This is a genomic window from Micromonospora sp. S-DT3-3-22 (assembly GCF_015354745.1).
Taxonomy (GTDB): Bacteria; Actinomycetota; Actinomycetes; order Mycobacteriales; family Micromonosporaceae; genus Micromonospora; species Micromonospora wenchangensis.
In genome coordinates, this window is sequence record NZ_JACGMO010000043.1 from 1 (window position 1) to 51,671 (window position 51,671).

The following is a 51,671-nucleotide window of genomic DNA, read 5'->3' on the forward strand; positions in this document are numbered from 1 at the left end:
CTCCGACGGGACCGGGAACACCGGCACGGGTGACACGGCCGGGTCCGGGGCGAAGATCGGTCGGCGGCGGCGGGTGCCGTTCGCGCACGCCGTCCGGCTGCCGCCGCCCCGGCAGGCGGTGGGGGCCGCGACCCGGGCCACCCGGGCCTGGTCGCGCCGCCCCAGCGGCCGGTTGACCCTTCCCGGCCTGTTCCTGTTCGCGCTGGTCGCGGCGACCGCCGCGGTGGGTGCGGTGGTGGTGCCGAGCGCGGTCCGGGCACCCCGACCGGTGGCCGTGGACGACAGCGCCTCCGCCGGTCCCGAGGTCCCGTCGGCCGGGCCGACCACCGGGGTGCCGGTGTTCCCGGGCGCCACCCCCACCCTGCCGCTGGGCAGCTTCCCGTCGGCCGGGGCCGTGCCGAGCGGGCCGGTCGTACCGCCCGCCGCCGGCCGGCCCGCCGACGCGCTGGGCGACTGGGCCCGGGTCACCGGCAGCAAGGTGGGCGTCTCCCCGACCGCCATGCAGGCGTACGGCTACGCCGAGCTGGTGCTCGCCCAGACGAACCGGAGCTGCCAGCTGAGCTGGACCACGCTCGCCGCGATCGGCTACGTGGAGTCCCGGCACGGGCAGGCCAACGGCGCGACCCTCGGGGCGGACGGCCGGGCCGTACCGGAGATCATCGGTGATCCGCTCGACGGCAAGGGCGGGCGGTCCCTGATCCGGGACACCGACGGCGGGCTGTTCGACCGGGACACCGTCTACGACCGGGCGATCGGGCCGATGCAGTTCATCCCGACCACCTGGGAGCAGGTCGGCGCGGACGCCGACAACGACGGTCGCAAGGACCCGCACGACCTGGACGACGCGGCCCTCGCCGCCGGGAACTACCTGTGCCAGGGCGGCCGGAACATGACCATCCCCGGCGACTGGTGGGGCGCCATCCTCTCCTACAACGACGTGCGCCGCTACGCGCAGGACGTCTTCGACAAGGCCCAGGAGTACGGGCGCGCAAGCCGTACGTGAGGTGATCGTTCGCATACATTGGCGGACCGGACACTTCCCCCGAAGAGCCGTTGACGGCAAGCTAGACGCGTGATGGTGCGCGAATGGGACCCCCGAACCGCGTCGTCCGCCGAGATCGGCTCCGTGCTGGACACGCTGAACGCGGTTCTCGCGGCCGACCTCCCGCAGGACCCGCCGTGGCGGGAGGATTCGCTGCGGGAGTACCTCTCCGAGGTGATGCCCGGCGAACGACGCATCTCCTGGGTGGCCCACGCCGACCCGCCGGCCGACGGGGGTCCCGCCCCGATCCTCGGGCACGTGCACGTGCTGCTGCTCGGTGACATCGGCGTACTGGAGGTGCTGGTGCACCCGGCGGTACGCCGCAGCGGGCTGGGCCGTGAGCTGGTGCTGACCGCCGCCCGCCGGGTCTACCAGGAGGGCTTCCGGTCGATCGGCGTCGAGGTGGTCGGCGACACCCCGGCGATCGGTTTCTACTCGTCGCTGGGCTTCACCCGGGAGTACGTCGAGACCCGCAGCGTGCTCGACCTCGGCACGGTCGACTGGACGGCGCTGACCGAGATGGCCGTCGCCGTCGACCCGGGCTACCACCTGGAGTTCTACCCGGGCGGGCCGTCCGACGACCTGATCGAGGCGTACGCGCGGGCGAAGGCCGAGGTCCGCGACGTCGAGGACGGCGAACTGCGCCCCAGTTCGTACGATCCGCAGCGGCTGCGGGACAGCCTCGACACGCTGCACCGGCGGGGCATGAAGCCGTACATCGTGCTCGCCCTGCACGAGCGCACCGGCGCGGTGGCCGGCCTGACCGAGGTGGTGGTGCCGGTCCAGCACCCCACCCGCGCCGACCAGTACGACACCATCGTGGTGCGTGACCACCAGGGCTACGGCATCGACCGGGCGATCAAGGCGCGGATGCTGCTGGAGCTGCGGTCCGCCGAGCCGGAGCTGACCGAGGTGCAGACCTGGAACGCGCAGGCCAACGAGACGATGCTCAAGGTCAACGCCGAGCTGGGCTACCAGCCCGACCGGGACTGGTGCGAGTACAGCGTGGACGTCGCCGAACTGGTGCACCGCCTCGACGCCCACCGCTGAGCAGGGCCTTGCGGCGGCACCCGCTCGGGGGCGTTGGGCAGCACTGTCGCGAATTCACCACATCGCCGCCCGGGGGATGGACGGCGGACAGCGGCGCACCTTAACGTGCGTTGGTTCCCGTCCACCCATCGTGGAGGCCCCATGCGCCTGCGCCGCAGATTCGCCGCGCTCGCCACCGTCGCCGTCGTCGCCGTACCGGTGCTCGGCGTCGCTCCCACCGCGGCCACCGCCGCGCCCACCGACCTGTTCATCTCCGAGTACGTCGAAGGCTCGTCCAACAACAAGGCGATCGAGCTGTTCAACGGCACCGGCGCACCGGTCGACCTGACCGCCGGCGGCTACCAGCTCCAGCTCTATTTCAACGGGTCCACCACGGCCACCACGATCGCCCTCACCGGCACCGTCGCCACCGGGGACGTCTTCGTCTTCGCCGCCGCGTCGGCCGGCCCGGCGATCCTCGCCCAGGCCGACCAGACCACCGGCGCCAGCCTGTTCAACGGCGACGACGCGATCGTGCTGCGTCGGGGTGCCGTCGTGCTCGACGCGATCGGGCAGGTCGGCGTCGACCCGGGCACCGAGTGGGGCAGCGGGCTGACCAGCACCGCGGACAACACGCTGCGCCGGCTGCCGTCCGTGTCCAGCGGGGACACCGACCCGTCCGACGCGTTCGACCCGGCCACCCAGTGGGCCGGCTACCCCACCGACACCTTCGACGGGCTGGGCGCGCACACCCTCGACGGCGGCGGCCCGGTCGACCAGCCGGCCGTACTGACCTGCGGCGGCACGTTGACCGTCGAGGCCGGCGGGACCGGCACCCGGCAGGTCACCGGCACCGACCCGGACGACACGATCGTCGACCTGGCGGTCACCTCGGTCAGCCCGGTCCCGGCGGGCGGCACGATCAGCCGTACCGCGTTCACCCCGGCGACCGCGCCGGGTGGCACGGCGACCGCGACGGTCACCGCCACCGGCCTGCCCGCCGGCACCTACACGGTCACCGTGACCGCGACGGACGCCGACGGCGGCACCGCCACCTGCCCGCTCACCGTGCAGGCCAACGGGGTGCTGTCGGTGGGCCAGGTGCAGGGCCCGACCCGGGACGACGAGAACCCGCGCACCGACCGGTCGCCGCTCGCCCCGCCCTCCGGCACCGGCACCAGCCCGCTGCTGTACGACGTCCGGGGCGTGATCACCCAGAAGTCGCTGACCCGCACCTCAGCCGGTGCCGACCAGTACGGCTTCTACCTGCAGAGCCGCACCGGCACCGAGGACGGCGACCCGCTCAGCTCGGACGGCATCTTCGTCTTCATGGGCGCGTTCACCACGCTGATCGGCGGCTACGCGCCGACCGTCGGCGACGAGGTGGTGCTGCGCGGCCGGGTGTCGGAGTATTTCGACCAGACCCAGCTCTCCGGTGCCTCGCTGGTCCGCCGGCTCGACACCGGGCTCGACGTGAACACCGCCGTGACCGTGGACGACGCGGTCCCGCCTGCCGACGCGACGGCGGCCGACCGGTTCTGGGAGCGGCACGAGGGGGCCCGGCTGCGGGTCCGCAGCGGCTCCGGCGTCACCGGCCCCCGGGACGTCTTCGGCTCCACCGCCGACTCCGAGGTGTGGGTGGTGGACCGGGCGGACCCGCTGCTGAAGCGCGCCGACCCGTACGCCCGCCGGGTGTTCCGGGACACCCACCCGCTGGACGACGTGCCGGGGCAGCTGTTCGACAACGGCAACGGGCAGCGCATTCTGCTCGGCGGCGGCGGCGTGAAGGCCACCGCCGGTGACTCGACGGCGCTGCTCCCGCCGGCGCGCACCTTCGACACCCTCACCGCCGACGCGTTCGGCGCGGTGTCGTACGGCTTCAGCAAGTTCAGCGTGCAGCCGGAGTCGCTGGCCCTGACCGCCGGGGCGGACCCGGCGGCGAACAACCCGCCGCGCCCGGCGGACCGGGCCCGGGAGGTCGCCGTGGCGACCTACAACGTGGAGAACCTGTACGACTTCCGCGACGACCCGTTCGACGGCTGCGACTTCACCGGCAACGCGGGCTGCCCGGGGGTGTCCCCGCCGTTCGACTACGTGCCGGCGGGCGAGGCCGACTACCGGGAGCACCTGACCGAGCTGGCCGCCCAGATCCGCACCGACCTGCACGCGCCGGATCTGATCCTGGTGCAGGAGGCCGAGGACCAGGACATCTGCTCGGTCTCCGGCGGCAGCCTGGTCTGCGGCACCACCGACAACGCCGACGGTGCCCCGGACACCCTCCAGGACCTGGCGCTGGCGATCCGGGCCGCCGGTGGTCCCGCCTACGCGGCGACGTACGACCGGACCGGCGCGGACGCCCGGGGGATCACCTCGGCGTTCCTCTACCGCACCGACCGGTTGTCGCTGGCTCCGGCGACCGCCACCGATCCGCTGCTCGGTTCCGCGCCCACCGTGCAGTACCGGTCGGCGGGGCTGGCGTCCAACGCGGACGTGCAGAACCCGAAGGCGCTCAACGCGGTGCTGCCTGCCGACACCGACACCTCGACCGGCAAGGACGGCAACAACGTCTTCACCCGGGCCCCGCAGCTCGGCAAGTTCGTGGTGAAGGCGACGCCCGGCGGGTCGGAGTCCTACCTGCTGTACGCGCTGAGCAACCACTACTCGTCGGGGCCGGACACCCGGGTCGGGCAGCGCACCGAGCAGGCCGCGTACGGTGCCGCGATCGTCACCGCGATCGAGGCGGCCGACCCGGACGCCCGGGTGGTGTACGGCGGGGACCTGAACGTCTTCCCCCGCCCGGACGACCCGATCGCGACCGGGGCGAACCCGACCCCGTCGGACCAGCTCGGCCCGCTCTACCGGGCCGGCCTGCGTAACCTCTGGGACGACCTGGTGGCCGACGTGCCGTCGGCGGCGTACTCGTACAGCTTCCAGGGGTCGGCGCAGACGCTGGACAACCTGTTCGTCAACGACACGCTGCACGCCGACCTGGTGCAGATCCGGGCGGCGCACGTCAACGCGGACTGGCCGGCGGAGTTCACCGGCGACGGCACCCGGGGGGCCAGCGACCACGACCCGCAGGTGGCCCGGTTCCGCAGCCAGCCGTCGCTGCGGGTGGCCGACGCCAGCGTGGTGGAGGGCGACCGGGGCACCAGCACGATGACGTTCCAGGTCACCGTGTCCCGTCCGCTGTCCCAGCCGACCACGCTCTGCGCCGCCACGGTGGGGCTGACCGCGACGGTCGTGCTGGACTTCGAGCCGTACGTCGGCTGCCGGACCCTGCCCGCCGGGCAGACCTCGCTGGCGTTCCCGGTGACCGTCCGTGGTGACCGCAAGCGGGAGGCGGACGAGAAGATCGCGTTCGCGGTGGCCGGTCCGCTGAACCTGCGGTTCGCCGACCTGCTGGCGACCGGCACCATCACCGACGACGACTGAGCGTCGCGCACCTCCGACGGCCCGTCGGTCCGGCTTCCCGCCGGATCGGCGGGCCGTCACCGTTGCGGGCGCACCACCCGGGGCGGCGGTGGCACGTTGCGGTACTTCGCCACCCGCACCTCCCACTGGCTGCGGCGGCGCATCGCGTCCCGGACGGCCCGGTTGCGGTGGAACGTCTCCGGCGGTCGGGCCAGCCCGTAGACGTCCGCCCACCACTCACCCGGTTCCGGGTCGAGAATCGTGTCCAGGTGCGACGGGTAGCGGCGGTCCGCACCGTCCCGGGCGTCGTCGCGGTCCCGCATCGGGGTGAGCACCCGGCCGAACTCGTCGACCACGGCCAGCCGGAAGCCGGCCGCCGCGATGATCCGACGCAGCAGCGCGATGCTCGGGGTGAGCGCGCCCGCCTCGATCCGCCCCACCGTGCCGTGGTGCACCCCCGCCCAGTGCGCCAGTTCCCGCTGACTCGCGTCGGCGCGCCGCCGGACCGCCCGCACGATGCCGGCCGCCGGCCAGGGCAGGTCGTACGGCTTGCTGAGGAACGTCGGCGGCTCATCCTCTGACCGCCGCTCTGTGCCACCCGGGGCGGGGTCGGAGATCGAAGCCGGACCGGCGCCCGGCGTGGGCTCGGGCGTGGAGGCCGGACCGGTGCCCTGGGCGGGATGGGGCGCGGAAGCCAGACCGGTGCCCTGGTCGGGGTGGGCAGCAGACTCGGGCGGCAGCGCAAGGTCGGTCATGCCGCCACCGTCGCGCCCGTCCGGCCACCGTCGCAACCCCCGTCCTCACCACCTGTGGACAACGCCGCCGCCTGTGGAAAACTCCGCCCTTACGGCAGCCCTTCTCAGTCACACTGAGTTATTCCACCGCTCCAGACATGTGGATTACGGAGAGTAATCCAAGCCGTGGCCGTGCCACCACCACCAAGATCCACCAAATCCGCCTGAACTGCAAAAACTCCCATCCCGCCGCCACCTCACCCCACCCCCATACCGAGGCTTTGCTCTGCTGCCCCATCCGCGACGGACACCCACAGCAAGCGTCGCGTAGAAGGCAGCAGAGCAAAGCGTGCGAATGAGGATAAGGGTGGGAGGCAGGAAAGTGCGGAGAGTAATCGCCTGGAGTGGTCCAGCGGGCGGGTGGCGCACGCCGATGAGTGCCAACCCAACCGGCGGCGACCGGTCACCACTGGCGAGGGCCGGCGCGAGGCGGCGGGGACGCGGGGGCGGGACACAGCGGGGACAGCAGGGGGGCGGGGCAGGGGGCAGGCCAGGGGGCAGGGGCAGGCGGCGCGGGGCACCAGGGTGGGGTGCGAGGGGTGGTCAAAGCGGGCGGGTGACGCGGACGAGGGCGGGCGACAGCGCGGCTCAGGACACGGAGGCCAGCCCCGGGCTCAGTAGCGCTGGCGCAGCAGAGCGGCGGCCTCGACCGCCCAGTAGGTGAGGATGACCTGTGCGCCGGCCCGGCGGATCGAGGTGAGCGTCTCCAGCATCACCCGCTCGCGGTCGATCCAGCCGTTCGCGGCAGCCGCCTCGACAGTCGCGTACTCGCCGGAGACCTGGTAGGCGGCGACCGGGACGTCCACGGCGGCCCGGACCGCCGCCACGACGTCGAGGTAGGGCAGGGCCGGCTTCACCATCACCAGGTCGGCGCCCTCGGCCACGTCCAGCTCGACCTCACGCAGCGACTCCCGCAGGTTCGCCGGGTCCTGCTGGTAGGTGCGCCGGTCGCCGTCGAGCGCCGATTCGACGGCGTCGCGGAACGGGCCGTAGAAGGCGGAGGCGTACTTCGCCGCGTACGCCAGCACCGCCACGTCGGCGTGCCCGGCGGCGTCGAGGGCCCGGCGGACGACGCCCACCTGGCCGTCCATCATCCCGGACGGGCCGACCATGCCGACCCCGGCGTCCGCCTGGGCCACCGCCATCTCGGCGTACGCGGCGAGGGTCGCGTCGTTGTCCACCCCGCCGTCGGGGGTGAGCAGCCCGCAGTGCCCGTGCGAGGTGAACTCGTCGAGACACAGGTCACTCATGACCACGGTGGCGTCGCCGACCTCGGCCACCACGTCGCGGATGGCGACGTTGAGGATGCCGGCCGGGTCGATGCCGCCGGAGCCGGTCGGGTCCCGCCGCTCGGGCACCCCGAACAGCATGATCCCGCCGACCCCGGCCTGGACCGCCTCCACGGCCGCCTTGCGCAGCGAGTCCCGGGAGTGCTGGAGCACCCCCGGGAGCGACGCGATGGCCCGTGGCTCGGTCAGCCCCTCCTTGACGAACATCGGCACGACCAGCTCGGCCGGGTCGACGCGGGTCTCGGAGACCAGCCGCCGCACGGCCGCGTTGCGACGCAGCCGGCGGGGCCGGATCTCGGGGTACGGCATGAGGGGCCTCCCAGTACGGCTAGCGGAACCTGAGCGCGGTCGGCCCCTGCACCTTCGAACCCCGACGCTGCTTCGCCGGCATGGCGGCGAGCTTCTCCCGCAGTTCGACGGCGTAGGCGGCGAGCGCCTCGACCAGGTCGGGCACCGAGGCGTGCGGCGGCTGCACGTCGACCCGCAGGCCGAACTCCGTCGCGGTCTCCGCCGTCTTGGGCCCGATGACGGCAACCACGGTACGCGCGTGCGGCTTCCCGGCGATACCGACGAGGTTACGCACCGTCGAGGAGGACGTGAAGAGCACCGCGTCGAACCCGCCCGACTTGATCGCGTCGCGGATCTCGGCGGGCGGCGGGGCGGCCCGGACCGTCCGGTACGCGGTCACGTCGTCGACCTCCCAGCCGCGCTCGGTGAGCCCGGCGGCGAGCGTCTCGGTGGCGATGTCGGCGCGGGGCAGCAGCACCCGGCCGACCGGGTCGAGGATCTCGTCGTGCGGGGAGAACTCGGCCAGCAGCCCCTCGGAGGACTGCTCCCCGGCGGGCACCAGCTCCGGCTGGATGCCGAAGGCGCGCACCGCGTCGGCGGTGGCCTCACCGATACAGGCGATCTTGACGCCGCCGAAGTGCCGGGCGTCCAGGCCGTGCTCGGCGAACTTCTCCCAGACCGCCCGGACCGCGTTGACCGAGGTGAAGATCACCCAGGCGTACCGGCCGTCGACCAGCCCCTTGACCGCCCGCTCCATCTGGGCCGGGGTACGCGGCGGCTCGACCGCGATGGTCGGCACCTCGCACGGGATCGCCCCGTACGCGCGCAGCCGGGCGCTCATCGCGCCGGCCTGCTCCTTGGTCCGGGGGACGAGCACCTTCCAGCCGTACAGCGGGCGGTTCTCCCACCAGCTCAGCCTGTCCCGCTGGCCGACGCCCTCGCCGACGGTGAGCACCACCCGGCCGGTGAAGCCGAGCGCCGCCGCGACGAACGAGTCCACGCTCGACGTGGTGGTGTACTGCGTCTCGCCGGTGCCGTCGCCGGTCACCCCGACCCCGGTCGCGCCGTCCACCCCGGCGGCCAGCAGGCCGTCCCGCACGGCGGCCAGGTCACCGGCGTCGACCGCCAGGGCCAGCGACCCCCGGGCGACGGCGGCGGCGAGCGCGTCGAAGTCCAGCGTGCCGACGTCCTCGACGTCGGCGGCGGTGCGTACCCCGGGCAGCGGCACCCCGGCGTAGGTGGCGACGCCCTCGGCCTGGCCGACGCCCGGCACCACCTCGAAGTGCGCGGCGGTACGCGCGACCGCCTGCACCTCCTTGACCACCGAGTCGTGGCCGAACGGGTCACCGGCGACCAGGTGCACCGCGTTGAGCCCGGAGCGGGCCGCGCTGATGAGCATCTTCGCCACGTCGCCCGGCACGCCCTCGGCGGGGCTGAACTGGGCGTCGGACCGGGCCTGGGCCCGGACCACGTCGAGCAGCGTCTCGGGGACTCCCCGGTCGTACACCACCTGGTCGGCGTCGACCAGGGCGTCGTGGGCCCGGCGGGTCAGCAGGCCCGGGTCACCGGGTCCGGCACCGACGAACGCGATGCGGCCGACGGGCTTACGGGTGCGGGTCATTCTGTGCTCCCAAATTGCTGGGTCCCCGGGCCGGTGCTTCCTTCGTGGCCGAGGATCGAGTCGGCGCCGAGTTCGAGGAGTTCGGCGGCGAGTGCCTTGCCGATCTCCGCCGCGTCGGCGGGCGTTCCGGTGCGGGACAGCCGGAGGTCTCGGGAACCGTCCGGGCTGATCACCGCCCCGCGCAGGTAGATCTCATCACCGGCGTCGCCTTCGGCGAGTTCGGCGTAGGCGGCGACCGGGGCGGAGCACCCGGCCTCCAGGGTGGCCAGCAACGCCCGTTCCGCGACGACCGCGGCCCGCGACGGTGCGTGGTCGAGCACGGCGAGCAGCTCGACCAGGTCGGAGTCGTCGGCCCGGCACTCCACGGCCAGCGCACCCTGGGCGGGCGCGGGCAGCATCAGCATCGGGTCGAGCGTTTCGGTGATCACGTCGGTGCGGCCGAGCCGGGCCAGCCCGGCCCGCGCCACGACGACGGCGTCGAGGTCGGCGTCCGGGCCGAGCACCCGGGCGAGCCGGCTGTCGACGTTGCCCCGGATCGGGGTGACCTCCAGGTGCAGGCCGAGGGCGTGCAACTGGGCGATGCGGCGCAGCGCGCCGGTGCCCACCACGGCCCCCGGCGGCAGCTCGGCGAGGGTACGGCCACCGGTGGCGACCAGCGCGTCGCGCGGGTCCTGCCGGGGTGGCACGGCCGCGACGTGCAGCCCGCTCGCCCCGGCGGTGGGCAGGTCCTTGTAGGAGTGCACGGCCAGGTCGATGGTGCCGGCGGTCAACGCGTCGCGCAGCGCCGAGACGAAGACGCCGACGCCGAGGCGCTGCACCGGCGCGGACGACCGGTCCCCGGCGGTGACCACCTCGACCAGCTCGACGGCGCGGCCGGTCGCCGCGGTGATCGCCTCGGCGACGTGCCCGGACTGGGCCATCGCCAGGGCGCTGCCCCGGGTGCCGAGGCGCAGGGGGGTACTCATCGCTCACCTCCGGTGGGCGGCTGGTCGGTGTCGGTCACCGGCACGTCGGCGACCCCGAAGGAACCACGGCCGTCGACGGTCTCGACCACGTCGGGCACCGCGTCGACCCCGGCGGTCTGCGGCACCTCCAGGTCGAACAGTTCCCGCAGCAGCGCGGCGTACTGGTCGCCGCCCGGTTCGGCGGCGAGCTGGCGGACCTTGACGGTGGGCTGGTGCAGCAGCCGTTGCACCACCCGGTGCACCGTCCGGGCCACCTCGGCGCGCTGGTCGTCGCTGAAGTCGGGGCGACGCTGGGCGAGCCGGCGCAGTTCGGCGGTGACCACGTCGTCGGCGCGGCCGCGCAGGGCGGCCACGGTGGGCGCCACGTCGGCCCCGCGCAGCCAGCTCAGGAACGCCTCGACCTCGGCGGTCACGATCCGGCCGACCTCGGCGGCGTCGGCGGCGGCCGGGCCGTCGGCGAGCAGGGTGGCCATCCGGTCGATGTCGATCACCTCGACGCCGGGCAACCCGGCCACCTCGGGGTCGACGTCGCGGGGCACGGCGAGGTCGAGCAGGACCAGCGGCCCGCGGGCGGGGTCGCGGCGGTCGAGCGCCCGGGTCACCACGTCGACGGTGAGGACCGGTTCGGTGGCCGCGGTGGCGGCCACTACGATGTCCACTGTGGAGAGCGCGGGGACGAGTCCGGCGATCGGGACGGCGTTCGCCCCGTACGACTCGGCCAGCCGGACGGCCCGGTCGGCACCCCGGTTCGTGACGGTGAGCGGCCCGGCGGCCCGGCGGGACAGCGTCGCCACGCTCAGCGCACCCATCGCGCCCGCCCCGACCACCAGGGCCGGCCGGCCGGCGAGGTCGCCGTCGAGCAGTTCGGCGGTGAGGTCCAGGGCGGCGGTGACGACGCTCTGGCCGGCCCGGTCGATGCCGGTCTCGGCGTGGGCCCGCTTGCCGACCCGCAGTGCCTGCTGCATCAGCTCGTGCAGCAGCCGCCCGGCGGTGTCCGCGCCGGAGGCCCAGTGGTAGGCGTCGCGGAGCTGGCCGAGGATCTGCGCCTCGCCGACCACCATGGAGTCCAGCCCGGCGGCGACCCGGAAGACGTGGTCGACGGCGGCCGAGTCGTAGTGCACGTAGAGGTGGTTGGCGAACGCGGCGGGCGGCGCGCCGGCCTGCTCGGCGAGGACGGCGCAGACGTCGCCGAGACCGCCGTGGAAACCGGACACGGCGGCGTACACCTCCACCCGGTTGCAGGTGGAGACGAGCACCGCCTCGGCGACGTACGGCTGGGCGACCAGGCGGTCCAGGGTGCGGGTGAGGTCGGCGGGGGCGACCGCCAACCGCTCCAGCGTGGCCACGGGAGCGGTGCGGTAGGACGCGCCGACGACGAGCAGCTTCACGTGCCGATCGCCTCCTGGGTGTCGGGGGTCGCGAGCCCGCCGGGCAGGGCGGTGAGGGCGGAGCCGCCGGCGGCGGGCAGCGCGGTCAACGATGCCTTGCGGTGCTCGTGGAAGGACAGGATCTGAAGCTCGATGGCGAGATCGACCTTGCGCACGTCGACCCCGTCCGGCACCGAGAGTACGCACGGCGCGAAGTTGAGGATGCTCGTGACGCCGACGGCGACCAACTGCTCGGCCACCGCCTGGGCGGCCGGCGCGGGGGTGGCGATCACGCCGATCGAGATCGCCTCCTCGGCGGCGACCCGGGGCAGTTCGTCGACGTGCCGGACGACCAACCCGTTGATCATCTCGCCGACCCGGGACGCGTCCGCGTCGAACAGGGCCGCGATCCGGAAACCCCGGCTGGCGAAGCCGTCGTATCCGGCCAGGGCGTGACCGAGATTACCCACCCCGACCAGGGCGACCGCCCGGCGCTGGGTGAGCCCGAGCACGAACTCGATCTGGTCGATCAGCAGGGCGACGTCGTAGCCGACCCCCCGGGTGCCGTACGAGCCGAGGTGGGAGAGGTCCTTGCGGAGCTTGGCCGAGTTGACCCCGGCCGCCCCGGCCAGCCCCTCGCTGGAGACCGTCTCGTGGCCGGCGTCGGCGAGGTTGTGCAGGGCGCGGAGATACTCGGGGAGCCGCGCGACGGTCGCCTCCGGGAGGTCCGGGAGCGCCGGTACGGCACCGGCGCGGCCGGGCGCGCCAGGGTGACGGTGCTGACTCATGAGACTCCGTGCGGTGCGATCCTCGGCCGGCTCCGGTGCCCGCCCGTTGGGGGACCCCCGCCGGTGGCCGGGCGAGCCGGCCGTGCTAGCAGGGCGCGTCGAAACTACAGAGTAGGCGCTTGTGAAGACGTGCACAAATCGCGATCTTGCTGAATCGCGGCCCCCCTGCACCTGCTCCCCCATCCCACAAGATCGATCGGGCACGCCAGCGGTGCCGCCGCGCGATTATTGCGCAATCCCGACTTCTCTCACCAATCGCGCTCGCTCGATGACCCAGGGTGATCCGCGCCACCCTAGAGTTGGGGAGTGGTCAGGTCACGCAGCAACCGCTCCTCCTCCACCCGCCAGTAGCCGTGCTCCTTGCCGTCGAGCAGCACCACCGGCAGCCGGTCGCCGTACTCGCGCTCCAGCTCCACGTCGCCGGTGACGTCCTTCTCCACCCACCGGTCCCCGGTGACCGCCACCACCCGGTCCAGCGCGGCCTTGGCGTCCTCGCACAGGTGGCAACCGGGCCGGGTGATCAGGGCGAGCCGGGCGGCAGTGGACATCGGGACCTCCGGGTGAGGGCGGCCGGGCTCGGCCGCGACGGGGATGCGCGCGCTGGACGGACCGCTGCGCACCGGTGCCGGATGCCCGGCGGCGGGCCGGGCCCGTCCGCCCAGTCTCGCCCGTCCCCGGGTGCGGCACACCCGGGACGCCCGAGCCGGTCGCGCGGTGGCTGAGTCTGACACGCCGTCGGCCGCCCGGCCAGGCCCACACACCGAACGGTCACGCAGCGTCGACCGGACCACCCGAACGGGGCCGGCGCGACCGCCCGCAGGGGCGCGCCGGGCGGACCTGCGGACACCGGTCGCCGGGGCGGCCACGCGGGGTGCCGACGACCACCCAGAACCCCCCTGGGCTGCAATTTCCATCAGGGAACAAGTCGCGACGTGAAAGTCAACCGACCACGACGGACAACCGGTCCGCCAGGGGTCGGCGGGCCGGGCAAATACTTTGGCCCTGTGTAACGGACTTGGCACACGCGGGTGACGTTGGCCCTATCATCACTCGGGTCGGCTCACCCCATTTGCCGTGAGTCGACACCCCTCAGCCCGAGGAGGCCCCCGTGCCTGTGCGCGCATTGGACCAGCACCTCAAGGGGATCTGCCGCGCGTCGGCACCCCCCCACACGGCCCTGCCCGTCCGGGGTAGACCCGGCACGGCGGCCGCCCGCCGCCGTCCGGTCACCGTCGTGACCCGCTGCGGGGAGGCCCGGTGACCGCCTTCGGCTACCCGGATCGTTCCACCGGACTGACCGGGCCGACGCCCCGGGCGACGGTCAACGAACGGCTCGACCCGGCCCGCCCGGAGGCGACGCCCCGCCGGGTGCACCAGCGTCCGCACCCCAACGAGGCGGCGCCCCGGCCCGCCGCCCCCGGCGGCAACGCCACGCCGGCCGGCCGGGTGACCTCCCACTCCCGGCCCCCCATGCCGACGCAGACCCGACGGGTCGGTGAGCCACCCGCCGTCACCGACCCGGCCGGCGGGGAAACCGCCGTGATCCCGGTGGTGCCGGCCGACGACACCGCCGTCATCCCGGCCGTACCCGCCGACGACACCGCCCTGATCCCGGCCGTACCGGGCGGGCCGCCGACGGCTCCGGCCGCCGAACCGCCCGGCACCGCGGCGACGCCCGCCGGCACCCCCCCCACCGGCTTCCCGAGCCGGCCCGACCCGTCCGACCCGGCCACCGAGGTCTGGACGCTGGTGGAGCGGGCCCAGGCCGGCGAGGCCGAGGCGTTCGGCCTGATCTACGACCGGTACGTCGACACCGTCTTCCGGTTCGTCTACTTCCGGGTCGGCAACCGGCAACTGGCCGAGGACCTCACCTCGGACACCTTCCTGCGCGCCCTCAAGCGGATCGGCAGCTTCACCTGGCAGGGCCGCGACCTCGGCGCCTGGCTGGTCACCATCGCCCGCAACCTGGTCGCCGACCACTTCAAGTCCGGCCGCTACCGGCTGGAGGTGACCACCGGCGACGTGCTCGACGCCGACCGGGAGGACCGGGGGCCGGAGGGCAGCCCCGAGGCGGCGGTGGTCGAACACATCACCAACGTCGCGCTGCTCACCGCCGTCACCCGGCTCAACCCGGAGCAGCAGGAGTGCATCGTGCTCCGCTTCCTCCAGGGCCTCTCGGTGGCCGAGACCGCCCGCGCGATGGGCAAGAACGAGGGAGCGATCAAGGCGTTGCAGTACCGCGCGGTCCGCGCGCTGGCCCGTCTGCTTCCGGACGGTTTCCAGCCCTGACCCGCCGCGACGATCACTCTTCGTGATTTCGCTCCCGACCGCCCCGTAACCGGGGCCCGGCACGGAGCGTTTCTCCGGGTGCGGCCGGTGGTTGTCCGGCGCCCCCGGACCCGTCCCGGTCCGGAGCAGCGCCGCCGACCACGACCCTGGTACGACGGTGCACGCCGCCGCCGGTCGCGTGGAACCACCGCGGCCGACCGGCCGTGACCAGCGAGAGGGGGTGCCTGCGGTGGACAGCGACCTTTTCTCCCGTCGTCGGGCCGTACGCTTCGCCCAGCTTCTCGACGAGGCCAACGGCGGCCGACGCCACCACGTCCGGTCCCGCGCCGACGACCAGCTCACCAGGCTCGTGGCGGTCGGGCAGCGAATCGTCGCCGAACGACCCGACATCCAGGTGGACGTCGAGTTCCGCGCCGGCCTGCGGGCCATGCTGGTGGCCGCCGCCGAACGTGGGCACGCCGCCGAGCCGGTGACCGACGGCACGTCGCAGGCCACCGGCCGGGGCTCCCTGCTGGGCGGGGCGACCGCCCGACGGGCCCGGGCCCGGGGCGCCATCCTGGTCGGCATCGCGGCCGGGGCGGTCGCCGTCTCCGGCATCTCGGCCGCCAGCGAGAACGCGGTGCCGGGTGACGCCCTGTACGGCATGAAGCGCTCCACCGAACGCGCCCAGCTCGCCCTGGCCAGCTCGGACGTCAGCCGGGGGCAGCTCTTCCTCGACTTCGCCCGGACCCGGCTCGACGAGGCGGCCACGCTCCGCGACGACGCGACCGGCTTCGGCGCGGTCCTCGACGACATGGACGCCGACACCCGCCAGGGCGTACGACTGCTCACCGGCGGTGCGGTGCAGCACGGCGATCCGACGGCGCTGGACGCGGTGAACACCTTCGTCAGCGGGCAGCGCCGGGCGGTCGGCGGCCTGCTCGACGGGGCCGGCTCCGCCGAGCGGGACCGCACCCGGCAGTCCCTCGCCCTGCTCGACGCCATCCGCCGGCGCTCCGACGCGCTGCGCACCGCGCTCGCCTGCGCACTGCCCACCCCGGTCGGCAGCGACGCCCTCGGCCCGGTGCCCGGCACCTGCCCGACCGACCGCTGACCGGCGACGGAGCCGCACGCCACAGTTCCCGCGCCGGCCGGTCGGCCACGGTCCGCACCGGACTAGGCTCGATCATGCAGGGCCCGCTCGTCGGAGGGAGGCGCCATGGCCGGCACCCGCAGGGTCACGGTCAGCACCGACGCCCACGGACACACCACCGGCTGGGCCGAGGCGACGGCCACCGGGACCACGCCGACCCACTCCCGTGCCGCCGCGTTCTTCGACGTCGACAACACGATGATGCGCGGCGCGTCGATCTACTGGTTCGCCCGGGGGCTCGCCGCCCGCCGCTACTTCACCACCGGCGACCTGGCCCGGTTCGCCTGGCGGCAGGCCCGGTACCGGGTGCTGGCCACCGAGCACGCCGGTGACATGTCGCAGGCCCGGCAGGCCGCCCTCGCCTTCGTCGAGGGCTGGCGGGTCGGTGACGTCGAACGGCTCGCCGAGGAGATCTTCGACGAGTTGATGGCGCCCCGGATCTGGGCCGGCACGCGTCGGCTCGCCCAACGGCACCTCGACGCCGGGCAGCGGGTCTGGCTGGTCAGCGCCGCGCCCGTGGAGATCGGCCGGGTGATCGCCGCCCGGCTCGGCCTGACCGGCGCGATCGGCACCGTCGCCGAGGTGGTCGACGGGGCCTACACCGGGCGGCTGGTGGGCGAGCTGATGCACGGGCCGGCCAAGGCCGAGGCGGTCACCCAGCTCGCCACCGTCGAGGGGCTCGACCTTCCCCGCTGCACCGCCTACAGCGACTCCCGCAACGACCTGCCGATGCTCACCACGGTGGGACGCGCGGTGGCGGTCAACCCGGACGGCGCGTTGCTGCGGGTGGCCCGGGAACGGGGCTGGGAGGTGCGGGACTTCCGCACCGGTCGTCGGGCCGCGCGGATCGCCGTACCGTCGACCGCCGCGCTCGGGTTGCTGGCCGGCGCGGTCTCCGCCGGTCGGGCGCTGCACCGACGCCGCCGCCCGGCCTGACCCCGGCCACCGGCACCACCGCGCCGGGGCCGGGCGTCCGCAGCCGTGGGTTCAGGGGCCGAACGGGTCGGGCCGGCGTTCCAGCAGCTGGTGCAGGGTCTGCTGGATGGTTTCCCGGACCTGGTCGGCGAGGTTGAACACGACAAGCGGGTCGTCGGCCGAGTCGGTCAGGTGGGCGGTCGGGATCGGCGGGCAGAACTCGATCAACCACTTGCTCGGCAGCGGCACCATGCCCAGCGGCCCCAGCCACGGGAACGTCGGGGTGACCGGGAAGTAGGGCAGCTTGAGCAGCCGGGCCAGCGGCTTGATGTCGGCCAGCATCGGATAGATCTCCTCGCCGCCGACGATGGCGACCGGGACGATCGGGGTGCCGGTACGCAGCGCCGCCGAGACGAAGCCGCCCCGGCCGAAGCGTTGCAGCTTGTAGCGGTCGGAGTAGAGCTTGCCGACGCCCTTGAACCCCTCGGGGAAGACGCCCACCAGCTCTCCGTTGCCGAGCAGCCGCTCGGCGTCCGGGTTGCAGGCGACCGTACCGCCGGTCTTGCGGGCCAGCTCGGAGACCACCGGCATCCGGAAGACCAGGTCCGCGCCGAGCAACCGCAGGTAGCGGTGGGCGGGATGCCGGTCGTGCAGGGCCGCGGAGAGGATCAACGCGTCCAGGGCCACCGTGCCGGAGTGGTTGCCGACCACCAGGCCGGCACCGTCGGCGGGCACGTGCTCCAGGCCGGTGACCTCGGTACGGAACCAGTCACGGTAGAGCAGCCGCAGCAGCGGGTGGAAGACCGCCCCGGTCAGCTCCGGGTCGAAACCGAACTCGTCCACCTCGTACTGGCCGGACAGGCGGCGGCGCAGGAACGCCAGCCCGGAGGCGACCCGACGGTCCCACTGGTCACCGGGCCGCTCCACCCCCGGGGCGTCCGCACCGGCCGGACCGGCGGCGGCCGGGGTGGACCGTGCCGGGGCGGCGACGGCCGGGTCGGGGCCCGACCCGTTGCGCGAGGCGGGGGCGGGTGACGTGGTGAGCCGACGGTGGCCGTTCTGCGCGGTCACGTACGTTCCCGGACGGCGGAGCGGACCTGCCGGATGCTCTCCAGCACCACCTGCTCGGCGGCGGCGAGCCGGTCGGGGGTGACCACGACACCGCCGTGGTGGGCCCGGATGAAGTCGTCGAACGCCGCCGCCGTGGTGCGCGGGGTGAAGCCGTACTCCCGGGTCAACCGACGGGTGTCGACCACCCGGCCGTGCACGATCAGGTCGACCTGGTCGAGGCCGTAGCGGCCGAAGCCGAGGTTCCGGGCGATCGCGGCGGCCCCGGACAGCCCCGGCTCCCACACCGGCACGGCCACCCGGCCGGCCCGGCGGATCGCCTGGGACAGCGAGAGCACCCCCGGCCCGGCCACGTTGTACGTCCCCGGATGGTCCTCGGCGACGGACCGGTGCAGCACTTCGAGGGCGTCGTCGAAGTGCACGAACTGGAGCCGGGGGTCACGGCCGAAGACGGTGGGCACCACCGGCTGGGAGAAGTAGCGGGTGAGCGTGGTGTCGGCGGTGGAGCCGATGAACGGGGCGAACCGCAGCACCGTCGCGGTCACGTCGGGCCGGCGGCGGCGGAAGCCGCGCACGTACCCCTCGATGTCGAGGATGTCGCGGCCGAAACCGCCGCGCGGCACCTCACGGGGCTCGGTCTCCTCGGTGAAGACCGCCGGGTCGCGGAAGGACGCGCCGTAGGCGGCGGTCGACGACCGGACCACCAGCTTGCGCAGCCGGGGCGCCCGCTGGCAGGCGGCGAGCAGTTGCATGGTGCCGATGACGTTCTGTTCCTTCATCGCCGCCCGGCCGCCGTGCTGCGGGTCGGGGGCGGTGACCAGGGCGAGGTGGACCACGGCGGCGACGTCGAGGTCGGCCAGCAGCCCGCCGAGCGAGTCGAGGTCCAACCGGATGCGTTCCACCCGGTCGAGCAGGCCGGCGAACTCGGGGCCGGGGGTGGCCGGGTCGATGCCGATCACCCGTTCGATCCGGGGGTCGGCGGCGAGCCGGGCGGCGACGTGCGCGCCGAGGTAGCGACCGACCCCGGTCACGACGACGACCCCCGGAGCACCTGGGGTGCCACCGGGGGTCATCGCGCACGCCCTGACCGGCAGGCGAGATCGAGCCGGGATGTCCGCGGCCTGATCACCTGAGCCTCCGGGGGTCGACAGATGGCAAGTGGAGCCGGACGCCGGGGGTGACCCGGCGTCGGTCACTTGCCGAGACGGCGACGCTGGACGCGGGTCTTGCGCAGCAGCTTGCGGTGCTTCTTCTTAGCCATGCGCTTGCGGCGCTTCTTGACCACCGAGCCCATACGACAGCCTTTCAATGCAACGTTCGGGACGGACCCTCGGCGTCGAGATGGTGACGCCGGTGGCCGCTTACGGACAACGGACCTGGACCAGCCTGGTGGCGTCGGGGCGCACCGGCGCACGGTCAGATCGGGCTCCAGGGTAGCCGGAGAGCGTCAGCAGGACCAACGCGCCCCCGTCGATGCCCGTTACGTCGCGATCGGCGGGGTCAGGCGGTCTCCTGGAAAGCTCCCCGCAGATAGTCGTGCACCGCGTGCTCGGGCACCCGGAACGACCGGCCCACCCGTACGGCGGTGAGTTCACCGCTGTGCACCAGGCGGTAGACCGTCATCTTGGAGACCCGCATCACCGAGGCGACCTCGGCGACCGTGAGGAACCTGACGTCCGACAGCCGACCGTCGGAGGACTGCGACCCGGCCATGGCTCACCCGACCCATCCCATGCCCGGCGCGCGCCACCCGACGGAGCTCCCGAACGGGCCGGCAACGCGCGTGTTACCAGTACGGTAGCGGGACGGCTGTGACCTGCGCGATCCCTTCCCACAACTGATCGCGCCGGAGGCGGCGTTCACCCGGTCGTGACCTGGTGTTCCCCGGGTCGACCCCGGTGGCCTACTTCTTCGAGGCCAGGGCCCGACCGAAGAAGACCAGGTTCGCGGGACGCTCGGCGAGCCGGCGCATCAGGTAGCCGTACCAGTCCTCCCCGTACGGCAGGTAGGTGCGCACCGTGTAACCCTCGCCGGCCAACCGGGCCTGCTCCTCGGGGCGGATGCCGTACAGCATCTGGAACTCGAACTCGCCGGGCCCCCGGTCGAACCAGCGGGCCCGGTCCTCGCCGATGGCGATCAGGCGCGGGTCGTGGGTGGCGAGCATCGGGTAGCCCGCCCCGGACATCAGCACGTTGAGGCAGCGCACGTACGACTTGTCCACCTCGCGGGCCGACTGGTACGCCACCGACTCCGGCTCGGCGTACGCGCCCTTGCACAACCGGACCCGCGACCCGGCGCCGGCCAGCTCCCGGCAGTCGGACTCGGTGCGCCGCAGGTACGCCTGGAGCACCGCCCCGGTCGACGGGTGGTCCTTACGCAGCTTGAGCAGCACGTCGAGGGTCGAGTCGGTGGTGGTGTGGTCCTCCATGTCCAGGGTGACGGTGGTGCCCGCCTGGTCGGCCGCCACGCAGATCGCCCGCACGTTGTCGTAGGCCAACTGCTCGTCGAAGCGCTGGCCGAGGGCGGAGAGCTTCACGCTCACCTCGGCGGCCGGGGTGAGCCCGGCGGCGTCGAGCGCCCGCAGCAGGGTGAGGTACTCGTCCCGGGTGGCGGTGGCCTGCTCTGCGGTGACGGTGTCCTCGCCGAGATTGTCGAGGGTGACCCGGAGGCCGTCGGCGACGAGTTCGCGGGTGGCGCGCAACGCGTCGTCGGTGCCGGTGCCGGCGACGAACCGGCGGACGACGTCCCGGGTGAACGGGGCCGTCGCGACGAGCCGCTCGACCTGGGATGACCGGGAGGCGGCGAGGATGACGGAACGGAGCATGAGCCGAGCGTAACGCCCGACCGTACGGCCGCGCCCGGCGGCGGGGCGGACCGGTTCCGGCCACGGCGGAGGGCCGGTCAGGGGACGCGCCGCTGGCGTGGATCAGTTACAACCATGAACGTGGAACGACACCCCCGCCGCCGGCTGCGGTCGGCCTCCGTGCAGCTCGGCGCGCTCACCGCGCTGGCACTCGCCCTCTCCGGCTGCAACCTCACCTCCGACGACGACGATGACGACTGCGCCCTCGGGCCGGTCGGTGGCGGGGACACCGTGGCACTGGCCATGCAGGTGCCGACCGTCGGCATCGACCCCCGGGCCGCCGCGCCCGACCCGGTGGCCGGCGCGCTGCCGGAGCGCGGCGGTTTCGGCACCCATCTCGCCTCCTGCGGCGGCTGACGGTGCGCCGGGAGCGGGTCACCCCCCGCCCGGACTCCGACGCGGTGATCCGCACCCAGGGCCTGGTCTACGTCGACACCGAGCTGCCCGACGGCGAGATCATGTCGTACTGGGACGAGTCCGCCGCGTACGCCTTCGACCTCGACGAGGTGCTGCGGCTGGAGGAGGCGACCGAGGAACTGCACCGGATGTCGGTGGCCGCCGCCGAGCACGTGGTGGCCCGCAACCGGTACGCCGAGTTCGGCATCCCCGGCTGGGCGGCGCAGGCGGTCGCCCGGTCGCTGCACGAGCGCCCACCCACCCTGTACGGCCGGTTCGACCTCGCCTACGACGGCTCGTGGCCGCCGAAGCTGCTGGAGTACAACGCCGACACCCCGACCGCCCTGGTCGAGGCGAGCATCGTGCAGTGGTACTGGCTGGAGGACACCCGGCCCGACGCCGACCAGTGGAACAGCCTGCACGAACGGCTGGTCGGGGCGTGGGCCAAGATCGGGGCCGGGCTGCACGACCGGCGGGTGCACGTGTGCTGGTCCAACGAGGAGGAGTCCGGCGAGGACCAGATCACCGCCGGCTACCTGGCCGAGACGGCCCGGCAGGCCGGGCTGGACGTGACCCTGCTGCCGATCCAGCACCTCGGCTGGGACGGCCGGCGTTTCGTCGACGCCGCCGACCGGCCGGTCACCACCTGTTTCAAGCTCTACCCGTGGGAGTGGATGCTGGCCGAGCCGTACGGCCGGCCGGCGCTGGAGCCGGGCACCCCGACCACCTGGATCGAACCGGCCTGGAAGCTGCTGCTGTCGAACAAGGCGCTGCTGGCCGTGCTCTGGGAGCTGTTCCCCGGGCACGAGTTGCTGCTGCCGGCGTACCTGGACTCGCCGCGCGGGATGCCGGAGTACGTGGCGAAGCCGCTGCTCGGCCGGGAGGGCGGTTCGGTACGCATCGTGACCGGCGACACGGAGATCAGCAATCCCGGGATCTATGGCGACGAGGGTTTCTGCTATCAGGAGTTCCGGCCGTTGCCGCAGTTCGACGGGGGTCGGATGGTGCTGGGCAGCTGGATCGTCGACGGCGAGTCCGCCGGCGTCGGCATCCGGGAGAGCGAAAGTCTGATCACCGACGGTTACGCGCGCTTCCTGCCGCACTACATCGACGCGCCGCGTGCCGCGTGAGTCGTCTACCGTTGGTCGGGTGAACTTCGACGCGTACGCCAGGACCGGGGTTGACCTCGTCAACGCCCACCTGGACGACCTCGACGACCTGCGGGCCCTCATTCCGGACGAGAACGCGTGGATGCGCGACGAGGTGGCCGACCGGGACCTGGCGGTCTTCCGACGGGCGCAGAAGCGGTTGCGCGACGTCTTCGATTACGGCACCTCGGGGCGCGACGCCCAGGCGGTGGCCGAGCTGAACGCCCTGCTGGAGGCGTTCCCGGTGCAGCCGCGCATCTCCGGCCACGACTCCAGCGACTGGCACATGCACGTGACCAGCCGGGGCGCGTCGGTCAGCGCCGAATACCTGGCCGGCGCGGCGTGGGGCCTGTCGGTGTGGCTCTGCGAGTACGGCAGCGCCCGGTTCGGGGTCTGCGCCGACGAGCGTTGCGGCAACGTCTACCTGGACACCTCGTCGAATTGCTGCCGTCGGTTCTGCTCGGAGCGCTGCGCCACCCGCTCGCACGTGGCCGCCCACCGCGCCCGCAAACGCGCCGCCGAACAACCCACCCTCACCCCGGTCCCCTGACCTCTCCCACCCCGCCGCCTCGGTGATCAAGAGGTTTACGTCAGTTGATCAAGAGGTTTGCGTCAGATTCACGCCCGGACATGACGCAAACCTCTTGATCACCGGGGCGAGGCGGCGTGGCCGGGCGCGCGGGGAGGGGAGGCGTGGGGTGGGGGTTAGGCGTTGAGGGGGGTGGGGGCGGTTAGGTGGGCTCGGGCGAAGGCGAGGGATTCGCGGAGGTCGGCCTCGCGGACGGCGCGGCTCTTGGCGCCCCGGGTGGTGACCTCGACGGCGACGGAACCGGTGAAGCCGCGTCCGGCCAGGGAACGCAGCAGTTCGGCGCAGGGCTGGGTGCCCCGGCCGGGCACCAGGTGCTCGTCGCGGCCCTCGCCGGTGCCGTCGCCGAGGTGGACGTGGGCCAGGCCGGCGCCCATCCGGTCGGCCATCGCCAGCGGGTCGCTGTGCGACGCGGCGCAGTGCGACAGGTCGAGGGTGTACGCGGGATAGCCGACCTCGGTCGGGTCCCAGCCGGGCACGTACGGCACGAACTGCCGGCCGGCCATCCGCACCGGGTACATGTTCTCCACCGCGAAGTGCAGCCCGGTGAACCGGTCGGCGACGGTGCGCAGCCCGTCGGCGAAGTTGCGGGCGTAGTCGCGCTGCCAGGTGAACGGCGGGTGCACCACCACCGTGGGCGCCTCCAGCGTGTCGGCCAGCTCGGCGGCTCGCCGCAGCCGCTCCCACGGGTCGGGGCTCCACACCCGCTGGGTGACCAGCAGGCAGGGGGCGTGCACCGACAGCACCGGGACGCCGTAGTGCTTGGCGAGGCCGCGCAGCGCCCCGGCGTCCTGGCTGACGGCGTCGGTCCAGACCATCACCTCGACCCCGTCGTAGCCGAGTGCCGCGGCGAGCTGGAACGCCGCCGCAGTCCGCTCAGGAAAGACCGAGGAACTGGACAGGAGCACCGGGACGCGGGAAGTCACATCCCCGAGGGTAACCGGGTCCGCCACCGCAGTTCCGGACGAGCAGCGGCAAAAGCCGCGCAACGACCGGCGTACGTCACATCGGTTCGAGCTGATCCAACCGTCTGAGGATGACGCCCTCACGCAGTGCCCACGGGCAGATGTCCACCGCCGGCACGTCGAGCCGGCGCAGCACCGCCTCGGCCACCACCGCCCCGGCCAGCAGCTGGTGCGCCCGGCCGGCGCTCACCCCTTCCAGCTCGGGCAGCTGGGCCGGCGGGATGTGCCGGACGAACCCCAGCACCTGCCGCAGCCCCGTGCGGGTCAGGCTGCGCCGCGCCCACAGGCCCGCCGAGGAGGGGGCCGCCCCGGTCAGCCGGGCCAGCGTCCGGAAGGTCTTCGAGGTGGCGACCGGCCGCTCCCAGCCCACCCCGGCCAGTTTCTCCACCACCGGGTCGAGCTGCGCGTCGACGTACTCCCGCAGTTCCTCCACCGCCTCGGCGGTCGGCGGGGTCGACCCGGCCGGGTCGACGTGCAGCCGTTCCCGGCTCAACCGGCCGGCGCCCAGCGGCAGCGACACTGCCACCTCCGGGTCCTCGTCGATGCCGGCGGCCAGCTCCAGCGAGCCGCCGCCGATGTCCATCGCCAGCAGCCGCCCCGCCGACCAGCCGAACCAGCGCCGGACCGCGAGGAACGTGGCCCGTGCCTCGTCCGCGCCGGAGAGCACCTCCAGCCGTACCCCGGTCTCCTCGCGGACCCGGGTCAGCACCTCGGCCGCGTTGGTGGCGTCGCGTACCGCGCTGGTCGCGAAGGCGAGCAGGTCATCGGCGGCCAGCGAGGTGGCCGCCGCGCGGGCCGCCCCGACCGCTTCGACCAGCCCGTCGGCGCCGGCCCGGGTGAGCTCACCGTCGGGGCCGATCTGCTCGGCCAGCCGCAGCACCACCTTCTCGGAGTGCGCGGCCCACGGGTGCGCGCCGTGGTGGGCGTCGACCAGAAGCAGATGCACCGTGTTGGAACCGACGTCGAGCACACCCAGCCGCATGGGAAGACCCTAGGGCCACCACGTTTCGACGGCACGCCGGCCGGCCGGTTCACTCACGCGTACGCTGGGCCGGGTGACGAGCCAGGTGGAGCTGCACGTGCTGGTGGACGGCCCCGACGACCCGCGCAGCCGGGAGGTCGGGCTGGACTTCCCCCGGGAGTGGATCGAGTTCGTCGACCCGGCCGACGAGCGGCACCTGGTGCGCGCCGACCTCACCTGGCTGCTGTCCCGCTGGACGTGCGTCTTCGGCCGGGGCTGCCACGGGATCGTCGCCGGGCGGGCCGCCGACGGGTGCTGCTCGCACGGCGCGTTCTTCACCGACACCGACGACAAGAAGCGGGTCCGGGCGGCCGTCAAGCGGCTCACCCCGCAGACCTGGCAGCACTTCCGCAAGGGTACGAAGAACTGGACCGCGACCGACACGATCGACGGCAAGAACCCGGCCCGGCGGACGGCCACCCGGGGCGAGGACGCCCCGTGCGTGTTCCTCAACGACGCCGACTTCCCCGGCGGGGGCGGCTGCGCGCTGCACGGCCAGGCACTGCGCGACGGCGTGCACCCGCTGGAGTACAAGCCGGACGTCTGCTGGCAGTTGCCGATCCGCCGGGACCAGGAGTGGACCACCCGCCCCGACGACACGAAGGTGCTGGTGTCGACGCTCGCCGAGTTCGACAGGCGGGGCTGGGGCTCCGGCGGGCACGACCTGGACTGGTGGTGCACCTCATCGACCGACGCGCACGTCGGCACCGAGCCGATGTACCTGTCGTACGGCCCGGAGCTGACCGCGCTGATCGGTGCGCCCGCGTACGCGCGGCTGGCCGAGCTGTGCGCGGCCCGGCTGGGCCAGGGTCAGATCGCCCCGCACCCGGCCAGCCCGCAGGGGTGAACGCCGTGCGCCGCCGGCCTACGACTCGAACTTGTAGCCCAGCCCGCGCACGGTGACGATGAACCGGGGCGCGGACGGCTCCGGTTCGATCTTGGAACGCAGCCGCTTGACGTGCACGTCGAGGGTCTTGGTGTCCCCGACGTAGTCGGCACCCCAGACCCGGTCGATGAGCTGCCCCCGGGTGAGCACCCGGCCGGCGTTGCGCAGCAGCAGCTCCAGCAGCTCGAACTCCTTGAGCGGGAGCTGCACGGCGGCCCCGTCGACGGTCACCACGTGCCGTTCGATGTCCATCCGGACCGGGCCGGCGGCCAGCGTCGGCGCGCCCGACTCGGTCACCTCGGGGCTCTGCCGGCGCAGCACCGCCCGGATCCGGGCCACCAGCTCCCGGGGCGAGTACGGCTTGGTGACGTAGTCGTCGGCGCCGATCTCCAGCCCGACCACCTTGTCGATCTCGCTGTCCCGGGCGGTCACCATGATGATCGGCACGTGCGAGCGCTGCCGCAGCTGCCGGCAGACCTCCGTCCCGGACATCTCCGGGAGCATCAGGTCGAGCAGCACGATGTCCGCGCCGGTCCGGTCGAACTCGGTGAGGGCGGAGGTGCCCGTCGCGGCGACGGAGACCTCGAAACCCTCCTTGCGGAGCATGTACGACAGGGCGTCGGAGAACGACTCCTCGTCCTCGACCACCAGTACGCGGCTCAACGGGGTGTTTCCTTTCCTACGGTCAGGCCCGGCGCAGGGTCGGTCGGGCCGGGCTCGATACCAGCGGACGGCAGTAGCGACTCCAGGGCGTCCGGTGGGCTGGCGGGTAGCCGGAGGGTGAATGTCGACCCCCCACCCAGGGTGCTCGCCACCTCCACCCGGCCGCCATGGTTGCTGGCGATGTGTTTGACGATGGCCAGGCCGAGGCCGGTGCCACCGGTGGCGCGGGACCGGGCCTGGTCGGCCCGGTAGAACCGTTCGAAGATCCGGTCGACGTCGGTGGGGGCGATGCCGATGCCCTGGTCGGTGACGGAGACCGTGACGTGGTCGTCGTCGGCCCGGGTGACGACCCGCACGGTGGTGTCCTCGCCGGAGTAGGTGATGGCGTTCTCCACCAGGTTGGACACGGCGGTGGCGAGTTGGCTGTCGCTGCCGTACGCGGTCAGGCCCCGCTGCCCTTCGGTGACCACCTGGACCCGGCGGGCGGTGGCCGAGGTGCGGGTGCGGTCGAGCACCTCGGCGATCACCCAGTCGACCGCGACGGGTTCCGGCGCGGGTTGCGGCTCGGCGCCCTGGAGCCGGGTCAGCTCCAGCAGCTCCTGCACCAGCCTCCCGAGCCGGGTCGACTCGTGCTGGATGCGTTCGGCGAACCGGCGGGCGGCCAGCATGTCCTCGGAGAGGTCCGGTGCCCCGTCGGCCGGCTCGGTGGCGTCGACGAGCGCCTCGGCGAGCAGTTGCAGCGCACCGATCGGGGTCTTCAGCTCGTGGCTGACGTTGGCCACGAAGTCCCGCCGGACCCGGGCCAGCCGGTGCGATTCGGTGACGTCGGCGGCTTCGACGGCGATGTACCCGCCGCCGATGCCCATCGCCCGCAGGTGCACGCCGAGCGGGTTCTCCCCGGCGTTGTCGCGGCCACGGGGCAGGTCGAGCTCGATCTCGCGCCGCACCCCGGTCCGCCGGACCTGCCCGGCGAGGGTACGGATCAGCGGGTGGGCCGCGATGGAGCCGGGGGTGGCGCCGGTACGGAGCAGTCCCATCGCCCGTGCGGCCGGGTTCACCAGCACCGGAACGTCGTCCGGGCCGAGCACCACGACACCGGCGCGCAGCGAGTCGATGGTCTTGCGGCCGAGCCCGGTCAGCCCGCCGGACTGGTCGTCGGGAATCGCACGCCTCCCCAGGTCCCCGTGGGGGCCCTCGCCCCCGGACGACGCCGCGCGGCGTCGCCAGTCACGGACGGGGCGCGCCAGCAGCAGCCCGGCGACCAGTCCGGTCACCAGGGCCACCACGATCGCCACCGCCCATTCCACCCGGCGATCGTAGGGTCATTGTTAACCTGGCTATCGCCCATAACAGGACGAACCACACTCGCTTTGGCAGAAATTCACTCCCGGGCCCCGCGTCGTTCATCCGGGTTCATCTCGGGTCCGTCGCCCCCGCCTACGGTGGGTCCCGCACCTGCTCGACCCGTACGCCGGCGGTCCCTCCGACCACCGGCGGCACCGACCCCAGGAAGTGACGATGCGCGACGAGTTCCGGGCCGACCTGCAGATCGTCAGCCAACTGCTGGTGGACATGGCCGACGGCGTACGCGCCGCGATGCGCCAGGCCACCCGCGGCCTGCTGACCGCCGACCGCGAGGCGTCCGAGGCCGTGATCGCGCGGGACGCCGAGATCGACGACCTCTACCAGCACGTCGAGGAGCGGGTCTGCGACCTGCTCGCCCGGCAGGCGCCGGTCGCCTCCGACCTGCGCGCGATGATCACCGCACTGCACGTCGCGGCCGACCTGGAGCGGATGGGCGACCTGGCCGACCATGTGGCGAAGACCGCGCTGCGCCGGCACCCGTCCCCGGCGGTGCCGGCCGAGCTGCGCCCGGTCTTCACCGACATGGCCTCGGTCGCCGACCGGATGGCCGAGAAGATCGGCAAGGTGCTGGCCACCCCCGACGCCGACATCGCCGCCGAGTTGGACCGCGACGACGACGTCATGGACGACCTGCACAAGAGCCTGTTCGGCATGCTGCTCGGCGACGAGTGGCCGTACGGGGTGGAGACGGCCATCGACGCCACCCTGCTCGGCCGGTTCTACGAGCGGTTCGCCGACCACGCGGTCAACGCCGGCGAGCGGGTGGTCTACCTGATCACCGGGGAGACCGCCCCCACCACGAGCTGATCCCGGGCGGGGGCTCCCGGGCCGGCGGAGGTCGCCGGCCCGGGAGCCCTCCGTCAGCTCAGCGGCCCTGGTTGGCGACCGCGGCGGCGGCCTCCTTGGCGGCGGCCGGGTCGAGGTACGTCCCGCCCAGGGCGAGCGGACGCAGCTGCGGGTCGAGGTCGTAGCGCAGCGGGATGCCGGTCGGGATGTTCAGCTTGGCGATCGCCTCGTCGGAGATCTGATCGAGGTGCTTGACCAGGGCGCGCAGCGAGTTGCCGTGCGCCGCCACCAGGACCGTGCGGCCGGCGAGGATGTCCGGCACGATCGAGTCGTACCAGTACGGCAGCATCCGGTGCACCACGTCCTTGAGGCACTCGGTACGCGGCATCAGCTCGGTCGGCAGCAGCGCGTAGCGCGGGTCACCGACCTGGGAGAACTCGTCGTCGTCGGCGATCGGCGGCGGTGGCGTGTCGTACGAGCGACGCCAGAGCATGAACTGCTCCTCGCCGTACTCGTCCAGGGTCTGCTTCTTGTTCTTGCCCTGTAGGGCGCCGTAGTGCCGCTCGTTGAGCCGCCACGACCGGCGCACCGCGATCCAGTGCCGGTCGGCGGCGTTCAGCGCCAGCTCGGCGGTGCGGATCGCCCGGCGCATCACGCTGGTGTGCACCACGTCCGGCAGCAGGCCGTGCTCACGCAGCAGCTCGCCGCCACGGCGCGCCTCCGCCTCACCCTTGGCCGTCAGGTCGACGTCGACCCAGCCGGTGAAGAGGTTCTTCGCGTTCCAATCGCTCTCGCCGTGCCGCAGCAGGACCAGCGTCCCGACGGTGGGCCCCTCGCTCGCAGTCATGCCGATCATCCTGCCGCACGGCGCGCGGGGACACGCGGGCAGTGGTGGTGACGACCACCACGTGGAAAAACGAGTGACCGGGGTCCGGGCCCGGAACTAGGTTGTAAGGCGCTTCAAGGACAGCGGTCATTACCTGAGCGGGGGCGCGGGCGTGCGGACGGTACGGGGTTGGTTCCGGGAGACCACCGGTGGGTTACCGAGGACGTTCTGGTACCTCTGGACGGGCACCCTGGTCAACCGGCTCGGCTCGTTCGTACTGATCTTCCTCGCCATCTACCTGACCCAGGCCCGCCACTTCTCCGCCGCCCAGGCCGGCCTGGTGATGGGCCTGTGGGGGGTCGGCGGCGCGGTCGGCACCACCGTGGGCGGCACCCTGGTCGACCGGTGGGGGCGACGGCCCACCCTGCTCACCGCCCACCTGGGCGCGGCCACCATGATGCTGACGCTCGGCTTCGCCCGGCCGCTCTGGGCGGTGGCGGTGGGCGCGCTGCTGCTCGGCATGTTCGCCGAGGCCGCCCGGCCGGCCTTCGGGGCCATGATGATCGACGTGGTGCCGGAGCGGGACCGGTTGCGGGCGTTCTCGCTCAACTACTGGGCGATCAACCTGGGCTTCGCCTGCGCCGCCGTGCTCGCCGGCCTCGCCGCCGAGGCCGGCTACCTGCTGCTGTTCGTGGTCGACGCGGCCACCACCCTGGTCACCGCGCTGATCATCTTCGTCAAGGTCGGCGAGACCCGCCGCCCGACGGCCGTCGTCGCCAAGGGCGCACCCGGCCGGGCCGGTAAGCCGCCCCGGGCCGGCGCGCTGCGCACCATCGCCGCCGACCGGGTGTTCCTGACCTTCGTCGTGCTCAACCTGTTCGGCGCGCTGGTCTTCCTCCAGCACATCTCGATGCTGCCGATCGCGATGGGCGACGCCGGCCTCTCCCCCGCCACATACGGCTCGGTGATCGCGCTCAACGGGGTGCTGATCGTGGCGGGGCAACTCTTCGTCCCCCGACTGATCCGGGGACGGAGCCGGTCGCACGTGCTCGCCCTCGCCTCGATGGTGATGGGGGTCGGCTTCGGGCTGACCGCGTTCGCCGACGCCGCCTGGTTCTTCGGGCTCACCGTGCTGATCTGGACGCTCGGTGAGATGCTCAACTCGCCGTCCAACGCCACCCTGATCGCCGAACTCTCCCCGGCCGAGCTGCGCGGCCGGTATCAGGGGGTGTTCTCGCTGTCCTGGCAGGTGGCCGGGGCGGTCGCCCCGGTCCTCGGTGGGCTGGTGCGCGAACACGCCGGCAACGGCGCGCTCTGGCTGGGCTGCGCCGCGATCGGCGCGGCGACCGCGCTGGCCCACCTGCTCTCCGGGCCGGCCCGGGAACGCCGGGCGGCCCACCTGCGCCGTCCCGAGGTCCCCGTCGCGCCGGTCACGGCCGTCCAGCTGCCGGCCCCGCAGTCGGCCGAGGCCGCCGCGACCGCACCCGCCGAGCCGGTCACGGCCCGTACCCCCGCCTGAGTACGCCCACCGCCCGCACCGCCCGACCCACGTCCCAAGCCCCTGGGCCGCCCCACCGGCCCTCCCACCCGCCCGGCCGGACCCCGCCCGACCACCACCCGGCCGAAGCCCGCCCGACGGCTGCCCCGGCCGAACCCCGCCCGACGGCTGCCCCGGCCGAAGCCCGCCCGACCACTGCCCCGGCCCGGCCGCACCACTGCCCGGCCGCACCACTGCCCGGCCGACCCCCGCCGCCGGGCACCCGATTCACCGGAACCCGGCGATCTGAAAGCGCCGTGGGTCATCGCGCAGTTGGGGAGCGGGCATACACCTGGCGCGTCCTTTAGACCTGATGACGTGAACGACTCCACTCGGCGTCGGCCTCGGCGCAGGTGCCGCCCGGCCTACCGACCGCCGCCTGCCACCTGCGGTGCCGACCCGGCGCAACAGCCCCTCGGCGAGAGCCTTGGCGCTGTCTCGACCGCACCGTGATCAACCCGCTGGTCGACCCGACGGCGCAACAGCCCCTCGGCGAGGGCCTTGGCGCTGTCGCCGGTCGCCGGTCGCCGGTCGAATGTTGCCGGTCGCCTGAATCGTTGACGACATCAGCTCGAAAGGACGCGCACGGGCCACCCGACCTCCGGGCCGGGGTTGCTTCCACCACGTGCCGCGACACCGTGACGTTCGGGGCGAGCCTTCCGGATCGGCCGAACAGGGCCGAAAAGTCCGCAAGAAGCCGGGGAACGGCAGAGCGCCCACCGACGACCGATGGTCGCGGTGGGCGCTCGTACCGCCTGCCCGGCGGCGGCGGGCGACCCTCACCCCCGTAAGCGTCGCCCGCTCGCGCCGCCGGTTCCCGGGTGGCGCCGTCCCCCAACGGCGTGCTCCACCCGATGTGCGTCTCGCTCGGTGCACGGATCTGATCGATCCGCCGCTCCCCCGAACGTTTCCGAGCGTGACGCGGTGCAATAAAGTTAGTTCGCCCGGATTCCGGATTCAACCTTCGAGCACTGTCTCGCCGGTCACAACACCGACCGTCCCCGCTCGGTGCCGCTGTTTCCGGGCTCCGTGACTGCCAACACGCGGCTACCCGGCAGCCATTCCGCCAAACGTCTCAGCCGTCTTCCCGATCGGGTGACTCGGTGCGGAAGAAGTTGCTCGGTCGGCCGTCCCGCAACTGCTCCTGGAAGATCAGGTTCAGCTTGCGGGAGTCGAACGTCCGGAACCAGTCGTCCCAGCTCACCACGCGCAGCCGACGGCTCTCCCGGTAACCCGGGATGTCGAAGGTGAGCACCCCCGGCCGGCCGTTGCGCTCGGTGCCGGCGATGGTCGCCGGCTTGGCCCCCCGGGCCGCGGCCCAGTTCCGGATCACCTGGTGGTTGGTGGTCACCAGGCTGCGCCCGGGACGTTCCGGACGGTCCGCCGGAGACGTGATGAGCTGCGCGGAGCGCACCGAACGGGAGGTGGACCGCCCCGTGCGCACGCCCGTCGCGCGGGTGGCCCTCGCCGGCGTCGCCTTCGCCCGCGTACGCGACGGGGTGGCCTTCGCCTTCGCGGCCCCGGCCGTGCTCCTGCGGGCCGGCGCCCGGCCCGACGGGCCGGTGCTGCGACGGGCGGCACCGCCGGCCCGGCCCTCCGCGCGCAACGTCCGCGCGAGCGCCTTCACCAGTTCCGGCTTGCGCAACGCGGAGATCCCGGAGACCCCCCGCCGGCGCAGTTGACCCCGGATGTCGTCGACCCTCATCCGGGAGATCTCCGACTCGGAGATGCCCGGCGTGTTCGGGGTCCGGTTGCCGGCCTGACGCGTGGTCCTGGTCGCCGTCGCGCCGCGACCTGAGCTGTTCCGCTGAGCCATGACACGCTCCTCGACAGTCCGTCCTCGGCCTGCGGCGGGTCCCACACTGCCGCGCCGCAGCGCTGCGGCATACCCGTCAGGACCGGTCCGAACCTCCGGCGGACGGAGTGAACAGATGGGCGAAGGCGGCGAGGTTCGCGGTCGACTCGCCCCGCTTGACCCGCCACTCCCACTCCCGGCGGATGGAACTGCCGAACCCGATCTCCAGCATCGTGTCGAAGGACTCGTCGGCGTAGCTGAGCACCGCGCCGAGCAACCGGTCCAGCTCGTCGGCGTCGACGGCCGACGGATTGACCCGCCCGGTGAGGTAGACGTCGCCGACCGCGTCGATCGAGAACGCGACACCGTACATCCGGGCGTTGCGTTGCAGCAGCCACGCCCACAGCTCCTCGCGCCGCTCGTCGGGCTGGCGCATCACGAACGCCTCGACCCGCAGCGCGTGCTCGCCGACTATCAGGTTGCAGATCGTCTTGAGCTTGTGGGTGCCGGGCAGGGTGACCGCGTACGAGCCCTCACCGGTGGCTTCCCAGTCCAGCTCCCGTTCGGTGCAGACCGCCTCGATCAGGGCCGCCAGCTCGCTCTTCGCGCTCATCGGACCCACTCTACGGCCGCCGTGGCCGCCCCACCCGACGACGCCGGGCGGGGCGCCCGGTCACCAGGAACCGGTGAGCGCCGGACCGTCGGCCAGCCGGGCCGCCAACCGCTCCCGGTGCCCGGTGACCGCCTCGCCGTAGACGGCGAGCAGCCCGGAGACGGTGCGTTCCCAGGAGAAGCTCCGGGCGTGCCGGGCGGCCCCCCGACCCAGCGCCTCCCGACCGGCCCGGTCGGGCAGCAGCCGGGCCAGCGTACGGGCCCAGTCGGTCGGGTCGTGGCCGTGCACGAGCACGCCGCTGGCCTGGTCCCGGACGGCGGTCACCAGGCCACCCACGGCGGCGGCGACCACCGGCGTGCCGCAGGCCTGCGCCTCCAGGGCCACCAGCCCGAACGACTCGTTGTGCGAGGGCACCGCCACCAGGTCGGCCGCCCGGTAGAGGGCGGGCAGGTCGTCACCGGTGCGCGGCGGCAGGAAACGCACCCGGTCGGCGACCCCCAACGAACCGGCCAGCTCGATCAGCGAGGTGGGCCGGTCCAGGCCGCTGCCGCTCGGGCCGCCGCAGATCACCACGGTCACCTGGTCGGCGAGGGCCGGGTCGCGTTCCCGCAACGCGGCGACCGCGCGGACCAGCACGTCGGGGGCCTTCAACGGCTGGATCCGGCCGACGAACGCGACGACGTACCCGTCGGTTGGCAGGCCCAGCCGGCGACGGGCGGCGCGGGTGGCGACCTCCCGGTCCCCGACGGCGGGCCGGAACCGCGCCAGATCCACCCCCGGCTCGACGACCACCACCCGGGCCGGGTCGGCGGCGTACCTGTCGACCAGGTCGGTGGCCTCCGCCCGGGTGTTCGCGACCAGCCGGTCGGATTCGGCGACCACCTGTTCCTCGCCGATCACCCGGGCCTTCGGCTCCGGCCGGTCACCGGCGGCGAGCTGGGCGTTCTTCACCTTCGCCAGGGTGTGCGCGGTGTGCACCAACGGCACCCCCCAGCGCTCCTTGGCCAGCCAGCCGACCTGACCGGAGAGCCAGTAGTGCGAGTGGATCAGGTCGTAGTGGCCGGGCGGGCGGGCTGCCTCGGCGCGCAGCACCCCGGCGGTGAAGGCACAGAGCTGGCCGGGCAGCTCCTCCTTGGTCAGCCCCTCCAGCGGGCCGGAGGTGACGTGCCGGACGTGCACCCCGGGGGCCATCTCCACCACCGGGGGCAGGTCACCGGAGGTGGCCCGGGTGAAGATCTCCACCTCGACGTTCGCCTCGGCGAGCCGACGGGCGACCTCCAGGATGTAGACGTTCATGCCGCCCGCGTCGCCGGTGCCCGGCTGGTGCAACGGTGAGGTGTGCACCGACAGGGTGGCGATCCGGCGGGGCCGGGGCCACGGCAGGGCACCTCGCTGACGACCGACACCGGTGTGCTGATCCGCCACGTCCGCTCCCTCTGTCACGGTTGATGCCGTCCCGCACGACCGGCGCTCCTCGGTCAACCTTCACGCCGGATGCAATCTTCCCCATCGGGCTTCGGAAATGCCTCGCCCCGGGCCGTGGGCGTGACGGACCTCATCACGGGGCCCGGGGCGGCCGGCCACGCCGCCAGGGTGAGAATGGCCGGATGACCTCTGTCGCGATCGTCACCGGGGCGTCCAGCGGGATCGGCGCGGCCACCGCCCGCCGGCTCGCCGCCGAGGGTTTCCACGTGCTCGCCGCCGCGCGCCGCACCGACCGGCTCGCCGGTCTGGTCGCCGAGATCGCGGCGGCCGGCGGCAGCGCCACCGCCGTGGCCTGCGACGTCACCTCGGACGAGTCGGTGGCCGGGCTGGCCCGCGCCGCCGCCGACGCCCCCGGCCCGGTCACCGTCCTGGTCAACAACGCCGGCGGGGCGCGTGGGCTGGACCCGGTGGAGACCGGCTCGGTCGCCGACTGGCAGTGGATGTACGACGTGAACGTGCTCGGCACGCTGCGGGTCACCCAGGCCCTGCTGCCGGCCCTGGAGCGCTCCGGCGCGGGGACGATCGTGGTGCTCTCGTCCACCGCCGGCTTTACCGTGTACGAGGGCGGCGGCGGGTACAGCGCGGCCAAGCACGCACAGACCGCCGTGGCGGGCACCCTGCGGTTGGAGCTGTGCGGCCGGCCCGTCCGGGTGGTCGAGATCGACCCCGGGATGGTCCGGACGGAGGAGTTCAGCCTGAACCGCTTCGGCGGGGACACGGCGAAGGCCGACGCCACCTACGCCGGGGTGGCGCAGCCCCTGGTGGCCGCCGACGTCGCCGAGTGCGTCGCCTGGTGCGCCACCCTCCCGCACCACGTCAACGTGGACCGGCTGGTGGTCCGCCCGCTGGCCCAGGCCGCCCAGCACAAGGTGCACCGGGTCGGGCAGTGACCCCGGATGGCTGACCGGGGCCGGCAGCGGCCGCTGGGGGTGGTGACCCGGGGGACGACCAACCCGAACCGGCTCCGCCGGGTCGACAACTGGATCGTCGGTACCTGCGGCGACCGGTTACGTGCCGCCGTCGACCCGCTGGTGGTGGACCTGGGTTACGGCGCCACCCCGGTCACCGCCGTCGAGCTGCGGGACCGGCTGGCCACCCGGGTCCGCACCGACGTCCGGGTGGTCGGGCTGGAGATCGATCCGGTACGGGTGGCCGCCGCCGCGCCGGCCGCCGACCCGCCGGGGTTGACGTTCGCCCGGGGCGGCTTCGAACTGGCCGGGTTGCGGCCCACCCTGGTCCGGGCGTTCAACGTGCTCCGCCAGTACGACGAGAACGAGGTCGCCGACGCCTGGCGGACGGTCACCGGCCGGCTCGCCCCGGGCGGGGTGCTGGTCGAGGGCACCTGCGACGAACTGGGCCGGCTGGCCGGCTGGCTGCTGATCGACTCCACCGGCCCCCGGACGCTGACCCTGGCCGCCAAACTGACCACGCTGGAGAGCCCGGCCCGGTTGGCCGAGCGCCTGCCGAAGGCGCTGATCCACCGCAACGTGCCCGGCGAACGCATCCACGCCCTGCTCAGCGCCCTGGACGACGCCTGGCACGCCGCCGCGGGGCTGGCCCCGTTCGGTCCCCGCCAACGGTGGCTGACCGCCGTCGGCACCCTGCGGTCCACCGGCTGGCCCGTCCTCGACCGCCCCCACCGCTGGCGTCGCGGCGAGCTGACCCTCCCCTGGCCCACCATCTCCCCCACCTGACCCCAACACGGACGGGGCGGCGGGCGGGGTCGGGGTGGGTTAGAGGGTGCAGTTGATGAGGACGGGTTCGGGGTGGAGGGGGACGGCGAAGCGGGTGTGGACGCCGTCGCGGATCTCCCGGGCGAGGGCGATCAGGTCGGCGGTACGGGCGGTGCCGCTGCGGTTGGTCAGGGCCAGGGTGTGCTTGCCGGAGATGGCGGTGCCGCCCGGCCCGGGGTGCCCCTTGGCGAAGCCCGCCTTGTCGATCAGCCAGGCGGCGCTGACCTTCACCAGGTCACCCGGGCAGGGCCAGGAGGGGGGTTCGCCGATGTCGGCGGCGCGCTCGCGCAGCAGGTCGTACGCCGCCCGGTCGAGCACCGGGTTGGTGAAGAACGAACCGACCGACCAGGTGTCCGGGTCGGCGGGGTCGAGCACCATGCCCTTGCCGGCGCGCAGGGTCAGCACCGTGCCCCGGGCGGCGGCCAGCGGCACCCGGTCGCCGACCTCGACGCCGAGCGAGCGGGCCAGTTCGGCGTAGCGGACCGGCCCGGACAGCGGCGAGCGGTCCAGCCGGAAGTCGACCGAGAGCACCACCCAGCGGTCGCTGTACTTGAAGATGCTCCCCCGGTAGGCGAAGCCGCAGTCGGCGGCGGCGACGGTGGTGAGCCGGTCCTCGGCGCGGTCGTACACCTGGACGCCGGTGATCCGTTCGGCGACCTCCTGGCCGTACGCGCCGACGTTCTGGATGGGGGTGGCGCCGGCCGAGCCGGGGATGCCGGAGAGGCATTCCAGGCCGGACCAGCCGTTGCCGACGGTGGCGGCGACGAGGTCGTCCCAGGGTTCGCCGGCTTCGACCCGTACGGTGACGGTGTCCTGGTCCTCGGCGACCACGGCGAAGCCCCGCGACCGGATCAGCACGACGGTGCCGGGGAAGCCGGCGTCCCCGACGACCACGTTGCTGCCGCCGGCCAGGACCAGCACCGGTTCGTCGCGCCGGTGCGCCTCGCGGACCCGGTGGACGATCTCGTCGGCGCTGGTGGCGGCCACGCAGCGGGCGGCGGGGCCACCGAGCCGCAGGGTGGTGTATTCCGCCAGGGCGGCCGGATCGGCGGGTTCGGCGTCCGTTGTCGGTTTGGCGTAGACGTCTGACACGCCTTTCACCCTAGGCTGAGGGGTAGCCGCGGCACCCACTGGTCGCCGGGTCACCCCGGGGAGGATTTGCGATGAGCAGACTGCACGCCACGAAGGACTTCTGGTTGGGAGCGCTCCGGGTCGACGGCCCGGCGTTCGCCGCGGCCGTCGCCGAGGCCCCGCCGGAGACACCCGTGCTGTCCTGCCCGGGGTGGACGGTGTCCGACCTCACCGTGCACCTGGCCGGCCTCTACCACTGGGTGCACTCCGTCGCCGGCGCCGGGGACACCGCGCAGCCGGCGAGCCGCGACGACACCATCGACCTGCCCGCCGGGTTGACGCCGCTCCAGCTCTGGCAGCACGAGTACGACCGGCTGATGACCCTCTTCGACGCGCTCGACCCGGAGGCCCCGGCGTGGAACTGGGCGCCGCAGCCGAAGAAGGCCGGGTTCTGGCCGCGGCGGATGGCGCACGAGACGGCGGTGCACCGGTGGGACGCCCAGCTCGCCATCGCCGCCGGTGACCCGATCGAGGCGAAGCTCGCCGCCGACGGGGTCGGCGAGGTGCTGGACACCTGGCTGCCGGCGGGCCGGCGCAGCGGTTCGGGGCAGTGGCAGGGGGTGGTGCACCTGACCGCCAGCGACGCCGCACAGGACTGGTACCTGCGGATGCGTGGTGAGGGGGTGGCGCTGCTGGACACCGCGACGGTGTTCGGGCACGACGACCACCACGCCCGGGTGCAGGTCACCGGTTCGGCGAGCGACCTGCTGCTGGCGCTGTGGGGCCGGGTCAGCTTCGACACCCTCGGCGTGGCCGGGGACCGTTCCCTGTTGGCGGGTCTGCGGGTGGGCTGACCTCCCGCGCGCCGCCGCGACCGCGTTCCACGAGCGGCCGTCCCCAGCCGGGGGCGGCCGCTCGCGCGTGTCCGGGGCTCGCCGCGATCCTTGAGAGAGCGCTCTCTTGACAGGAGTCGATCGACCCACCACCCTGTCGTGAGAGCGCTCTCTCGCTGAGATCGAGTCCGGGCCGCCGCCTCCGCGGCCCGCGCATACGCCGTACCACCCCACCACCGACCTGAGAGGGGTCCGACCCAGATGGGTGTCTTTTCCCGCCGCCGCCTCACGGCGATCGCCCTGGTCACCGTCACCGCATTGCTCGGCACCACCGCCTGCGGCGGCGACGACGAGGCCGCCGACGGCGGCCCGGTCACGCTGACCGTCGACGTGTTCGGCCAGTTCGGCTACGAGAAGCTCTACCGGGAGTACGAGTCCAGCCACCCCGGCATCAAGATCGTGGAGCGGGGCACCGGCGGCAACCTCGACGAGTACTCCCCCAAGCTCACCCAGTGGCTCGCCGCCGGCAAGGGTGCCGGTGACGTGGTCGCCATCGAGGAGGGGCTGCTGGTCGAGTACAAGGCCAACCCGCAGAACTTCGTCAACCTGCTCGACCACGGCGCCGCCGAGCTCAAGGGCAACTTCCTGGAGTGGAAGTGGAACGGCGGGCTGACCGCCGACGGCAAGCAGCTCATCGGCCTCGGCACCGACGTCGGCGGGATGGCGATCTGCTACCGCAAGGACCTCTTCGCCGCCGCCGGCCTGCCCACCGACCGGGACGCCGTGTCCAAGCTCTGGCCCACCTGGCAGGACTACGTGCGGGTCGGCGAGCAGTTCAAGGCGAAGAACACCGGCGCGGCCTTCCTGGACGCCGCCACCAACACCTTCAACACCATCCTGTTGCAGACCGCCGGCAACACCACCGGCTACAGCTACTACGACACCGCCGACAAACTGGTGGTCGACAGCAACCCGGCGGTACGCCAGGCGTACGACACCACCGTCGACATCATCGACTCCGGCCTGTCCGGCCGGTACGGGGCCTGGTCGGAGGAGTGGGTGTCGGCCTTCAAGCAGGCCAAGTTCGCCACCATCGCCTGCCCGGCCTGGATGACCGGGGTGATCGAGGGCAACGCCGGCCCGGACGCCAAGGGCAAGTGGGACATCGCCCAGGTGCCCGGCAGCGGCGGCAACTGGGGCGGCTCCTACCTGGCGGTGCCGAAGCAGAGCCGGCACCAGGCCGAGGCGATCGAGCTGGCCAAGTTCCTGACCAGCGCCAAGGGCCAGATCGGCGCGTTCCAGGAGAAGGGGCCGCTGCCGTCGTCCCCGCAGGCGCTGGAGGACCCGGCGATCGTCAACTCGACCAACGCGTACTTCTCCGACGCCCCGGTCGGCAAGATCTTCGCCGCCGGTGCGAAGAGCCTCAAGCCGGTCTACATGGGCCCCAAGAACCAGGCCGTCCGCACCGAGGTGGAGAACGCCGTGCGCACCGTCGAGCTGGGCCAGCGCAATCCCGCCCAGGGCTGGACCGACGCCACCACCAACGCCCGCAAGGCCGCCGCCAAGTAACCCGTCCGGGGTGGGGTCGCGGGCCCACGCCGCGACCCCGCCCCCGACGGGCGGGCAGGTGCAGGCAGGGACAGAGAGGAAGCGCACGGGAGATGGTTGTTCAGGTCGACGGTCCGCCGCCGGTGGCGGTACGGACCCGGAGCAGACGGCCGGAGCGGGAGCACCGGTGGGCCCGGCTCGACGTCAGGTACTCGCCCTACCTGTACGTGACGCCGTTCTTCCTGCTGTTCGCGGTCTTCGGGCTCTATCCGCTGGCGTACACGTTCTGGGTGTCGCTGCACGACTGGGACCTGCTGGGAGTGGACCCGGCCTTCGTCGGCGCGCAGAACTACACCCAGCTGATGGCCGACGCCGACTTCTGGAACTCGGTGGTGAACACCCTCGGCATCTTCGTCCTCTCCACGGTGCCGCAACTGCTCGCCGCCCTCTGGCTGGCCAACCTGCTCAACCGCCGGCTGCGGGCGCGGACCACCTGGCGGATGGCGGTGCTGGTGCCCAACGTCACCTCGACGGCGGCGGTGGCGATCGTCTTCGCGGTGCTGTTCGGTCGCGAGTTCGGCATGATCAACTGGCTGCTCGACCTGGTCGGCGTCGACGCGATCGACTGGAAGGCGAACCGGTTCGCCGCCTGGACCGCCATCTCCGCCATGGTCGACTGGCGGTGGACCGGCTACAACGCGCTGATCTTCCTGGCCGCGATGCAGGCCATCCCCCGCGACCTGTACGAGTCCGCCTCGATCGACGGGGCCGGCCGGGCCCGCCAGTTCTGGTCGATCACCGTGCCGCTGCTCAAACCCACGATCATCTTCGCGGTGATCATCTCCACCATCGGTGGGCTGCAACTGTTCACCGAGCCCCGGCTGTTCAACTCCGGCACCAACGCGATCCGGGGCGGGCCGCTGCGCGAATCCCAGACGATGACCATGTACATGTTCGAGAACGCCTTCGCCCCGCACTACAACTTCGGCTACGGCTCGGCCGTCGCCTGGCTGCTCTTCGCCCTGATCGCGGTGGTCGCGGCGATCAACGTACTGATCCTGCGCCGGCTCGGCGGCGGCGCCCGCAAGGGGGACCGATGACCCGCATCTGGTCGGCCGGCCGGCTCACCTACCCGGCGCTGACGCTCACCGCCCTGCTGTCGATCTTCCCGATCTACTGGATGTTCGTGGTCGCCAGCCGCAGCAGCGACGCGATGGGCCAGGTGCCGCCACCGCTCACCCCCGGCGGCAACCTCGGCGCGAACATCACCCGGCTGTTCGCCAACCCCGACGCGCACTTCCTCACCGGCCTGGTCAACTCGACGATCGTCGCGGTCAGCGTCACCTTCTCGGTGGTGCTCTTCTCCACCCTCGCCGGGTTCGCGTTCGCCAAGCTGCGGTTCCGGGGCCGCAACGCCCTGCTCATGGTCATCGTCGCCACCATGATGGTGCCCACCCAGCTCGGGGTCATCCCGCTGTACCTGCTGATGACCAAGCTGAACTGGAACGACCGGCTGCCGGCGGTGATCGTCCCCGCCCTGGTCACCGGATTCGGCGTGTTCATGATGCGCCAGTACGCGGCCCAGGCGGTCAGCACCGAGCTGATCGAGGCGGCCCGGGTCGACGGCTGCCACACGCTGCGGATCTACTGGAACGTGGTGCTGCCCGCGCTGCGCCCGGCCGCCGCCGTCCTCGGCCTGCTCACGTTCATGACGACCTGGAACGACTTCCTGTGGCCGTACGCTGTGCTCAACGACCCGGAGAACCCGACCGTGCAGCTGTCGTTGCGGGCCCTCTCCGACGGTTACTACCAGGACATGTCGCAGGTGTTCACCGGCACGGCGATCGCGACGCTGCCGCTGCTGCTGGTGTTCGTCGTGTTCGGCCGCCAGATCATCGGCGGCATCATGGAAGGTGCGGTCAAGGCGTGAGCGCGAGGAGTGAGCCGGGTTTGCGAGCCCCGCAGCCGCGAACGAAGGAGAGCCCCGCGTGAGCGCGAGGAGTGAGCCGGGTTTGCGAGCCCCGCAGCCGCGAACGAAGGAGAAAACCGCGTGAGCGAGCTTCGATTTCCCGAGAACTTCGTGTGGGGCGCGGCGACCGCCGCGTACCAGATCGAGGGCGCGGCCCGCGACGACGGTCGCGGCGAGTCCATCTGGGACACCTTCAGCCGTACGCCGGGCAGGGTGTTCGCGGGCCACACCGGTGACGTCGCCTGCGACCACTACCACCGGTACGCCGACGACGTGGCGCTGATGGCCGAGCTGGGGCTGGCCGCGTACCGGTTCTCGGTGGCCTGGCCCCGGATCAGGCCGGACGGCACCGGCCCGGTCAACCCGCGCGGCCTGGACTTCTACGACCGGTTGACCGACGCGCTGCTCGGCCGGGGCATCGACCCGATCGTCACGCTCTACCACTGGGACCTGCCGCAGACGTTGCAGGACCGGGGCGGCTGGGCCAGCCGGGAGACCGCCGAACACTTCGCCGACTACGCCCTGGCGGTGCACGCCCGGCTCGGTGACCGTATCCGCACCTGGACGACGCTCAACGAGCCGTGGTGCTCGGCGTACCTCGGGTACGGCAACGGGGTGCACGCCCCCGGCGAGCGGGACGCCGGGGCGGCGTTCCGGGCCGTACACCATCTGCTGCTGGGGCACGGCCTGGCGGCGCGGGCGCTGCGGGCGGCCGGCGCGCGGACGGTCGGGATCACCCTCAACCCGGCGGACGTCGCGCCGGCCGACCCGGCCAGCGCCGCCGACGCCGCCGCGGTACGTCTCGTCGACGGCCTCCAGAACCGGATCTTCCTGGACCCGCTGACCGGGGCCGGCTACCCGGCCGACGTGCTCGAACACGTGGCCCGGATGGTGGAGCCCACGTTCGTCCGGGACGGCGACGAGAAGATCATCGCCGCGCCGCTGGACCTGCTCGGGATCAACTACTACTCACCCACCTACGTCGCGGGCCGCCCGGACGGGGCGGGCAGCAGCGCCTACCCGGGCACCGAGGGGGCGGTGGAGTTCCTGCCCGCCACCGGCCCGGTGTCCGACATGGGCTGGCAGATCGAGCCGGCCGGGTTGACCCGGCTGCTGGTGCGGATCGCCACCGACTACCCGGGGCTGCCGCTGATGATCACCGAGAACGGTGGCGCGTTCCCGGACGACAGCGGCACCGCCGACGCGGGCGCGGCGGGCCGGATCGACGACGCCGACCGGATCGCCTACCTGGACGGGCACCTGCGGGCCGCGCACGAGGCCATCTCCCGCGGAGTCGACCTGCGCGGCTATCTCGTATGGTCGTTGCTGGACAACTTCGAGTGGGCCGAGGGCTATCGGAAGCGGTTCGGGATCGTCCACGTCGACTATCTGAACCAGCGGCGCACCCCGAAGTCGAGCGCCCGGTGGTACCAGGAGGTGATCTCCCGGAACGGGCTGTGACGAAGTGGTGGGAGCGGGTATGACGGCGGCACAACGGCCCACCCTGGAGGCGGTCGCCCGGCAGGCCGGTGTGTCCCGGGCGACGGTCTCCCGGGTGGTGAACGGCTCCACCACGGTCGCCGAACCGATCCAGGAGGCGGTCCGCCGGGCGGTGGCCGAGCTGGGGTACGTGCCGAACCTGGCCGCCCGCAGCCTGGTCACCCAGCGGACCGACTCGGTCGCCCTGGTGCTGCCGGAGGCGGCCACCCGGGTCTTCTCCGACGACCAGGTCTTCCCCGGGCTCATCCGGGGCGCGGCCCAGGAGTTGGAGGCGGCCGACAAGCAGCTGGTGCTGATGCTGGCCGGTTCGCCCGCCGGGCACGACCGGGTCACCCGCTACACCACCGGCCGGCACGTCGACGGGGTGCTGTTCGCCTCGCTGCACGGGGAGGACCCGCTGCCCGGCCGGCTCGCCCGGCTGGGCATCCCGGTGGTGTGCAGCGGCCGGCCGCTGGACGCCGCCGACGTCCCCTACATCGACGTGGACCACATCGGTGGGGTCGCCACGGCGACCCGCTACCTGATCGACAACGGTCGCCGCCGGATCGCCACCATCGCCGGCCCGCAGGACATGGTCGCCGGCATCGAACGGCTCGCCGGCTACCGGGACACCGTGGTCGCCGCCGGCCTGCCCGAGCTGATCGAGTACGGCGACTTCACCCGCGAGTCGGGCACCATCGCGATGCGTCGGCTGCTCGCCGCGTACCCCGATCTGGACGCGGTCTTCGCCGCCTCCGACCTGATGGCGCACGCCGCCCTGCGGGCGCTGCACGAGGCGGGCCGGCGGGTGCCGGACGACGTCGCGGTGATCGGCTTCGACGACATCGAGACGGCCGCCTACACCGAGCCGCCGCTGACCACCGTGCGCCAGCCGATCGTCGAGCTGGGCCGGAAGATGACCCGCCTGCTGCTGGCCCTGGCCGACGGCGCGGAGGTGGAGCGGGCGGTGGTGCTGCCGACGGAGCTGGTGATCAGGCAGTCCGCCTGATCCGCCCCGTCCCCGTCCCCGTCCGCCGCGCTGCCACCCCGCCGTTCCGAGCACCGCACCCGACGCTGACCATCGACAACCCCGTCACTCTCAGCGATTTTGCGTCGACCCCATACTTCTCCTGTTCAGCCGCTTTGCTCTGCTGCCATCCGCGCGACAGGCACCTAGCGTGACCAGGCTGACGCGACGGCCGTCGAACGCAAGTTACAGAACAGCATCTCAGGCTCCTGTCGCCTCCATGGCAGCAGAGCAAAGGAAGCGAGGGTGACATGGTGGGGGTGGACCCGAGAACACGGAGAGTGAAAACGGTCACGCCAGGGCAGTGTCACTCAGAGCGACGGGCAGGGCAGATGCGAAAAGCCGTGGCCGGCGACACCGGCCCGTGCCTACGCTCGCGGGCATGCCTGACGCTGCCGCACCACCACCCGCGCCGACCGGCACCACCGAGCCGACCGGCACCACCCAGCAGCGCCGGCCCCCTGTCCCGCCCGCCCACGATTACTCCGCCGGGCCACTCAGCGGACCGGCGGCGGGGTGGCGCATCCGCACCGCCCGGCCGGACGATGCGCCGGGGGTGGTGGCGTTGCGGTCGCTGGTCCATCCGTACCTGGTGCGGGGCGTCGCGTCGACCCGGCAGATGATCGCCCAACCGCCGCCCGAGGAGGACTGGACGGCCTGGGTGGCCGAGGCGGACGGCCGGATCGTCGGCTGGGCCTCGGCCCACCGGAACGCGCACACCTCCGTGCCGGACTTCGGGGACGTCTCCACCCTGCACGTGCACCCGGAGCACCGGGGCCGGGGCGTCGGCACCGCGCTACTCACCGCCGCGCTGGACCACCTGGCCGCGCTGCGGGTCCGCCGGGTACGCACCTGGGTGCAGACCGACTCGCTGTCGTACGCCCGCGGGCACGGGTTCACCCCCAGCCGGGAGCTGCGCTACTCGGCGCTCGACCTGCGCCCGGCCCCGCCGATGCCCGAGCCGCCCGCCGGGGTACGGCTGCTCCCGCTCGCCGGGCTCGACCCGTACCGGGTCCACCTCCTCGACGCCGCCGCCGCGACGGGCGAGCCGGGCGACGTGCCGGTGGACGCGACCAGCTACTCGCTGTGGCGGTCGGAGTGCTGGGACAACCCGGGACTGGACCGGGACGCCGGCACGGTCGCCGAGATCGACGGCACGCTGGTCGCGCTGAGCCTGGTCAAGCGGGACGGCGACCGGATGTGGTCCGACTTCACCGCGACCCGGCCGGAGTACCGGGGTCGGGGGCTGGCCCGGCTGACCAAGCAGGCCGCGCTGCACCGGGCCGCCGGTCGCGGGGTACGCACGGCCTACACCTCCAACGACGAGGCCAACGCGCCGATGCTGGCGGTCAACACCCGCCTCGGCTACCGGCCGGTGGCCTCCGCCTGGTCCTGCCTGCGCGACCTGCCCTGACAGCAGGCCCGGCCGGGCCGTCGGGCCGCCGGGCAGCGGCGGGTCAGCTCTCCTCGATGTGCTGGCCCAGCGACCGGCGGGCGAGCAGCGCCGCCCCGGCGACGGCGGCCGGCATCACCAGCACCGCACCGAGCGGGATCAGGAAGCACAGGAAGACCGCCACCCCGAAGCCGAGCGAGGTGGCCCGGTCCGCCTTCAGCCGGGCCCGCCGGTCCGGCAGCCGCAGCCCGCGCCTTGAGAACGGCGCACCGACCAGCTCCACGGCGAGCAGCCAGCCGCCCACCGCCGCCCCGACCACCGGCACCACGGTCTGCCCGACCACCGGGATGAAGCCGGCCACGAAGAGCGGGATGCCGAACAGCACCGAGAGCCCGACCAGCCGCAGCGAGTCGACGATGCTGCGCCGCAGCGACGCCCCGAACGGCACCTCAACCGCGTCCGGGGTGCCGCCGAGGCGGTCCTCCACCCGCTCGGAGATCTTCTCGTAGAACGGGTCGCCGATGACCAGGGTGACCGCGGTGAACCCGACCACGGTGAGCAACCCGCCCAGCCCGAGGAAGGCCAGCCCGGCGATCACCCGGACCAGGCTGCGTGGGGTGTCCGACCAGTCGTCGGCGAACGGGGTCACCCACGCCGCCAGCTCGTCCACGAAGTAGACCAGGGTGGCGAACGCGGCGACGAAGAGCACGGCGGACAGCAACGCCGGCACCACGCCCAGCAGCATCAACCCCGGGCTGCGGACGTACAGGCCGAGGCCACGCAGGAGCAGGCCCACGCCGCCGAAGAAGCGACGGGCGGCACCGGTCACGGGCGCGGCGATCGTACGGGGTCCGTTCACGACCGCAGAGCCTATCGGCCGGGGGCCACCGCCACCGGACACCCGGTGGTGCCGGCCGACGGGTCGGGCCGGCAGGATGCAGGGGTGCGGGCGTCCCGGTTGATCTCCCTGGTGCTGCTGTTGCAGTCGCGGGAGACGATGACCGCCGCCGAACTCTCCCGGGAGCTGGAGGTGTCCGAGCGGACCGTCTACCGGGACGTGCTGGCGCTCTCCGCCGCCGGGGTGCCGGTCTACGCCGACCGGGGGCGGGCCGGCGGGTACCGGTTGCTCGGCGGCTACCGGACCCGGCTGACCGGGTTGACCCGCGACGAGGCGGAGGCGCTCTTCCTCGCCGGGCTGCCCGGCCCCGCCGGGGACCTGGGGCTGGCCGACGCGGTGGCGTCCGCCGAGCTGAAGGTGCTCGCCGCGTTGCCGCCGAGCCTGCGCGACGCCCCCGCCCGCACCGGGCGACGGTTCCATCTGGACGTGCCCGGCTGGTTCCGGGAGTCCACCCCGCCCCGCTGGCTGACCGAGCTGGCCCGCGCGGTGTGGCGGGACGGGGTGGTGGTGCTGCGGTACCGGCGCGGCGAACGGGAGGTGACCCGCCGGATCGAGCCGTACGGGCTGGTGCTCAAGAGCGGCACCTGGTATCTCGTCGGCCGGGTCGGTGACGAGATGCGTACCTACCGGGTGGACCGGGTGGTCGACGTCGTGCCCGACCCGGCGACGTTCGTCCGGGACGACGGTTTCGACCTGGGCGGCTACTGGCGGGAGCAGGCCGAGGCGTTCCTGCGGGGCATGCTCGCCGAGCGGGTCACCGTCCGGGTCAGCCCCGTCGGCCTGCGCCGGCTGCGGTTCCTCGCCGACACCCCCTTCGCGTACGAGGAGGCGCTGGCCTCGGTCGGCGCACCCGACGGGCAGGGCTGGGTGGTGACCCGGCTGCCCGTCGAGTCCGTCGAGGTGGCGTACCCGCAACTGCTCGGCCTCGGCCCGGAGGTGGAGGTGCTCGACCCACCGGAACTGCGCGCCCGCCTGGTCGACGCGGCGGCCCGCTCAGCCGCCCTCTACGGCGTCACCTCCGTACCCCCTGATCAGCGGTAGCCGGTGACGTCGGCGGGCCGGTCCGCCTCGACCACCTCGCTGAGGTAGCGGAACGCGTCCGGTCGGCTGCCGTCGACGTCGGTGAAGCCGTACACCTGGGCCAGTTCGCCGGCCGAGACGGACGCCTGGTTCCAGCGGGCCCGGTCGTCGTCGGCGGCCAGGGCGGCGACCGCCCGCCCGACGAAGGCCGGCGTCTCCGAGATGAGGAAGTGCGGGTCCTTCGCCGCGCCGTCGCGCCACGTCTCCTCGGTCACCCCGAAGTGCTCCAGCATCGCCTCGGACCGGATCCAGCCGGGGGTGAGTGCCACCGCCGTGCACCCGTGCGGCGTCAGTTCGTGCCCCCAGCTGTACGCGAGCCGGGTCACCGACACCTTCGCCAGGTCGTAGAAGACCGACAGCCGGTAGTGCGTGTCGTTGTACGCCCGGGTGCCGTCGCCGATCTCGACGACCAGCCCGCCGGGGCGGCGGATCAGCAGCGGCAGCGCGAAGTGGCTGGTGACGATGTGGGTGTCCACCGCCAGCCGCAGGGTGTGGAACCCGGCTTCCAGCGGCTGCTCCCAGACCGGCTTCTCCCAGGTGATCAGGGGGTCGGCACCCCAGATGTCGTTGACCAGCACGTCGAGCCGGCCCTGTTCGGCGTCGATCCGGGCCACCAGGTCGCGTACCTGGTCGGGCACCAGGTGGTCGACCCGTACCGCGATGCCGGTGCCACCGGCGGCGGTGACCAGCTCGGCGGTCTCCTCGATGGTCTCGGGACGGTCCAGCTCGGAGCGGCCGGCCCGGCTGCTGCGGCCGGTGGCGTAGACCGTCGCCCCGGCCGCGCCGAGCTGGATCGCGATCTGCCGGCCCGCGCCCCGCGTCGCGCCGGCCACCAGCGCGATCTTTCCGTCCAACGGTGTCGTCGTCATACCGTCGAGGGTGGCAGTGATACCTGACAACCGAAGTCCGGTTTCGGATGCCGGTTCGGTCCGGCATGCTCCCGGCATGCACCTGCTGCTCTCCGGGATCGTCGGCTCGGTCGCCTACGGGCTGGCCGGCCCTGGCTCCGACGGCTGCTACGAGACCCGCACCGAAACCGGTGACCGCCTGATCGCCATCCGGTCGGCGAGCGCACCGCGCGTCCGCGACGCCTACCTCGGGTATGCGAGCCAGCAGTTCCGCAAGCTGACCACCCGCGACGCGACGGTGGGCGGCCGACGCCGCTCGGCGAAGCACGCCCGGCACCTGGCCCGGCTGCTGCACCAGGGACGCACCCTCTACGCCACCGGCCGTCTGGAGATCCGGCTGGCGGACCCGCAGTGGTTCCGGGCGTTCGGCGAGCGGGTCGTGGGCGGCGCGCTGGCCGAGGCGCAGGCACTGGTCGCCGAGGCGGAGCGGGACTTCGACCGGCTCCGCACCCCGCTGCCCGACCGGCCCGACGAGGCCACCGTGAAACGCTGGCTGCGCGACGTCCGCGCCGCCCACCTGCCGGCGGCGGACGCCGACGCTAGTCGTTGAGGAAGGTGGAGATCCGGTCCCGCAGGTCGGCGCGGTCGGTCCAGGCGAACCCGGGACGGTCGTAGACGTGCAGGGTCGCCTGCGGCAGCGCGTCGGCCAGCTCGGCGGCGATGTGGGTGGGGTGCAGGTCGTCGCCGACGCAGCCGATCACCAGGGCCGGCGCGGTCACCGCGGCGAGGGCGGCGAGGTCGGCCAGCGGGGACTGCTCCGGCAGGTCGGCCAGGCCGGTGGCGAGCCCGTCGCGGAGCAACTGGTCGAGCCGCTGCCGCAGGTAGGCCCAGCCGGCCGGGGTGTTGCGGACCGACGGCGGCAGCTCCAGGGCGACCACGTCCGCCACGGCCGAGGCGTCGCCGCCGGACACCGCCTCCAGCAGGTCGGCCAGCCGCTGCTGGGCGATCGGGCCACGCGGCCGGTCGAGGACGGCCGGGAGCAGGAAGACCAGCTTCTCGAACCGGTCCGGGCTCTCGGCGAGCAGCCGGCACAGCGCGCCCGCGCCGAGGCTGGCCCCGAACGCCCGGGTGGCACCGCTGAGATCCGCCACCGCCCGCAGGTCGCGGGCCAGGTCGAGGTAGCTCCACGGGCCGGGCGGCGCGTCGGAGCGGCCGTGCCCCCGGAACTGGAAGAAGACCCGGCGACCGGCGACCGCGCTGCCGAACGGGCGGGTGGTGGCGATGCCGTTGCCGAACCCGTGCGCGAACACGGTGACCGGGTCACCGACGCCGGTGACCAGCCGTTCCAGCTGCACGTCGTGCGGGGTGGCGACCAGCTCGGTCTCCGGCTCCGGCAGGGCGGGTCGCCCGGTACGCGGCGCCCCCGGCCCCGGGCCCCAGGTGCGGGGTCCGCCGTCCGGTGGTGGCGGCCAGCGGAAACCCCTCACCAGAACCCTTTGCCGTCGTGCAGGTCGCGCAGCCCCACCCGGACGTCGAGCAGGTAGATCAGGCCGGCCGCGATGCCGATCAGCCCGAAGATGCTCAGCGCGCCGAAACCGAGCAGGGTGAGCAGCATGCAGACGGCCAGGATGGCGATCCAGCCACCCTTGGGGAGGGTCCCGATCGCCGGGAAGGCGTCCGAGCGCTGGGTGAACGCGTGCACCAGCGAGATGCCCTGCACCGCCAGTGCGAACACGAGCAGGACCAGGTCGATCACGTAGACGAGGTGGAACACGAAGATCGGCGCGGCGATGGCCATGTCGGCCAGCATATGCCGACGGCCCCGGAAACGTCCGTCAGGACGCCCCCGGGGCCGGTGCCGGCGACGGTCACTCGGCGGCCGGGCGGGTCCGCTTCGTGGTCTTCGGCTTCGCCGTCGTACCGGTCGCGGTCGACCCGGTCGCCGCCGGCTTGGTGGCCTTGGCGGCCTTGGTCACCCGGGTCCGGGTGGCCTTGGCGGCGGCCGGCTTGGCCTCGACGACCTCGGCCACGTCCGCCGGCGTCGGCGTCTGGTCGGCGGCCACGCCCGCCGGGCGGGTGGTCACGGTGTCCGCCGGGCCGGTCGTGGTGTCCGGCGTGGTCCCGGTCCGCACGGTGGCGTCGGTGGCCTCGATGTCGGCGTTGACGGTGTCGGCGGCCTCCAGCACCCCGGCACCGACCACCCGCTCGCCCCGGGCGATCAGCGCGCCGTAGGCGGCCAGCGCGCGCTCCTGGGCCGCCTGAGCCCCGGCGACCACGACGGCGGCGTTGCGGGTGGCGGCACCGCGCAGCCGGTCCAGGTCCAGTTCGGCCCGGAGCTTGTCCAGGTCGAGTTCGGCGCGGAGCTTGTCCAGGTTCAGCTCGGTCGGGGCGACCCGCTCACGCAGACCGGTGGCGGTCAGGTTGGCGGTACGGAAGGTCTCGGTGGCCTTCTGCCGCAGCTCGACCGAGGTGACGACGGCCCGGCCGCCCAGTTCGGCGACGACCCTGGTGCCGTCGGCGACGACCCGGTTGCCCAGCTCGGTCGCCACGGTGGGCAGCTTGCGCAGTTGCTGGTAGGCCAGCTCTCCGGCGCCGGCGGCGGCGTAGAGCGGGGCAGGGATGCGGTTGGTCTTCGGCTGGGTCATGACAACTCCTCCTCGGCCGCTCCGGCGGCCCTGCTGGTGCTGGTCGTGGGTGCGGCATCCGCCCTGCCGGCGCGGGTGCCGGTGGCGGGCGCGGGGTCCGTCCCGCCGGCCGGGGACGCTGGCGCCGTTGCGGTCTCGGCGTCGATGGCGCTGGCGCGGTCGGCGAGCTCCACTGTGGCGCGGAGCGAGTCGAGGTCGAGCTCGGTCGGGG

General features: G+C 73.4%; 50 protein-coding genes. 23 read left to right on the top strand and 27 right to left on the bottom strand.

All coding sequences use genetic code 11. The annotated features are described in order from the left end of the window. The 3 genes from H1A17_RS14780 to H1A17_RS14790 form a co-directional block, all read left to right on the top strand. On the top strand, nt 1-1,003 hold a 1,003-nt coding region (locus H1A17_RS14780), incomplete at its 5' end, for a lytic transglycosylase domain-containing protein (RefSeq protein ID WP_194822112.1). Nucleotides 1,004-1,075: 72 nt separating this feature from the next. Further along, the gene (locus tag H1A17_RS14785; protein WP_145923061.1) at nt 1,076-2,092 is read left to right on the top strand and encodes an N-acetyltransferase; all 1,017 of its coding nucleotides are present in this window, start codon (nt 1,076-1,078) and stop codon (nt 2,090-2,092) included. A 141-nt stretch (nt 2,093-2,233) separates the two neighbouring features. Further along, nucleotides 2,234-5,506 (top strand): lamin tail domain-containing protein, encoded by a 3,273-nt coding sequence (locus tag H1A17_RS14790; protein ID WP_194822113.1) that lies wholly within the window; start codon nt 2,234-2,236, stop codon nt 5,504-5,506. A gap of 56 nt (nt 5,507-5,562) precedes the next feature. On the opposite strand, the gene H1A17_RS14795 is transcribed toward H1A17_RS14790, so the two are convergent. From H1A17_RS14795 to H1A17_RS14825, 7 genes are all read right to left on the bottom strand, one after another. Further along, a complete protein-coding gene (locus H1A17_RS14795) occupies nt 5,563-6,240 on the bottom strand; it encodes a helix-turn-helix transcriptional regulator (RefSeq protein ID WP_194822114.1) in 678 nt (225 codons plus the stop codon). A 653-nt stretch (nt 6,241-6,893) separates the two neighbouring features. After that, nucleotides 6,894-7,877 (bottom strand): porphobilinogen synthase, encoded by a 984-nt coding sequence (gene hemB / locus H1A17_RS14800; protein WP_194822115.1) that lies wholly within the window; start codon nt 7,875-7,877, stop codon nt 6,894-6,896. A 19-nt stretch (nt 7,878-7,896) separates the two neighbouring features. Further along, nucleotides 7,897-9,477 (bottom strand): uroporphyrinogen-III synthase, encoded by a 1,581-nt coding sequence (locus H1A17_RS14805; RefSeq protein WP_145921829.1) that lies wholly within the window; start codon nt 9,475-9,477, stop codon nt 7,897-7,899. After that, complete coding sequence (gene hemC, locus H1A17_RS14810; protein WP_145921830.1) at nt 9,474-10,442, bottom strand: hydroxymethylbilane synthase; 969 nt, start codon at nt 10,440-10,442, stop codon at nt 9,474-9,476. Before hemC ends, H1A17_RS14805 begins: the two co-directional genes overlap by 4 nt. Continuing rightward, entirely contained in the window at nt 10,439-11,830 is a 1,392-nt protein-coding gene (locus H1A17_RS14815) for a glutamyl-tRNA reductase (RefSeq protein WP_194822116.1), read from the bottom strand. Before H1A17_RS14815 ends, hemC begins: the two co-directional genes overlap by 4 nt. Then, complete coding sequence (locus tag H1A17_RS14820) at nt 11,827-12,597, bottom strand: redox-sensing transcriptional repressor Rex (protein WP_145921832.1); 771 nt, start codon at nt 12,595-12,597, stop codon at nt 11,827-11,829. The genes H1A17_RS14815 and H1A17_RS14820 overlap by 4 nt, the downstream gene beginning before the upstream one ends. 293 nt (nt 12,598-12,890) lie before the next feature. Next, nucleotides 12,891-13,145, bottom strand: coding sequence for a glutaredoxin family protein (locus tag H1A17_RS14825; protein WP_145921833.1), 255 nt, complete (start codon nt 13,143-13,145; stop codon nt 12,891-12,893). Between the two features lie 820 nt (nt 13,146-13,965). On the opposite strand from H1A17_RS14825, the gene H1A17_RS14830 reads away from it, so the two are divergent. The 3 genes from H1A17_RS14830 (at nt 13,966) to H1A17_RS14840 (ending at nt 16,954) form a co-directional block, all read left to right on the top strand. After that, complete coding sequence (locus H1A17_RS14830) at nt 13,966-14,886, top strand: ECF subfamily RNA polymerase sigma factor, BldN family (RefSeq protein WP_375372814.1); 921 nt, start codon at nt 13,966-13,968, stop codon at nt 14,884-14,886. A 229-nt stretch (nt 14,887-15,115) separates the two neighbouring features. Then, nucleotides 15,116-15,979: a DUF5667 domain-containing protein gene (locus H1A17_RS14835; RefSeq protein WP_145921834.1), complete on the top strand. Its 864-nt coding sequence runs from the start codon at nt 15,116-15,118 to the stop codon at nt 15,977-15,979. Nucleotides 15,980-16,084: 105 nt separating this feature from the next. Then, complete coding sequence (locus H1A17_RS14840; RefSeq protein WP_145921835.1) at nt 16,085-16,954, top strand: HAD family phosphatase; 870 nt, start codon at nt 16,085-16,087, stop codon at nt 16,952-16,954. A gap of 51 nt (nt 16,955-17,005) precedes the next feature. Here the strand turns inward: H1A17_RS14840 and H1A17_RS14845 are convergent, their stop codons facing one another. The 5 genes from H1A17_RS14845 to H1A17_RS14865 form a co-directional block, all read right to left on the bottom strand. Further along, complete coding sequence (locus tag H1A17_RS14845; protein ID WP_145923063.1) at nt 17,006-17,860, bottom strand: lysophospholipid acyltransferase family protein; 855 nt, start codon at nt 17,858-17,860, stop codon at nt 17,006-17,008. 140 nt (nt 17,861-18,000) lie between these two features. Further along, complete coding sequence (locus tag H1A17_RS14850; protein WP_194822118.1) at nt 18,001-19,074, bottom strand: NAD-dependent epimerase/dehydratase family protein; 1,074 nt, start codon at nt 19,072-19,074, stop codon at nt 18,001-18,003. Between the two features lie 119 nt (nt 19,075-19,193). Then, on the bottom strand, nt 19,194-19,295 hold the full coding sequence (locus tag H1A17_RS14855; protein ID WP_007465623.1) for a 30S ribosomal protein bS22: 102 nt from the start codon (nt 19,293-19,295) through the stop codon (nt 19,194-19,196). A 206-nt stretch (nt 19,296-19,501) separates the two neighbouring features. Further along, on the bottom strand, nt 19,502-19,714 hold the full coding sequence (locus tag H1A17_RS14860) for a helix-turn-helix domain-containing protein (RefSeq protein WP_088646105.1): 213 nt from the start codon (nt 19,712-19,714) through the stop codon (nt 19,502-19,504). 190 nt (nt 19,715-19,904) lie between these two features. Beyond that, nucleotides 19,905-20,825, bottom strand: coding sequence for a proline dehydrogenase family protein (locus H1A17_RS14865; protein WP_145921837.1), 921 nt, complete (start codon nt 20,823-20,825; stop codon nt 19,905-19,907). Nucleotides 20,826-20,939: 114 nt separating this feature from the next. On the opposite strand from H1A17_RS14865, the gene H1A17_RS14870 reads away from it, so the two are divergent. Genes H1A17_RS14870 through H1A17_RS14880 form a run of 3 tightly spaced genes read left to right on the top strand, consistent with a single transcriptional unit; the run spans nt 20,940 to nt 22,958 of the window. Continuing rightward, nucleotides 20,940-21,221: a hypothetical protein gene (locus H1A17_RS14870; RefSeq protein WP_232377627.1), complete on the top strand. Its 282-nt coding sequence runs from the start codon at nt 20,940-20,942 to the stop codon at nt 21,219-21,221. A gap of 2 nt (nt 21,222-21,223) precedes the next feature. Further along, complete coding sequence (locus H1A17_RS14875; protein ID WP_194822119.1) at nt 21,224-22,390, top strand: glutathionylspermidine synthase family protein; 1,167 nt, start codon at nt 21,224-21,226, stop codon at nt 22,388-22,390. A gap of 19 nt (nt 22,391-22,409) precedes the next feature. Then, nucleotides 22,410-22,958 carry a CGNR zinc finger domain-containing protein gene (locus tag H1A17_RS14880; RefSeq protein ID WP_194822120.1) on the top strand — a complete coding sequence of 183 codons (549 nt, stop codon included), beginning with the start codon at nt 22,410-22,412 and terminating at the stop codon, nt 22,956-22,958. 155 nt (nt 22,959-23,113) lie between these two features. Here the strand turns inward: H1A17_RS14880 and H1A17_RS14885 are convergent, their stop codons facing one another. Together H1A17_RS14885 and H1A17_RS14890 are read right to left on the bottom strand one after the other, a co-directional pair. Next, on the bottom strand, nt 23,114-23,920 hold the full coding sequence (locus tag H1A17_RS14885; RefSeq protein ID WP_194822121.1) for a sugar phosphate isomerase/epimerase: 807 nt from the start codon (nt 23,918-23,920) through the stop codon (nt 23,114-23,116). Nucleotides 23,921-23,996: 76 nt separating this feature from the next. After that, nucleotides 23,997-24,941 (bottom strand): Ppx/GppA phosphatase family protein, encoded by a 945-nt coding sequence (locus H1A17_RS14890; RefSeq protein WP_194822122.1) that lies wholly within the window; start codon nt 24,939-24,941, stop codon nt 23,997-23,999. Nucleotides 24,942-25,014: 73 nt separating this feature from the next. Here H1A17_RS14890 and H1A17_RS14895 point away from each other — a divergent pair, with 73 nt between their 5' ends. After that, a complete protein-coding gene (locus tag H1A17_RS14895; RefSeq protein WP_194822123.1) occupies nt 25,015-25,827 on the top strand; it encodes a hypothetical protein in 813 nt (270 codons plus the stop codon). An 18-nt stretch (nt 25,828-25,845) separates the two neighbouring features. Here H1A17_RS14895 and H1A17_RS14900 read toward each other — a convergent pair whose 3' ends face one another. Both H1A17_RS14900 and H1A17_RS14905 read right to left on the bottom strand, forming a co-directional pair. Then, a complete protein-coding gene (locus H1A17_RS14900; protein WP_194822124.1) occupies nt 25,846-26,529 on the bottom strand; it encodes a response regulator transcription factor in 684 nt (227 codons plus the stop codon). After that, entirely contained in the window at nt 26,526-27,836 is a 1,311-nt protein-coding gene (locus tag H1A17_RS14905) for a cell wall metabolism sensor histidine kinase WalK (RefSeq protein ID WP_145921840.1), read from the bottom strand. Before H1A17_RS14905 ends, H1A17_RS14900 begins: the two co-directional genes overlap by 4 nt. Nucleotides 27,837-28,047: 211 nt before the next feature. Here H1A17_RS14905 and phoU point away from each other — a divergent pair, with 211 nt between their 5' ends. Then, entirely contained in the window at nt 28,048-28,701 is a 654-nt protein-coding gene (gene phoU, locus H1A17_RS14910; RefSeq protein WP_145921841.1) for a phosphate signaling complex protein PhoU, read from the top strand. A 58-nt stretch (nt 28,702-28,759) separates the two neighbouring features. Here the strand turns inward: phoU and H1A17_RS14915 are convergent, their stop codons facing one another. Then, a complete protein-coding gene (locus H1A17_RS14915) occupies nt 28,760-29,527 on the bottom strand; it encodes a phosphoglyceromutase (protein WP_145921842.1) in 768 nt (255 codons plus the stop codon). Between the two features lie 151 nt (nt 29,528-29,678). Between H1A17_RS14915 and H1A17_RS14920 the strand changes: the two genes are divergently transcribed. Next, nucleotides 29,679-31,025 (top strand): MFS transporter, encoded by a 1,347-nt coding sequence (locus H1A17_RS14920; protein ID WP_194822125.1) that lies wholly within the window; start codon nt 29,679-29,681, stop codon nt 31,023-31,025. Nucleotides 31,026-32,118: 1,093 nt separating this feature from the next. Here the strand turns inward: H1A17_RS14920 and H1A17_RS14925 are convergent. The 3 genes from H1A17_RS14925 to mshA all read right to left on the bottom strand — a co-directional run bounded on the left by H1A17_RS14925 (nt 32,119) and on the right by mshA (nt 34,876). Continuing rightward, nucleotides 32,119-32,859, bottom strand: a complete 741-nt coding sequence (locus tag H1A17_RS14925; protein ID WP_194822126.1) for a hypothetical protein — start codon at nt 32,857-32,859, stop codon at nt 32,119-32,121. Between the two features lie 76 nt (nt 32,860-32,935). After that, nucleotides 32,936-33,451: a YbjN domain-containing protein gene (locus H1A17_RS14930; RefSeq protein WP_088646095.1), complete on the bottom strand. Its 516-nt coding sequence runs from the start codon at nt 33,449-33,451 to the stop codon at nt 32,936-32,938. A gap of 60 nt (nt 33,452-33,511) precedes the next feature. Then, nucleotides 33,512-34,876 carry a D-inositol-3-phosphate glycosyltransferase gene (gene mshA / locus H1A17_RS14935; protein ID WP_145921845.1) on the bottom strand — a complete coding sequence of 455 codons (1,365 nt, stop codon included), beginning with the start codon at nt 34,874-34,876 and terminating at the stop codon, nt 33,512-33,514. 182 nt (nt 34,877-35,058) lie between these two features. Between mshA and H1A17_RS14940 the strand changes: the two genes are divergently transcribed. Together H1A17_RS14940 and H1A17_RS14945 are read left to right on the top strand one after the other, a co-directional pair. Continuing rightward, the gene (locus H1A17_RS14940; RefSeq protein ID WP_194822127.1) at nt 35,059-35,826 is read left to right on the top strand and encodes an SDR family oxidoreductase; all 768 of its coding nucleotides are present in this window, start codon (nt 35,059-35,061) and stop codon (nt 35,824-35,826) included. Between the two features lie 6 nt (nt 35,827-35,832). Further along, the gene (locus tag H1A17_RS14945) at nt 35,833-36,630 is read left to right on the top strand and encodes a class I SAM-dependent methyltransferase (protein WP_194822128.1); all 798 of its coding nucleotides are present in this window, start codon (nt 35,833-35,835) and stop codon (nt 36,628-36,630) included. Nucleotides 36,631-36,669: 39 nt separating this feature from the next. Here the strand turns inward: H1A17_RS14945 and H1A17_RS14950 are convergent, their stop codons facing one another. Beyond that, nucleotides 36,670-37,761 carry a UDP-N-acetylmuramate dehydrogenase gene (locus H1A17_RS14950; protein ID WP_145921848.1) on the bottom strand — a complete coding sequence of 364 codons (1,092 nt, stop codon included), beginning with the start codon at nt 37,759-37,761 and terminating at the stop codon, nt 36,670-36,672. A gap of 71 nt (nt 37,762-37,832) precedes the next feature. On the opposite strand from H1A17_RS14950, the gene H1A17_RS14955 reads away from it, so the two are divergent. From H1A17_RS14955 to H1A17_RS14985, 7 genes are all read left to right on the top strand, one after another. Continuing rightward, nucleotides 37,833-38,594, top strand: coding sequence for a maleylpyruvate isomerase family mycothiol-dependent enzyme (locus tag H1A17_RS14955; protein ID WP_145921849.1), 762 nt, complete (start codon nt 37,833-37,835; stop codon nt 38,592-38,594). A 240-nt stretch (nt 38,595-38,834) separates the two neighbouring features. Continuing rightward, the gene (locus H1A17_RS14960) at nt 38,835-40,142 is read left to right on the top strand and encodes an ABC transporter substrate-binding protein (protein WP_194822129.1); all 1,308 of its coding nucleotides are present in this window, start codon (nt 38,835-38,837) and stop codon (nt 40,140-40,142) included. Between the two features lie 92 nt (nt 40,143-40,234). Next, on the top strand, nt 40,235-41,221 hold the full coding sequence (locus tag H1A17_RS14965; RefSeq protein ID WP_145921851.1) for a carbohydrate ABC transporter permease: 987 nt from the start codon (nt 40,235-40,237) through the stop codon (nt 41,219-41,221). Next, nucleotides 41,218-42,051 (top strand): carbohydrate ABC transporter permease, encoded by an 834-nt coding sequence (locus H1A17_RS14970; RefSeq protein ID WP_088646087.1) that lies wholly within the window; start codon nt 41,218-41,220, stop codon nt 42,049-42,051. Before H1A17_RS14965 ends, H1A17_RS14970 begins: the two co-directional genes overlap by 4 nt. 120 nt (nt 42,052-42,171) lie before the next feature. Then, the gene (locus H1A17_RS14975) at nt 42,172-43,551 is read left to right on the top strand and encodes a GH1 family beta-glucosidase (RefSeq protein ID WP_194822130.1); all 1,380 of its coding nucleotides are present in this window, start codon (nt 42,172-42,174) and stop codon (nt 43,549-43,551) included. A 19-nt stretch (nt 43,552-43,570) separates the two neighbouring features. Beyond that, on the top strand, nt 43,571-44,578 hold the full coding sequence (locus tag H1A17_RS14980; RefSeq protein ID WP_194822131.1) for a LacI family DNA-binding transcriptional regulator: 1,008 nt from the start codon (nt 43,571-43,573) through the stop codon (nt 44,576-44,578). Between the two features lie 400 nt (nt 44,579-44,978). After that, complete coding sequence (locus H1A17_RS14985) at nt 44,979-46,010, top strand: GNAT family N-acetyltransferase (protein WP_194822132.1); 1,032 nt, start codon at nt 44,979-44,981, stop codon at nt 46,008-46,010. Nucleotides 46,011-46,053: 43 nt separating this feature from the next. Here the strand turns inward: H1A17_RS14985 and H1A17_RS14990 are convergent, their stop codons facing one another. Beyond that, on the bottom strand, nt 46,054-46,848 hold the full coding sequence (locus H1A17_RS14990) for an EI24 domain-containing protein (protein WP_194822133.1): 795 nt from the start codon (nt 46,846-46,848) through the stop codon (nt 46,054-46,056). Nucleotides 46,849-46,932: 84 nt separating this feature from the next. On the opposite strand from H1A17_RS14990, the gene H1A17_RS14995 reads away from it, so the two are divergent. Further along, nucleotides 46,933-47,928: a YafY family protein gene (locus H1A17_RS14995; RefSeq protein ID WP_194822134.1), complete on the top strand. Its 996-nt coding sequence runs from the start codon at nt 46,933-46,935 to the stop codon at nt 47,926-47,928. Here the strand turns inward: H1A17_RS14995 and H1A17_RS15000 are convergent. Next, nucleotides 47,919-48,836: an SDR family oxidoreductase gene (locus H1A17_RS15000; RefSeq protein WP_194822135.1), complete on the bottom strand. Its 918-nt coding sequence runs from the start codon at nt 48,834-48,836 to the stop codon at nt 47,919-47,921. The genes H1A17_RS14995 and H1A17_RS15000 overlap by 10 nt on opposite strands. 76 nt (nt 48,837-48,912) lie before the next feature. On the opposite strand from H1A17_RS15000, the gene H1A17_RS15005 reads away from it, so the two are divergent. Continuing rightward, nucleotides 48,913-49,425, top strand: a complete 513-nt coding sequence (locus H1A17_RS15005; protein WP_194822136.1) for a hypothetical protein — start codon at nt 48,913-48,915, stop codon at nt 49,423-49,425. Here H1A17_RS15005 and H1A17_RS15010 read toward each other — a convergent pair. The 4 genes from H1A17_RS15010 to H1A17_RS34440 form a co-directional block, all read right to left on the bottom strand. After that, a complete protein-coding gene (locus tag H1A17_RS15010) occupies nt 49,415-50,302 on the bottom strand; it encodes an alpha/beta fold hydrolase (RefSeq protein WP_194822137.1) in 888 nt (295 codons plus the stop codon). The two genes, H1A17_RS15005 and H1A17_RS15010, sit on opposite strands and share 11 nt — an antisense overlap. Beyond that, nucleotides 50,299-50,613: a DUF2516 family protein gene (locus tag H1A17_RS15015; protein ID WP_088643267.1), complete on the bottom strand. Its 315-nt coding sequence runs from the start codon at nt 50,611-50,613 to the stop codon at nt 50,299-50,301. The genes H1A17_RS15010 and H1A17_RS15015 overlap by 4 nt, the downstream gene beginning before the upstream one ends. A gap of 70 nt (nt 50,614-50,683) precedes the next feature. Beyond that, nucleotides 50,684-51,460 (bottom strand): hypothetical protein, encoded by a 777-nt coding sequence (locus H1A17_RS15020; protein ID WP_145921860.1) that lies wholly within the window; start codon nt 51,458-51,460, stop codon nt 50,684-50,686. After that, nucleotides 51,457-51,671 (bottom strand): hypothetical protein (locus tag H1A17_RS34440; protein WP_228543566.1); only part of this gene is annotated, 215 nt, incomplete at its 5' end. The genes H1A17_RS34440 and H1A17_RS15020, both read right to left, overlap by 4 nt.

Excerpts from the sequence above, each read along its gene's own strand:
- H1A17_RS14785 (WP_145923061.1), top strand. The coding sequence starts at position 1,076 with ATGGTGCGCGAATGGGACCCCCGAACCGCGTCGTCCGCCGAGATCGGC.
- H1A17_RS14790 (WP_194822113.1), top strand. The coding sequence starts at position 2,234 with ATGCGCCTGCGCCGCAGATTCGCCGCGCTCGCCACCGTCGCCGTCGTC.
- H1A17_RS14795 (WP_194822114.1), bottom strand. The coding sequence starts at position 6,240 with ATGACCGACCTTGCGCTGCCGCCCGAGTCTGCTGCCCACCCCGACCAG.
- hemB (WP_194822115.1), bottom strand. The coding sequence starts at position 7,877 with ATGCCGTACCCCGAGATCCGGCCCCGCCGGCTGCGTCGCAACGCGGCC.
- H1A17_RS14805 (WP_145921829.1), bottom strand. The coding sequence starts at position 9,477 with ATGACCCGCACCCGTAAGCCCGTCGGCCGCATCGCGTTCGTCGGTGCC.
- hemC (WP_145921830.1), bottom strand. The coding sequence starts at position 10,442 with ATGAGTACCCCCCTGCGCCTCGGCACCCGGGGCAGCGCCCTGGCGATG.
- H1A17_RS14820 (WP_145921832.1), bottom strand. The coding sequence starts at position 12,597 with ATGAGTCAGCACCGTCACCCTGGCGCGCCCGGCCGCGCCGGTGCCGTA.
- H1A17_RS14825 (WP_145921833.1), bottom strand. The coding sequence starts at position 13,145 with ATGTCCACTGCCGCCCGGCTCGCCCTGATCACCCGGCCCGGTTGCCAC.
- H1A17_RS14840 (WP_145921835.1), top strand. The coding sequence starts at position 16,085 with ATGGCCGGCACCCGCAGGGTCACGGTCAGCACCGACGCCCACGGACAC.
- H1A17_RS14850 (WP_194822118.1), bottom strand. The coding sequence starts at position 19,074 with ATGACCCCCGGTGGCACCCCAGGTGCTCCGGGGGTCGTCGTCGTGACC.
- H1A17_RS14855 (WP_007465623.1), bottom strand. The coding sequence starts at position 19,295 with ATGGGCTCGGTGGTCAAGAAGCGCCGCAAGCGCATGGCTAAGAAGAAG.
- H1A17_RS14860 (WP_088646105.1), bottom strand. The coding sequence starts at position 19,714 with ATGGCCGGGTCGCAGTCCTCCGACGGTCGGCTGTCGGACGTCAGGTTC.
- H1A17_RS14865 (WP_145921837.1), bottom strand. The coding sequence starts at position 20,825 with ATGCTCCGTTCCGTCATCCTCGCCGCCTCCCGGTCATCCCAGGTCGAG.
- H1A17_RS14870 (WP_232377627.1), top strand. The coding sequence starts at position 20,940 with ATGAACGTGGAACGACACCCCCGCCGCCGGCTGCGGTCGGCCTCCGTG.
- H1A17_RS14890 (WP_194822122.1), bottom strand. The coding sequence starts at position 24,941 with ATGCGGCTGGGTGTGCTCGACGTCGGTTCCAACACGGTGCATCTGCTT.
- phoU (WP_145921841.1), top strand. The coding sequence starts at position 28,048 with ATGCGCGACGAGTTCCGGGCCGACCTGCAGATCGTCAGCCAACTGCTG.
- H1A17_RS14915 (WP_145921842.1), bottom strand. The coding sequence starts at position 29,527 with ATGACTGCGAGCGAGGGGCCCACCGTCGGGACGCTGGTCCTGCTGCGG.
- H1A17_RS14925 (WP_194822126.1), bottom strand. The coding sequence starts at position 32,859 with ATGGCTCAGCGGAACAGCTCAGGTCGCGGCGCGACGGCGACCAGGACC.
- H1A17_RS14930 (WP_088646095.1), bottom strand. The coding sequence starts at position 33,451 with ATGAGCGCGAAGAGCGAGCTGGCGGCCCTGATCGAGGCGGTCTGCACC.
- H1A17_RS14940 (WP_194822127.1), top strand. The coding sequence starts at position 35,059 with ATGACCTCTGTCGCGATCGTCACCGGGGCGTCCAGCGGGATCGGCGCG.
- H1A17_RS14945 (WP_194822128.1), top strand. The coding sequence starts at position 35,833 with ATGGCTGACCGGGGCCGGCAGCGGCCGCTGGGGGTGGTGACCCGGGGG.
- H1A17_RS14955 (WP_145921849.1), top strand. The coding sequence starts at position 37,833 with ATGAGCAGACTGCACGCCACGAAGGACTTCTGGTTGGGAGCGCTCCGG.
- H1A17_RS14960 (WP_194822129.1), top strand. The coding sequence starts at position 38,835 with ATGGGTGTCTTTTCCCGCCGCCGCCTCACGGCGATCGCCCTGGTCACC.
- H1A17_RS14965 (WP_145921851.1), top strand. The coding sequence starts at position 40,235 with ATGGTTGTTCAGGTCGACGGTCCGCCGCCGGTGGCGGTACGGACCCGG.
- H1A17_RS14970 (WP_088646087.1), top strand. The coding sequence starts at position 41,218 with ATGACCCGCATCTGGTCGGCCGGCCGGCTCACCTACCCGGCGCTGACG.
- H1A17_RS14980 (WP_194822131.1), top strand. The coding sequence starts at position 43,571 with ATGACGGCGGCACAACGGCCCACCCTGGAGGCGGTCGCCCGGCAGGCC.
- H1A17_RS14985 (WP_194822132.1), top strand. The coding sequence starts at position 44,979 with ATGCCTGACGCTGCCGCACCACCACCCGCGCCGACCGGCACCACCGAG.
- H1A17_RS15000 (WP_194822135.1), bottom strand. The coding sequence starts at position 48,836 with ATGACGACGACACCGTTGGACGGAAAGATCGCGCTGGTGGCCGGCGCG.
- H1A17_RS15005 (WP_194822136.1), top strand. The coding sequence starts at position 48,913 with ATGCACCTGCTGCTCTCCGGGATCGTCGGCTCGGTCGCCTACGGGCTG.
- H1A17_RS15015 (WP_088643267.1), bottom strand. The coding sequence starts at position 50,613 with ATGGCCATCGCCGCGCCGATCTTCGTGTTCCACCTCGTCTACGTGATC.
- H1A17_RS15020 (WP_145921860.1), bottom strand. The coding sequence starts at position 51,460 with ATGACCCAGCCGAAGACCAACCGCATCCCTGCCCCGCTCTACGCCGCC.